The following is a 56086-nucleotide window of genomic DNA, read 5'->3' on the forward strand; positions in this document are numbered from 1 at the left end:
CTGTACGGCAGCGCCAAACGGCCTTCTGCTTCTGGACGAAGTGGCTTACGGAACCACGGGCATACTTCATGTTGACAGCGGCGGATTTTGAGGACATACCTCACCTGTTCCTGCATCCCGATGAGCGAACGGCTGTTCTGGTAGTCAAGTGGGGCAAACTCGCCACAGATCGGGCAGACCGGAGCCAATCGGTGCAGCGCTTCTTCTCGGTCTGGTGCGTGACGGCGATATTGACGGGCCATAATGATCAGATTCTAGCAAGCTGATTTTGCCACCGTAGTTTTTTTTGACCCTTTCCACCGTCATGAATCTGTGAGATGGCGTGAACTAACTTGCCTTTAAGAACTGATTTCCGCTTCAAGATATTGTGATCATTTTGAAGATGTAACCCGTGCCTCTCCATATCAGTAGCTGCATTCTCAAAGGAGTTTCGTCATGTCGTATGTTCCCCGTCTGACCCTGATCGCCACTGCCGCCCTGCTGTTCGCTGCCTCCGCGCAGGCACAGTCCGAACTCAAGATTCTGGCCCCAGCCTCGGTGGGCGGCGGCTGGGACGGCACCGCGCAGGCGATTGCCGAGACGCTGCGGACCGAGAAGCTGGTCCCCAGCGTCAGCGTGTACAACATTCCCGGCAAGGCCGGGACGCTGGGACTGGCCGAATTCGTCAAGCTGAAGGGTCAGCCGAACAATCTGATGGTCACGGGTTTTGTCATGGTGGCGGGGATTCCCATCAACAAGAGTCCCTTCGACCTGAACTCGGACGTGACTCCGATTGCCCGGCTGACCACCTCCTACGAGGTGCTGCTCGTGTCGACCAAGTCGCCCTACAAGACCGTCGAGGACCTGATCGGCGCGTTCAAGAGCAACCCTTCGGCCATCCGTTTCGGGGGCAGCAGCGAGGGCGGCAGCGGGCACGTTGCCGTGGGCAAGCTGGCCAAGGAACTCAAGATCCCCATGAGCCAGGTCAAGTTCATTCCCTCGGCAGGCGGCGCACAGGCGGCCAAGGCCATGATGGGCGGCGAGCTGGACGTGGTCAGCGCCGGATACAGCGAGATCGAAGACCTGATCAGGAGCGGACAGGTGCGCGGCCTCGCCATCCTGGCCCCCGAAGCGGTGGCGGGCGTCAACCTGCCCACGCTGATCGCCAGGGGCTACAACGTGGACGTGTCCAACTGGCGCGGTGTGGTGGCGACCGGCAGGATCAGCGCCGCCCAGCGCTCGGAACTCACGGTCATGATGACCCGCATGGTCCGCACGGACACCTGGAAAAAGAAACTGGCCGAGAACAAGTGGGACGCCTACTTCGCCTCCGGCACGACGTTTGACCGTTTCGTGAGGGTGCAGAAGACCGATGTGGCGCAGTTGTTGCAGGATCTGAATATCCTGAAGTGAAGACCCCTCACCCCCAACCCCTCTCCCCTGCGGAGAGGGGAGTTTTATTTCTAGGCTGGTGGGGCGGGAACGCTGAATCTGTCGTCTTCTGACCCTCTCCGCAGGGGAGAGGGTGCCCCGAAGGGGCGGGTGAGGGGTCTCCTACGCCGGGTGCAGGCCCGCGAACTCCAGCCCCGTCGTTTCTTCCCAGCCCTGCGCGATATTCAGCGACTGGACAGCGTGCCCCGCCGTGCCCTTGACCAGATTGTCGATGGCGCTCATCAGGACCACGCGCCCGGTGTCCTGATCCATCTCGAAGCCGATGTCGCAGTAGTTGGTGCCGTCCAGCAGCATCGGATCGGGGTAGCGGTGAATGCCCTTGGCGACCTTGACGATGCGGATGAACGGCTCGGCGGCGTAGACCTCGCGGTAGGCGCTCCAGACGTCGCGGTCACTGTAGCCGTCGGGAATCCACGCCTGCGCGGTGGTCAGGATGCCCCGCACGCGCGGCGTGCTGATGGCGGTCAGGTGCAGCGGGAAGTGGCCGGGCAATTCCTGCTGCGCCTCGGCGGTGTGGCGGTGGCCGACGGGCTTGTAGACCCGCAAACTGCCTGCCCGCTCCGGGTGGTGCGAGGATTCCGAGGCGCTGGCCCCCGCCGCGCTGCTGCCCACAAGCCCGGTGGCGATGATGTCCTTGGGCAGCAGCACCCCCAGCTTCAGCAGCGGGTACAGCGCCAGAATCACCGACGTGGCAAAGCAGCCCGCGCAGGCGATCCGCGTCGCGCCGATCAGTTCCTCGCGGTGAATCTCGGGATTGCCGTAGACCCATTCCCCCAGCTTTTCGGGCGCGGGGTGCGGTTCGCCGTAGACCTTCTCGTACACTGCCGGGTCTTTCAGGCGGAAGTCGGCGGACAGGTCGATCAGAATGCGCCCCTTGCCCTCGAATTCGGCCAGCCGTTTGGCCGCCGAGTTGTGCGGCAGGGCCAGCACGATCACGTCGGCTTCCTCCAACTCGGCCAGCTTGCGGAATTTCAGGGTGGTGCGCCCGCGCAGGTTGGGATGCACCATGCTCACCGGGGTTCCGGCGCTGCGTTCACTGGTCACCTGCGTGACGTTCAGGTTGGGGTGCCCCAGCGCCAGCCGCAGGAATTCCCCGCCCGCGTACCCGCTGCCCCCCACGATGGCGACTGTCAATTGTTCCGAAGATGGACGGCTCATACGTGCCCCACTCTGCCGGAAAACGCGCGGGATGGGGCGGAAGTGGCTAGGGGAGAGGCGACCCTGTCCCGCGCTCAGGCCAGCGCCAGCAGCCACCCACCCACCAGAACGCCGCGCAGCAGCCACAACGCGGTTCGCAGCCAGTTGGTCGTGACCAGGCGCGTATGCAGCGCCGCGTCAAATCCAGTGGCCAGGCGGCCATGCACGGGCGACTGGATCAGGGCGGTGGACACCCAGATCAGGACGATCAGCGCCAGCCCCAGCCAGGCAGACACCGGGGAGAGGAAGGGTGGCGGGCGCAGTGCCAGGGCGGCCCCCGTCGCCAGCTCGGCCAGCATCAGGGGCGCGACGAGCCGGGTGATGCGCGTGACATGTGCCTGCTGGTATGCCGCGTACCCGTCCGTGCCCACGCGGGAGAACAGGGGATAGTGAACGAGCTGGATGGTCAGAATCAGGCCCACCAGAACCCAGGTCAGCGCGGCGTGAATGACAAGGAGCATGGGCCGAGTGTGACACTGGACTGACGGTCAAGGTGCCAGATCAAATCCAGTGCCAGATCAAGTCCAGTGCCTGAACAAGCCGAGTCTCCGAATCCTCTGCACGGAAGAAACCGGTCCTGATCCTATGATCCGCACTGAAAAGGCCCCACCTCCTCCACGCTGGAAGAGACGGGGCCGACAGCAGGAAGGCTCAGGCTTTGGCGGGTTTTGCTCCGCTCTGGCGCTTTTTACTCCATTCCTCGACGTACACGACCAGCGGCGCGACGATAAACATGCTGCTGTAGGTGCCGATAACGATCCCCACCAGCAGCGCCAGACTGAAATCACGCAGCACCGGGCCGCCGAAGATCAGCAGGCTCAGCAGCGGCAGCATGGTACTCACAGAGGTCATGATGGTGCGCGACAGCGTCTGGTTGATGCTGACATTGACGATCTCGCGGAAGCTCTGACCACGCATCTCGCGGATGTTCTCGCGGATGCGGTCAGATACGATGATCGAGTCGTTCAGTGAGTACCCGATCAAGGTCAGCAGCGCCGCCACGCTGGCGATGCCGAACTCCAGCCCCAGCAGCGAGTACAGGCCCATCACGATAGCCACGTCGTGCAGCACGGCGATGATGCTGCCCAGACCCATCACGAAGTCGAAGCGGAAGCCCACGTACACCAGGATCAATCCCAGGCCCAGCAGCACGGCGTAGATGGTCTTCTGGGTCAGTTCCTTGCCGACGGTGGGGCCGACGGTTTCGGTGGCCTGGACCTCGCCGCCGGGCAGTTTGCTCAGGGCTGCGCCCAGGGTCTGGGCCTCGGCAGACGTCAGTTCCGGCACCTTGACGTTGTACTGCACGCCGTTCTGGGTGGGATTGACGTCGCGCTGGATGGCCGCGCTCTGCTCATTGACCTTCTCGATACCCGCGCCCGAGGCTGCCGCCCGCACCTGCTCGGTGTTGGTGGTGGGATCGGTCCGCAGCGTCAGCGTGGTGCCGGAGGTGAAGTCCACGCCGTAATTCAGGCCCTTGGTGGCCAGCACGCCGCCGCCGATCACGGCCAGCAGCAGGCTGGCACTCGTGACGATGGGCGCGGCCCCAATAAAGTTGATGCGGGTGTTCTTGATCCACTGCCGGGCGCTCATGTTGGGATGACGACGGGCAATCCACTCGATGAACCAGCGGGCGAAGACCAGATTGGAAAAGGTGGCCGCGATCACGCCGATCATCAGCGTGACGGCAAAGCCCTTGACCGGTCCGGTGGAGTAGTTGTACAGCGCGGCGGCGGCCAGCAGATGCGAGGCGTTCACGTCCAGAATCGCGGCGGTGGAGTGCCTGTACCCGGCCTCGATGGAATTCCTGATCCCCTTGCCCCGGTACAGCTCTTCCTTGATGCGCTCGAACGAGATCACGTTGCCGTCCACGGCGGCCCCGATGGTCAGCACCAGACCCGCGATCCCCGGCAGCGTCAGCGTGGCCCCGAAGCCTGCCAGCATCCCGAGAATCAAGATGCTGGAGAACAGCAGGCCCAGCGCGCCCACCAGCCCGAACCACAGGCCGTAGTACGCGAACAGCATGACAAACACCAGTCCGATCCCCACCAGAGCGGCAATCGCGCCGCTGCGGATGGCGTCTGCGCCCAGGGTCGGCCCGATGGCACGTTCGGCTTCCGTCTTGATCTTGATCGGCAGCGCGCCGGACTTCAGCACGAGGGCGAGTTGATTGGCCTCTTCCGGCGTAAAAGTTCCGCTGATCTGGATGTCACGGAACAGGCGCTGGTTGATGGTGGCGACACTCTGGATCTGATCGTCCAGGACCACGGCCATCAGCTTGTTCACGTTCTTGCCGGTGAAGTCGCCGAAAGTCTGCGCGCCCGCGTCGGTAGTCTGGAAGTTGACCACCCACTGCCCGGTCTGCGGGTTGGTGCCGCTGGTGGCACTCTCCACCACTTCCCCGGTGGCCTCGATCGGCCCGAGCTGCGCCAGCGTGTAACCGCCTGAGCCGGGCTTTTCCGTGTTGAGTGTGGGGTCAGGCTGCGCGCCGTCCTGCACGATGCGGAATTCCAGCTTGGCGGTCTGCTGGATGATCTCGCGGGCGCGCTGCTGAATGGCGGGTGTGGCCCCTGGAATCTCGACCACCACGCGCTTGCCCCCGGCCACGGTGACAGTGGGTTCGGCCACGCCCAGGGCATTGACGCGGTTCTCGATCACGGTTTTCACGCGGTCCAGCTCGTCCTTGGTGGCGACGCCGGATTCGGGGGCCAGCTCGATCCGCAGGCCGCCCTTGAGGTCCAGCCCCAGCGTGATGAACTGGAATTTGTCGTTCCAGATGCTGCCCAAATTGTTGGGGTGTTCCCAGGGCCGCCAGATATAGGCCAGGCTGCCCAGCAGGGTGATCAGCAGCAGCAGGGGAATCCAGGGACTGGGTTTGCTGGAACTGGGCGCGCCATTACGCCGGGGGGGTGGCGGACGGCGGTCATTGCCGCCCTTGTTCTTGTTGTTGCGGTTGTTGCCGTAGGTCACGGTGGAACTCCTGGGTCAGATGAGGAAAGGCAGGTGGGAATCTCAGACCTTCCTGTCCCTCAGCCGCCGTCGGTTTGCCGCCGTCCCAGCACGTTCAGGTCGCTCAGCGGCGCGGGCTGCTGCCAGCTCCAGCGCGTGGTCTGGCTGCCTAGCTGCTCCCGCACCAGCCGGAAGGACTCGGCGGGAGGCGGCGGCGTCAGCACCGGCACCCCCGGCCCCGGCTGCGGCATGGCGCGCACCTCGGGCAGGGCGGGGGCCACGTTGCTGGCGCTGAGACGTTGGCCCACTTCTGGCGGACGCACAGGGGTTCCCAGCACCACCGCCAGCACCGACAGCAAGGTCAGCACCCCCGGCCACGCACTCAGACGTGAAACCCAGGCAGGGAGGGGGGTGGGGGAGGGACGCAAAGCGCCGCAGCATACCAAGCGTGGACTGACCGGGAGATGACGGTCAGCACCTTCCGTGCCGCCTTCGCCGTTTCTTCGCGGTCCGTGGGCTGTTTGTTGATGCCCCAATGAGAGGCTTGAGTCAGGGTCAGGAGCCGTTTCTGGCCCGCGACATTCAAGGAGGACTCCACATGAGTCGGTTCAAGACCACCAGCATCAACACCCGCATTAAGATGATTTTTCGCAAGACGCCCCTGATCGTTCTGGCTGCCCTGCCCCTGACCGTGGGCGCAGTGCTGGCCCAGCAGTCCGCCCCGGTGACCGCTGCTGCCGACGCCACTGCCCAGGCCCAGCAGCCCCGGACCCAGCGCGTTCAGCCCGCACAGCCGGGTCAGCGCGGCGCGGCAGGCACCCAGACGCCTGCACAGCCACGCGCCCAGAGCGGCACCAATGACGGTGACGTGTACCTTCAGAAGCTGGCCGCCGGGCTGGGCATCAGCCTGGATACGCTGAAAGCCGCCGCGCTGGCTGCTGGAAACGCCACCATCGATCAGGGCGTGAAAAACGGCGATATCGCCAGCAACCGCGCCGCAGATATGAAAACCCGCCTGAAGGACAATCCCTTCGGCCTGTTGCGCAGCGGAGGCCGGGGTGGACCGGACGGCGGCCCTGGCGGACGTGGGATGCACGGCCCTGGTGGGCGGGGCGGGGGTCCGCGCGGCGATCTGAATACCCCGGATAGCACGCAGGGACAGACCGACAGCGGCACCGTGGACCCGAACGCGGCGGAGGGCGGAAGCTGACGCCGATAGCTCATTAAACAGGGCCACCTCCAGTGATTGGAGGTGGCCCTGTTGAGGTTGAGACTTGTGGTCATGCTCAGGCTTACGCCTGTTCGACTTCCACCATTTCACTGGCCTCGATGATGTCGCCGATTTCTGCGCCTTCCCAGTCCAGGTTGATCCCGCACTCGTAGCCGGTCTGCACCTCGCGCACATCGTCCTTGAGGCGCTTGAGGCCCACCAGCGTGCCCTCGTAGACGGTTTCCTTGCCGCGCGTGACCTTGGCCCTGGCGTTGCGCTTCAGGCTGCCGTCGGTGACATACGACCCGGCGATGTTGCCGAAACGTGGGTGCTTGATGACCATGCGGACCTCGGCGCGGCCCAGGTATTTCTCCTCGAACACGGGTTCCACGTTGCCTTTCATCAGGCGGTCCACTTCATCGATCAGTTCGTAGATGATGCGGAAGGACTTGATATCCACGCCCTTGGTGTCGGCGATCTTGGTGACGCTGCCGGGGGCGGTGACGCTGAAGCACAGGATGGTGGCCTCGGCGGTGCCCGCCAGCAGCACGTCGCCCTCGGTGGGCGCGCCGATGCCTGCAAGCAGTACGTTGATCTTGACGTCCTCGGATTCCTTGCGGGCCAGGATGCCCTGAATGGCTTCCACACTGCCCTGGGTGTCGGCGCGCAGAATCAGGTTGACGGTGCGGACGGTACTCAGCGGCCCCATCATGTCTTCCAGGGTCAGTTTGCGCAGTACCTGGGCACCCTCGGCGTCGCGGCGGTCACTGGCGCGCGAGGAGATCAGGTCACGGGCGGCGTGTTCGTTCTTGGCGCTGCTGACCTTTTCACCGCTGGTGGGCACTTCACTGAAGCCCAGAATCTGCACCGGGGTGCTGGGTCCGGCTGCCTTGATGCGTGCGCCCGCACTGTCCATCATGGCCTTGATCTTGCCGTAGTTCTCGCCCACCACCAGGAAGTCGCCGACGTGCAGCGTGCCTTCCTGAACCATCACGGTGGCCAGCACGCCGGACTGCTTGTCCACCTTGCCCTCGATGACCACGCCCCCGAACACCCCGTTGGGATCGGCGCGCAGGTCTTCGAGTTCAGCGTTCAGGCTGATGTATTCCAGCAGGTCTTCCACGCCCTCGCCCGTCCTGGCGCTGACCGGCACCACGATCAGGTCACCGCCGTACTCTTCGGGCACGAGGTTGAGCTGCGTCAGATCGGTCTTGACCTTGTCGGCGTTGGCCTGCGGCAGGTCCATCTTGTTGATGGCGATGATCATCGGGACCTTGGCGGCCTGCGCGTGCGCGATGGCCTCGCGGGTCTGCGGCATCAGGCTGTCGTCGGCGGCAATCACGATGATCGCGATATCAGCGACGTTGGCCCCACGCGCCCGGATGGTGGTGAACGCCTCATGGCCGGGGGTGTCGATAAACACGATCCTGCCCTTGGAAGTCTGTGCCTCGAAAGCCCCGACGTGCTGCGTGATGCCCCCGGCTTCCTTGGCCGCCACCTTGGTCTTGCGGATGTAATCCAGCAAGGAGGTCTTGCCGTGATCGACGTGGCCCATGATGGTCACGACGGGGGCGCGGTGGGGAATTTCCGTTTTGGGAGCGTCGGAGGAGACATCATCACGCGTCGTGGTGGCTGAAGCCTGGGCAGCGGGTGCGCTGGCTGCGGGCTGAGCGGCCTGTGGGGTTGCCTCCTGCTGCGGCGCTTCCTGGGACTGTGCGGGCTGGGCCTGAGCTGCCTGGGCCTCGGCGGGCGCGGCAGCCTGGGATTCCCCGTCTGCGCTTCCCGTGCCCTCCTCGGCCACGATCTGCTTGATCAGTTCAACCGTGTCTTCCTCGATGGTGCTGCTGACGCTCTTGTACGAGACGCCCAGCCCGTCGAGGATTTCCAGCATTCGGGCGTTTTCCAGATTCAGCTCTTTGGCCAGCGTGTAGATTCGAACTTTAGACATGACTCACCTCCGGTGAGACCCGCGCGTCTGGCGCGGAATGGTTCTGATTTGGGACTTTTTGATGGTTTTGAAGTTGCTCCGCGATCTCGGCGGCCTGGGCGCGAAAGGCCCGCCGCAGCCGCTTTTCCTGCCAGCAGTCGGGGGTGTCCGCGCAGACATACGCGCCCCGCCCGACGCGGTTTCCGGCCCGCATGTCCCACTTGCCGCCCACCCGCGTCACCCTTAAAAACTCGCTTTGAGGGCGCTTGCGGCGGCAGGCTGCACAGGTGCGCTCCGGCACATGCTTGCTGGAAGGTGGCAGGGCGGCAGTCAAGGCTTACTGCTCCCCGATGTCCTCGGGCGTGGCGACGGCCACCGACTTGCTGTCCTTGAACAGCGCGTCGAAGGCGGACTGCGCCACGTCGCCGTCGCGGCCTTCCTGCTCGTCCTGAAGCGCCTGCTGCATGGCGGCGTCCAGATCGCTGATGGCGGCGGTTTCGCGCAGGTCGATCTTGAAGCCGGTCAACTTGGCCGCCAGCCGCACGTTCTGCCCGCCCTTGCCGATGGCCAGGGACAGTTGATCGGGCGTGACCGTCACGGTGGCTTCCTGACGGTCTGGCAGGACTTCAATCAGGCCCACCTTGGCCGGAGACAGCGCGTTGCGGATGAAGTCGCGCAGGTTGGCGTCCCACAGGATCACATCCACGCGCTCGCGGCCCAGTTCGCCGGTCACGGCCTGGATGCGGTTGCCCCGGTGCCCGATGCACGCGCCGATGGGATCGACGTTGGAGTTATGGCTGAACACGGCCACCTTGCTGCGCTGTCCGGCCTCGCGCGAGATCGCCTTGATTTCCACGATGCCGTTGGCGACTTCGGGGATTTCCTGGCGCAGCAGGTAGTCCAGCAGGCGTTCGTCGGCGCGGCTGGCCAGGATCGTCGGCCCCTTGGGGGTCTTGCGGACTTCCTTGAGGTAGATCTTGACGCGGTTGCCTGGGGTCAGCTTCTCGCCGGGAATCTGCTCGCGGGGGGGCAGGATCGCCTCGCCCGCGCCCAGTTCCACGAACCAGTTGCCCTTGTTGTCGCTGCGGACCACCTGCGCGGTCAGCACCTGGCCCTCGCGGTCCTTGTACTCGTTGAAGACCACGTTGCGCTCGGTCTCGCGCATCTTCTGCGTCAGCGTCTGCTTGGCGGCCTGGAGGGCAATGCGCGAGAACTTCTCGCGGTCCACCGGGAACTCCATCTCCATGCCCAGTTCCACGCCGGAATCCAGCTCCAGCGCGTCGGCCAGCGAGATCTGGAGGTGTTCGTCCTCGATGACTTCCACCACTTCACGCACCACCAGCACCTCCAGCTCGCCGCTGGCGGGGTCCAGATGGACCTCAATGCGCTTGTCGGGTTCCACGTTGCGGGTGTACGCCTGCGCCAGCGATTCCTCGAAAGCCTGGATCAGTGCCAGTTCGTTGATGTTGCGGGCCTGCGCCACTTCACGCAGCGCGTCGGCAAAATTGAATTCGGGTTCGCTCATCTCACTCTTCCTTTTTCGGTTGTCTGTGTTGTCTGTTCTTTGAATTTAGAGGCGGTCAGACTTCAGCGGTGGCGGTCCGGGAACTCGGCCAGATTGGCGGTGAACGTTCCAGCTTTCAGCGTCACGTCGTCGCCGTTCACGTCGAAGGTCACGTCCTTGCCGTCCACCGCCTTGATCGGGGCGGTAAACGCCTGCCCATCGCCGCGCACCCGCGCTTTGAGGCCCACCATGCGCTCGAAATGCCGGGCCGTCAGTAGCGGACGCTTGGCCCCAGGCGACTCGAATTCCAGGCGGTACTCGCCCGTGACCGGGTCCACGCGGTCAAACTCCGCCTCGGCGGCGCGGCTGGCCCCGGTGATGTCGGCCATCGTGACGGGCTGCTCGTCCAGGCGGTCAATCCGCACCAGCACGATCAGTTCCCCGCCCGCATTCTGAAGCTGCACTTCCAGCACCTCGAAGCCCAGCGGCCCCACCCCTGCCTGCGCGATGGCCTGAAGCCGGGCGATCTGCCCGTCTGTCTGCCCACTTGAATTGTTGGCCGTCTGGCCGTCTGAGTTGTCGTTTGCGTTGTTATTCATATTGTCGGGGCCTCCCATGCGGGCTGCCCACCTGACCACCCCCTCCACGAAAAAAGGTGGGCTTGCCGCACCCACCCCTCTATTTCGAGGAATTTCAAGACCCAGTATAGCCGATGGGCCGATTTAGGCGGCGAAGGGGGTCACAAAGTCGAGGGTGGATGCCGTTGGTTAGCGGTGTACTGGCCTTGCTGCCAGGGTTTAACCCCTCTGCTCCGCAGCTCTGCGAGTCCGCCCCTTCGGGGCACCTCCCCTCAAGGGGAGGCAAGGTGTTTTCCGTGTGGCACGATCAATTGCACCTCCTGGCTCCCCTTGAGGGGAGCTGGCAGCGAAGCTGACTGAGGGGTTAAACCGTGGTAGCCGCCTTCAAACATCCGCCCAACACCCTCTCTTACTTCTGCACGTCAATCGCAATCACGCCATTTTGCAACCGCGCCAACTCCGCCACGGGCTGGCCGTCCCGCTGGCGCATGTTGCTCAGGCTGCTGCCTTCGGGCGCGCGGGCCACGGCGTCGCCGATGCGGATCTGGGGGCTGGCAATGGGACGCGCCCATACGATGGCGTCGCTGTAGCCGCCCTGCCCGGCGTGGGCCAGACCGCGCAATGCGCCGATTACGATCACGTCGCCGCCCGCGATCACCTCGGCGCTGGGGTTCACGTCGCCCAGCACGATCACGCTGCCCCGGTACTCGTTGCGCGATCCGGCCCGGATGGTGTGCGGCACGATGACCGTGCGGGCGCTGTCAATCGGGTGGGCTTCGGGCGCGGCCTGGGCCGGGGCAGCCACCGTCACGCGCGGCGCGCGAATACGGCCCGGTTTGCCCCCGGCCTCGCGGATGGCCGTCAATGCCTGCTCGATTGCGCCTGGATCGGCGTCGCCGTTGATCTCGATGGTCACGCTGCTGCCGGAGAGGTTGGGCATGGTCAGCCCGCGTGACACGCTCTCGGCGGTGTCGCCCGGTTCCAGCAGCAGATTCAGACCGCCCAGTGTGCCGCGTAACTTCATGGCCCTTAATCTAGCGTTACATTTCGCCGCCGGGTCAGCACGGGGATCAGCGCAGGAGCAACGCAGCGTCCGGGGCAACCTCTCACCCGCCTTCCCCGTATAAGGGGGCATGTCCGCGCCCACGCCCACCACATCCGAGATCGCCGCGCTGGAACTGCGTGGACTTCACAAGTCGTTCGCGGGCCGGGCGGCGGTCTCCGGCCTGAGCCTGAGCGTGCGGCCCGGCGAGTTGTACGCCCTGCTGGGTCCGAACGGCGCGGGCAAAACCACCACCATCCGCATGATCGCGGGCCTGACGAAGCCTGACAGCGGCGAGGCGTTCATCTACGGCCACAGCGTCCAGCATGATGCCCAGGCAGCCAAACAGGTGCTGGCGTATCTGCCCGACGATCCGCTGCTGTATGGCAAATTGAGCGCGCCCGAATACCTTGAATTTGTGGCCGGGCTGTGGGGCATGGACGCCGCGCAGGCCGCCCCGGAGGCCGAACGCCTGCTGAAGTGGCTGAACCTGTGGGATCACCGCACCGAACGGGTGGAGGGCTTTTCGCGCGGCATGAAGCAGAAGCTGGCGATGGCCGGGGCGCTGATCCACCGCCCGCGCCTGTTGCTGCTGGATGAGCCGCTGACCGGACTGGACGCGGCGGCCTCGCGGCAGGTCAAAGATGCGTTGCGCCAGTACGTGGATGACGGCGGGGCAGTGGTCCTGACCACCCACATCCTGGAGGTGGCCGAGCGCATGGCCGAACGAATTGGCATCATCGGCGGCGGCCAACTGATCGCGGAGGGAACGCCGGAGGAGTTGCTGGAGCGTACTGAAACGCACACGCTGGAAGACGCTTTCCTGTCGCTGACGGGATTGGACGTGCCACACACTGAGGTTGAAGTGCTGTGATACGGATTCCGCCTAATTCCTTACCCCATTCGGAAAGCGCCGCTGGGTTAATCCATACGCGGAATCCGTATTCTTTCCTACCCGCGTCCGCTCGGATTTCATCGTTTTTGCCAACGATTCAATTGGAATTCGTATGAGAACCGAGGCTGTCAAATCGTCTGCATCCCGTGTCAGAGGCCCGAAACCCGGCAGCCTGCCCTGGCTGCTGAAAAAGCAACTGCTGTGGCAGTGGCAGGCGCTGACGGGCGGCCAGCGCAAGGGGGTGTACATCGCGCTGGCGGTGCTGATTCTGGCCGTGCTGGGAGGTTATTTCGCCTTGCGCTCCCTGCTGGCGGACTTGCCCCTGAACGCCCCGCTGCCCGATCTGGCGCTGGGTCCGGTGTTGCTGGCGCAGGCGTTTTTGCTGACGCTGATGCTTTCTGCGGCGGTGCGGGCGTCTCTGGTCACGCTGTTCACGCGCGGCGATCTGGACCTGCTGCTGCAATCGCCCATCCCGCCGCGTGTGGTGCTGGCGTCACGGGCGCTGGGGGTGGCACTCTCGGCGGCGTTGCCCGCTGGCCTGCTGGTGGTGCCGCTGACCCTGGCCCTGCTGGTGCTGGGCGTGTGGCGCGGTGGAGTGGGATTGCCGCTGTGGTGGCTGTCTGCATCACTGCTGGCGTCCAGCGCGGGGCTGTGGCTGACACTTGGACTGGTGCGCGTGTTGGGCGTGCGCCGCACCCGCACGGTGTCGGCGGTGCTGGGGGCGCTGTTCGGCGCGGGTATTTTTCTGGGAACGCAGTGGGCCAATTTCAGTGGGGGGCGGGGCCGGGGGCAGCAGCCCAGTGCTGTTTTTGAGGCGCTGTCCTCCTTCGCGCCGGGCCGGGGCAACTGGCCGGACCGGGAGGCGTGGCTGTGGCTCCCGGCCCGCGCCGCGTGGCTGGAGCCTTTGCCCGCGTTGCTGCTGGTCCTGCTGTCCGTGTCCGTGTTCGCCGTCTCGGTGCTGGCCCTGACCCGGCAGTTCGTGAACGGCGCGCAGGAAGTCGCCGCGCCAGAAGGCCGCGTCCGGCATTCGCGCACCCCACCGGGTAAATTGCGTTTTGCCTCCGGTTCCCGCGCCACGCTGCTTAAGGAGTGGCGGCTGATCGGGCGTGACCCGGAACTGCTGTCGCGCACGTTGCTGCAACTGGTGTATCTGCTGCCGCTGCTGTTCTCGGTCACACGGGGCGGCGGGGGGCTGCGGGCGGCGGGCGGCACCGGGGTCATTCTGCTGACCGCCAGCCTGACGGCAGCCCTGGCCCACCTGACCCTGAACGCCGAGGACGCCCCGGACCTGCTGATCAGCGCCCCGCGCAGCCCGGCGGCCCTGCGGCGCGACAAGTGGCTGGCCGCCGTGATTCCCACCGTGCTGCTCGGGTTGGTAGCGCTGACCGTGCTGGCCCTGCGTGGGGCGCTGGGAACCTCCCACACGTTTTTTCTGTTGCCGCTATTGCTGCTGGGAACGGGTGGCACGGCTTTAATGGTGCTGTGGCAACCCCTCCCGGTGCGCCGCGCCGACGCCTTCAAGCGCAGCCAGCGCGCCCCACTGATCAATACGGTTCTGACACTGCTGTTTCAGGGTGGACTGTCTGCAACTGCTTTCGCGGCCAGCAGCGGCGCGGTTTGGGGACTGGCGACGCTGGGGCTGGCCGTCCTGGCGCTGGCCGTGGCCTATGCTCTGCGGCGCAGCGACGTGCGGTGAGGCGGTATTTGCACACGCCCCCGCATCCCCGACAGCTATCCTGATCCCATGCCCCACCACTTTTCCGCCCGCACAGGACAGTCCTGATGCCCGCGCCCACCCTGCGCCCCCGTTCCATGCTGTTCGCTCCTGGCAACCGCGCGGACCTGATCGCCAAGCTGCCGCGCACCTCGCCCGATGCGGTGGTCATTGATCTGGAGGACGCCATCCCCGGCAACGCCGAGGCCAAAGCTGCCGCCCGCCCCATCGCCCGCGACGCCGCCCGTGACCTGATCGCCGCCGCGCCGCATCTGGCCGTCTTCCTGCGCGTCAACGCCCCGCACTCGCCGTATTTTGAGGGCGATCTGGCCGTCCTGACCCCCGAACTGGCGGGCGTAGTGATTCCTAAACTGGAATCTGCGGCAGATGTTCGGCTCGTCGCTGAGGCGCTGAAGTCGCGCGGCCTCACCCTTCCACTTCTGGCCGGGTTGGAAACCGGGGCGGGCGTCTGGAATGCGCTGGAAATTTTGAAGGAAGAGGCCGTCACGCTGGCTTACTTCGGCGCGGAGGATTACACCACCGATCTGGGCGGACGGCGCACGGCGGGCAATCTGGAAGTGCTGTACGCCCGTTCAAAGGTGGCGCTGGCTGCGCGGCTGGCCGGGGTTCCGGCGCTGGATATCGTGGTCACGGCGCTGAACGATGAGGCCGCCTTTCGCGCCGATTCCGAGCAGGGCCGCGCTCTGGGCTACGCGGGCAAACTATGCATCCACCCCGCTCAGGTGGCGCTGGCCCATGACATTTTCGGGACCACCCCTGCCGAGGCCGCCCGCGCCCGCGCCCTGCTGGACGCTGCCCACGCGGCAGCCGAACGGGGTCACGGGGCCTTCAGCTTTGAGGGCCAGATGGTGGACGAACCCATGCTGACCGCCGCCCGCGCCATGCTTGCTCAACTTCAGGAGAAGACAGATGAATGAAGACCTGAACCGCCCGCAGGGCCGCTACTTTGAGGAACTCACCCCTGGCACCGTCATCCGTCACCGCGTCACCCGCACGCTGACCGAGGCCGACAACGTGCTGTTCACCACGCTGACCATGAACCCGCAGCCGCTGCATCTGGACCACGAGTACGCCGCGCAGACCGAGTTCGGGCAGCCGCTGGTCAACAGCCTTTTAACCTTGAGCCTGCTGGTGGGCCTGAGTGTGCATGAGCTGACGCTGGGCACCCTGGTGGCAAATCTGGGCATGACCGATGTGGTGTTCCCCAAGCCCGTTTTTCACGGCGACACCATCCACGCCGAGTCCGAGGTGCTGGAGGCGCGTGACAGTAAATCCCGCCCGAATCAGGGTTTAGTTACCGTGGAACACCGCGCCATCAATCAGCGCGGTGAGGTGGTGGCGCAGTGCAAACGCACGATGCTGATGCAGAAGCGGGAGTATAACAATTGAAATGGATTTTCCCACAACCGTTTGCCGTCGCTTCACCCTTGACCATTGAGGAGGGCCAGAGGCGACTTGCCGCTGCGATCACCACAGACCGGGGCGTGCTGGCGACGGCCTCAAGTTCAAGATTTCTGGGCGAGGTGTTTGCGCAAACCCTTCGGATACGGAGAAATCCTGGCCTGCTTGGGGCGCGTCAGGTTCTTTTTGAGTACACGGGACATATAGAAAGCGCTTCGTCAAGGCACCAAAGCGGGTTGATGATGATCGGGGAATTTCAAATAGACCGAAATTCTAGACGGGCTTTTGTCGTATATACAGCGCTTTCTCTTGTCATTCTGATCATCGGCCTGCTTGGACCGTGGTGGGCAGACTCCTCAGATTTCGCATTATCGTTGGTCATTTTCGCCATCGGGTTATGGGTCTTCCTGATTTTTAGCTTCTGGCTAATGCTTTTGACCAGCAGGCCACATCTCTCTGAAATCAGGGTTTTCCTGTTGGAAACGCTGGAAGGCACTGAATTGACGCGAACGACCTGAAATTTATTCTTCCGCCGCGTTGTACCAGTTCCTGTCCCAGCGGTGGGCGTACAGGCGGGCCACGTCATCGGCGGGCAGGCCCTGACCATCGGCAATCGCCACGTTGCGCTCCACGTTCCGCACGCTCCGCATCCCCACGATCACGGTGCTGACGGCGCGGTGGCTGAGGACATAGCGCAGCGAGGTCTCGGCCAGTTGCGAGCTGTTGATGCCCAGATCACTCTCAATGGCCCTCAGACGCGGTTGCAGCTCGGCCTTGCGGTTGCCGCCGAAGTAGCGGTTGCGCCAGTCGCCTTCCGGGAATTCGGTCCCGGCGGTGATGTTGCCGGTCAGGCTGCCCTCGTCCAGCGCCACGCGCACGATCACGCCCACGCCGTTAGCCAGGCAGGCATCCAGCAGGCGGTCCTGCGGCGACTGGTCAAAGACGTTGTAGATCACCTGCACGGTTTCCACCACGCCTGCCTCCACCGCTTTCACGGCGTTGTCGGGCTGATGGTCATTGATGCTGATGCCGAAGTGTCCGATCTTGCCGTCTTTCTTGAGTTGAGTCACCGCGTCCTGCCAGTCGCCCTGTCCCAGCCACGAATCGTTCCAGACGTGGAATTGCTGTACGTCGATCCTGTCCAGGCCCAGCCGTTCCAGACTGGCCTCGGTCATGGCGATGACGTGTTCGGCGGGAAACGCCTCTTGCGCTGGCACGCCGGGCTGCGCGGGCCACTGCCCATTCTTCGGGCTGATCTTGGTGGCGACGATGGTGCCGGGATAATCGCGGGCAGCCTGTCCTACCAGCCGCTCGCTGTGGCCGTCGCCATAGCCCATCGCCGTATCAATAAAGTTGCCACCCAGGGCCAGATAACGGCGCAGCGCCTCCAGGCTTTCGTCGTCCTGCGCGCCCTTCCACATGTCCGCGCCGATGCCCCAGGCCCCGTAGCCGATCTCGCTGACGCCCAGGCCAGTGGCCCCCAGATTTTGCACGTGGATGGTGGGTTGTGGTGTGGTCATGTTCCCCAGGGTAGACCCGCAACTCTGGAGATGAGGCTTGCATTGGGCATCTGACAAGATGGGGTGCTGGCCGTTCTGCCCACCGCCCACCCTCTTTCCGGTGACGTGAGAGTAGCCTGACCCGCGTGCCGGATCTAAAAAGTACAGCGCCCATTACGCCTGCTGCCGCCGCTTCGCCCAACCAGGCCGCGCTGGATCAGGCCCGCAAGCTGGCCACCGTGGGGCTGATCCTGGGCGTGTTCCTGAATGCACTGGAATCCAGCGTGGTGGCCAGCGCCATGCCCAGCGTGATTCAGGACCTGAACGGACAGGCATTCTACGCGCTGCCCTTTGCCGCCTATCTGCTCACCAGCACGGTCTCCAGCCCGCTGTGGGGCCGGGGTTCGGACATCGTGGGCCGCAAGAAGCTGTACCTGATGGGCATGGCCCTGTTCCTGCTGGGCAGCGTGCTGTGCGGCGCGGCGCAGAACATGGGCTGGCTGATCGGCGCGCGTGCCTTGCAGGGGTTGGGTGCGGGTGCGCTGCTGTCCATTGCCCTGACCATCATTGGCGAGCTGTACACCCTGGAGCAGCGCGGGCGGGTGCAGGCGCTGTTCAGCGGCGTGTGGGGCATCAGCGGTCTGGTGGGGCCGCTGCTGGGCGGCTGGCTCACCGAAACGTGGTCCTGGCGCTGGACCTTTTTCGTGTCGCTGCCCTTCGGCGTGGGGGCCTTTTTGATGGTATCCCGTTACCTCAAGCAGTCGGGCAAACGCAGCGAGGCCAGTCTGGACTGGGGCGGCGCGGCGCTGTTCACGGCGGGCAGCGGCCTGCTGATCTGGGGGCTGGAGCTGAAGCAGTGGTGGGTGGCGGCAGCAGGTGCGGCAATTCTGGCCGGGGCGCTGCTGCTGGAAAGCCGCCATCCCTCGCCGCTGCTCCCCATGTCGGCCCTGCGTGACCGTGTTCCGCGCGTGGCCTTCGCCGGGAACCTGCTGGCCGGGGCAGCGTACTTTGGCGTGATCGCCTACCTGCCGCTGTATGCCCAGGGGGTGACGGGCCGGGGCGCGACGGCGGCAGGGGCGATCCTGACCCCGGCGCTGGTGGGCTGGACCCTGGCCAGCATCCTGGCCGCGCAACTGATGAAGCGCATTCCGCTGGCCCGCATCTCGCAACTGGGCTTCGCGGTGCTGGTGCTGGTGTTCGCCGCGCTGACCTTCACCGTTCACGCGCCGCTGTGGGTCACGTCTGCCCTGGGCTTTGTGGTGGGCAGCGGCATGGGTTTTTCCATGCTCACGCTGCTGCTCTCGGCGCAGGGTGCGGCAGCAGATGGAGAACTGGGCGCGGTCACCAGCGGCGTGCTGTTCGCCCGGCAGATGGGCGGCGCGCTGGGCGTGACCGTCATGGCCCTGCTGATTGGCGAGGCGGCCATTGCGGGCGGCGGCGCGGCACTGGCCGAGGGGCTGCGCTCCGCCTACTTCCTGGCGCTGGGACTGGTGGCGGCGGCTTTCGTGTTCACGCTGACGCTGAAGGTAAGTCCTGTGGTGGCGCAGGAAGAGACGCGCACGGCTGCTCCGTGAGGCTCATGGTTCAGGCCGCCAGAGAAAGAAAAACCCCCACCGCCGCGTATGGGGGTGAGGGTTACTGGTCTCGCTGCTCTCAGAAGGCGTCTTCCAGGAAAGCTGCCAGATCCAGCCTTGTGCCCAGCTTGGATTGGAGGGCGTAGGAATTCACGCCATCGATATCCTTGCCGTCCGCATACAGCAGGGTGGTGAGCATGGTCGTCTTGCCCTCGCCCAGCGCCAGCGCCAGCGCACCCGTCACCATCGGTGCGGCAAAGGAGGTGCCGCTCCAGTACCCCGCGCCGTTGTCGGGCATGGCGGTGTAGATGCGTTCGCCGGGAGCCGTCAGGTTCAGAGAGTAGCCGTAAGTAGAGAAGCTGGATTTCACGTCTCTGGCGTTCACGCTGCCCACGCTGACCAGATAATCGCTGGGGACAAAAATGCCCGCGTTGCCCGCCGGATAGGTGATCTTCTCGTTGCCGCTGTTGCCGCTGGAGGCCACCACCACGATCTGCCGCGAGGCCGCCAGGGCCAGCATGTCGTTCAGCGCCGGGGAGGGCGTGTCTGAGCCTAGCGACAGGTTGATGACCCGCGCACCCTTCTTCATGGCCCAGTCCATCGCCTGCACCACGGTAGACACGTCGCCCGAACCGTCGGGCCTCAGCACCCGGATGGGCAGCACCGTGGCTTTCGGGGCAATCTGCAAAATCACGCCTGCCACGCCGGTGCCGTGTCCATAAGCCGTCCCCTTGATTTCCTGCGGGGTGCTGTCACCGTCCACAAAATCCTTCCATTCGGAAGCCGGGGCCAGATTGCCCAGGAAGGCCGGGTGTTTCAGGTCTATCCCGGTGTCGATCACGGCCACCTTGATCCCCTCCCCCAGCTTGCGTGCGTGAGACCACGCGCCTGCCAGATCGATCTGCTTCCAACTGACCTGGTTTTCAGACGCGGCCTTCAGGTTTCCGGTCAGCTTCTGCCAGCTTGCAGAACCGTTGCCGCCGGACCAAGCCGTGCGCCCGCCCGCCCAGACGCTGCTGCCCTGCACCTCTGGTGGGGCAAAACGGTTGGCGTTGGCCTCGCCCTTCGGCCCGCCCTGGGCGCTCAGGCCGGAAGACTGTGGCCGGACGACCAGCGCAAAACCTTCCTCCGGGTGCCAGGCCAGGATCTGGGTGCCGGGAGTTGCCACCTGATCCTGCGTGGCGTCGGCAGCGAGCGCGATCCGCACGACTTCGGTGTTCCCGGCGGAAGTGGGAGTAGATGCGTCGGTGGTGGGCGGCAGGGATGTGGAGCAGCCTGCCAGCAGCAGGGTGAGTGCCGCGAGCGCGGTCCAGCGAAGGGGGGAACGGGTCATGAATGGTGCCTCCGGGAGATCGGGGATGAGTATCCGCCCTTACAACTCTGGAAGGGCACAGGCTTCAGGGGCCTGTGTGAAATTTGATTCACTGCCCCAGGGTCACATGAATAATCTTACAAAGCTCTGACGGATCGGATCTTCAACGTTGACTCTAGGTGTGTGCCGTGGCCTGTGTTATGGCCGGAGGACCACCTGGTTGCGGCCATTGGCCTTGGCTTCATACAGGGCGTGATCGGCAGCCTGAAGAACGGCGGTCAGGTCCTCGCCGTTGCGGCTGACTGCCGCCCCCAGGCTGATGGTCACGCGCAGGCCGGGACGAACGGCCCCCCAGTTGTGGCGCTCGGTGGCCAGCCGCAGGCGTTCGCAGATGCGCTGCGTGGTCACGGCGTCGGTGCCGACCATCAGGATCACGAATTCCTCGCCGCCAAAACGGGCCAGCAGATCGCCCTGCCGCAGGCGCACCCCGGCCCCCAGCACGCCGGCGATCTGACGCAGCACCTCGTCGCCGATCAGGTGCGAGTACTGATCGTTGACCTGCTTGAAATGATCGATGTCGCCGATCACCACCGTCATCTGGACGCCGGGTTGCAGGCGCTCCACAGCGCTGTCGAAGGCCCGCCGATTGGCCAGACCGGTCAGGGCGTCCTGATTGGCCTGTTGCTCGACCTGTTCCAGCAGCGCCGAGGTCCGGGCATGGGCGACGGTCAGTTCCTGATGTGTGCGTTCCAGTTCGCTGTTCAGTTGTTGAAGTTCGGCGCTCAACTGCTCGGCGGCGGCGCGTTGCTGCTCGGCGCGTTCCAGTTCAAACTGAATCTGCAAGCTCTGGACCCGCTGATCGGAGGCCGCGTTGAACAGCTCTTCTTTAAGCAGCAGATGCTGTTCCAGATGCAGGAATCCCTCGCGGAACTGCCCGGCCTGACGATAGGCGTCGGCCAGGGATAGATCGGCGGCGCAGCGCTCGGTCTGGGCCTGACTGTGTTCAGCGGTGGCACGCGCCGCATGAATGGTGTCCAGCGCTTCCTGCGTCTGGCCCAGCAGCAACTGAAGACCGCCCAGATGGAGCAGGCTCTCGGCCTGACCATGCAGATCGCCGATCTGCTGGCGCATCTGAAGGCCAAGACGGAAGAAGCGCTCGGCTTCCCTGAATCCACGTTGATGCTGGGAGAGCCGTCCCAGTTCGTCGTGAACTTCTGCTACAGCCGCCTGATCCTCCAGAGCCTCAAAGATCGTCAGCGCCTGCTGATTCAAATCCAGAGCGCGGTCCAGGTGACTGAGTTTGAAGCACGCACGGGCGGCGTTGTGGAGGGCGAGCGCAGAGGTATGCAGGTGGGCCGCGTCATTGTCGAGAGATTTTGCCGAGATATTCAGGCTGGCCTGGGCCGCTTCCAGTGCATCCCCATAGCGCGTAAGTTCGTAATACTCCACGCTCAGGTTGTTGAGAATCTCGCCCTCCACGTCTCGCATTTCATGCTGCTGCGCCAGACGGAGGGACCGGAGATAAGATTCCAGCGCCCCCGGATGGTTGCCCATTGAAACGTACACGCTACCGACATTATTCAATGCCTCGATTTCACCCTGAATCAATCCAAGCGCCACGCTCAGTTGCCGCACCTGCAAGAAGGTCTGCAAGGCGGCCACCGGCTGGCCCAGCTCACACTGCACCATCCCCAGAATGTTGGAAGTCGTGCGTTTCTGGAGCAGGTTGCCTGCCTCATTGAACATATTGAGGGCCTGAGTCAGCTCGGTCTGGGCGTCGGCAAATTCTCCCAGACGCAGCAGGCCGTAGCCCAGACAGACCCGCGCCCTGGATTCCTCTGGGGTGGGCAGGTTATGGGTCAGTGCCAGCCGCGCCAGCCGCACAGTTTCACGCGGCTCGCTGCGGCGGATTTCCCATGCCTGATCCAGCATCTGGGTCACGGACACAGACGCTGATTCGGGGACGGGGTGGGGGGTGGGTTCGGTCATGGGTGGTGGGGTGGGACCGTCAGTCCGCGCAGCAGCGCCTCTCTCTGGAAGGTCAACCTGCCTCCAGACTAGAAGTATGGGGCTTACCCCGAGCTTACAGCCAGTCACTTATAGGCCACGCCTTCCATCAGATTGCCGTTTACCTGATCGCCGTGCGCGCCTGCCCGGCATCTGTGATGCCACTTCCCCTGCGTCCAAATTGCCATCAGGGAGATTGATGGCTGGCGGCAACACTCCACTGGGGGTACGGAGCCAAATTTCACGTTTTCGTAACGCCTGTCCCCTCAGATTGGATTCAAGCATGACAAACGGGGCACTGACGCGTCTGGGCAGACCAGAACAAGCCTGCGTAACGGAAACCTTGTTGGGTACGTGAGTCGTTGTAGAACGCGTGCCTTCGTACCTCTCGATATCGTGCCGTCGCCGTTGGAACCACCCCTATGTCAGGTGGATTTATGTCGTGTAGATGCGAACGGATTCTCTTTGCAGAGCGGGTTGAGCTTGATGTAGGCGAGGTTAATCTCAACCGGTATCCGGTAAAAAAGTGCATGATACGATACTGAGCGCAATCCCAGGCCCTTCGTCCTCTCGAGACTCTTTTTAAAGGTAAGGTACTTCATGTCAACATTTTCCATGTTCCGCCGCCCCGCGACCATCGCCCTGTCACTGACCGCTTCCATTGCCATCGTGGCCTGTAACCCCACGCCCACGCCCACGGCCACCGTAACCAACGTTGCGGTCACCGCCCCAATCGGAGCCGCTGCCACCCTGAACATTGGTGCCACCGCCCAGGCAGCAGCAAAGGTTACCGGCACCAACAACCCGGCTGGGACTGTCACCTGGACCAGCAGTGTCCCTGATGTCGCCACGGTCGGTAATACCACGGGTCTGATCACGGCAGTTAAGGAAGGCACCACGGTTGTGACAGCCACGTCCACCGCCGACAAGACCAAGTCCGGCTCCGTGACCATCACCGTTAAGGCGGCTACCACCCCCACGCCTACTGTTACTGCTGTCGCTGTGACCCTGAACCCGGCCAGCGCGACTGTGGGCGGCACGTCTCAGGCCACGGCCAGCGTGACCGGCACCAACTCGCCTGCCCAGACAGTTACCTGGACCAGCAGCAATAATGCGGTTGCCACGGTAAGTACTACGGGTCTGGTCACCGCCGTGACCCCCGGTACTGCTGACATTATCGCCACCTCAACGGTGGACAACACCAAGAAGGGGCAGGCGACGTTCACAGTGACGGCAGTGGGTACGCGTCCCACGGTCAAGATCAACTTCGCACCTGCCACCTCCCCGGTGGTTGGTTACGAGACCAACTCTGGCGCTGCTTACACCGCAGCCAGCATGACCGGCTGGATCACGGAGGCCAGCGCCGGTACGGCAGCCCCTGTGCCCCTGAACATGACAGCCAACGTCCGCCCCAATGGCGCGCCCATCGTGCTGGCCGGAGCGGAGCCTGCTCAGTTGACCCAGATTAACATGCAGTGTGGTTCGGCCACGAACGGCAATAACTGCGCCAGTGGCACCCTGACGTCAGGAGCCTTCGAGTACAAGATGGCCGACGGCGTGTACAACGTGACCGTGAGCGTGGGCGATTCCAGCGCCAGCACCACCCCCAACAACCTCAACAGCTCGCACACCATCAACGTTGAAGGTACGAACATTATCAACAACTTTGTCCCTACCTCTGCCAAGATTTTTGAGAAGCTCACCAAGCAGGTCACCGTTTCCGGCGGCGTGATGACCATCGACGCCAAGGGCGGCAAGAACACCAAGATCAACTACATCGAACTGGTTCCCGTCAACTAAACTTTAGTTTGGCCCCGACTAGAAGTTGACGAAGAAACGCCCCCGTCATGGGGGGCGTTTTCTTTTGTCTGCTCTAGACTTGACTTCACCCTTCTTTCTCCTCCACCTCCGCGCCCTTCTCACCCCACTCTTCCAGCTTGCGTTCCAGAGCCAGCTCCAGATCGTGGGCAGCCTGACCCAGTGCGGTGAAATCGGCGTCGGGCGGGGCGCTGTTCAGGGCCGCCTGGGCGGTTCCCAGTTGCGCTTCCAGCCGGGCAATGTCCGCCTCAATGGTCTCCACTTCCCGCTTGAGATGCCACAGGCCCTTGCCCCTGGGCGTGGCAGCTTTCGGTGCGGCCTTCGCCTCGGCCAGCGCCGCCTCCCGCTCTTCCTCGGCCTCCCGTTCGGCCAGACTGCGGTGCTTGGCACGGTAGTCCTCCCAGCCGGGGTATTCGTAGAAATGGCCGTCCTCGATCAGCCAGATGCGGTCCGCCAGACCCTCGATAAAGGCGCGGTCATGGCTGACCATCAGCAGCGTGCCGCCAAAGTCCTCCAGGGCAAGTTCCAGGGCCTCCACCATTTCCATATCCAGGTGGTTGGTCGGCTCGTCCATCACCAGCAGGTTGCGGTCCTCCTGCGCCAGCTTGAGCAGGGCCAGCCGCGCCCGCTCGCCGCCGGACAGGATGCGGGCGGGCTTGTCGTGCTGGTCATAGGGAAACATGAAGGTGCCCAGCAGATCGTGGGCCTGCGGGTCTTTCTGCACGTACTCGCGGGCCACGTCGTACAGGGTCTGATCAGGGGAAACGCCGCGCAGGGCCTGATCGTAATAGCCCACGCCCACCCGCGCGCCGGTCAGCACCTTGCCGCGTGGATCGTCGCTTTTTTCCAGACCCAGCAGCATTCGCAGCAGCGTGGTCTTGCCGGCCCCGTTACGCCCGACGATGGCCACGCGCTCGCCCCGGCGCACCTGCACGTTGATGTCCTCAAACAGCGTGCGGGTCTGGGTCCCCTCGGCGGGAATGCGCCGCGTCAGGTGGCGGGCGTCCAGCACAATGTCGCCGCTGCCGGGGGCGTGGAAGGTGATGCGGGCGCTGCGTTCCTCCGCGGGTGGGGCCGCCGTGGCGCGGGCCTGCATCCGGTCCACGCGTTTTTGCATGGCCGCCGCGCGCCGGGCCAGCTTGCTCATGCCCAGGCCCCAGATCTTCATGCGGTCCGCGCTGCTCTGGAGATTGGAGATCTGGCGGGCGTCCTGCACGGCGCGGGCGGCCTGCAACTCAGCTTCGGCATCCAGCGCGGCGCGGAAGGTGCTGTAATTGCCCGGATAGGTCCGCAGAGTTCCGGCGCGCAGGTGGGCCGTTTCGTTGGTCACGCGGTCCAGAAAGGTGCGGTCATGGCTGATCACCAGCACCGCGCCGGGATAACGGCCCAGAAAGTTTTCCAGCCACTCCACCATCACGATGTCCAGGTGGTTGGTCGGCTCGTCCAGTAGCAGCACGTCGGGGTTTTCCACCAGCAGCGCGGCCAGACCCAGGCGGGTGCGCTCGCCGCCGCTGAGGCTCTCGGCTGCCGTGTCCTCGCGGCCCCGGAAACCGAAGGCCAGCGTCACGGCGTCCTTGCGACTGCGGCGCTCGAAGCCGCCGCGCCGCACGTAATGTTCCAGAATCTCCTCGTGGCGCAGCACGCTCTCGGGCGTTCCGGCGCTCATGGCCTGTGCGGCGGCGTCCAGCTCGGCCTCTAGGGCGTCCAGATCATGGAAGGCGGCGTCCAGTACGCTGTCCACTGTCGTCCCGGCTTCAAACACCGGGTCCTGCTGCAAGGCGCGGACGCGCACGCCCGGCGCGCGGCGCACGGTGCCCCCATCCGGGGGAAGTTGCCCGGTCAGCAGCCGCAACAGGGTGGTTTTCCCCGCCCCGTTGCGGCCCACCAGACCGATGCGGTCGCCGCTCCTGACGGCAAAAGTGACCTCAGATAACACGGTGGCGGGACCGTAATCTTTGATGGCGTCCTGCACAGCAACAAGCACGCCCTTAAGTATACCTTGGGTCGCCCAAATGTCAGGTTTTTCTCGTAAACTGGTGGATAAGATGTCTAAGGCCCTCCCCTCTCCCTCGCCTGCCCGTGAACTTTTGCTGCGGGTGGTGGCACTGTCTGGCTGTCTGGGCGCGGGTGAACAGGCCGTGGCACAGACCTCGCCCCTGTCTCCTGCGCCTGCCAAGGCTGCCCCCGGTCAGGCCGTTTCCGCCTTGCCGCCCGCCTTGCAGTCCGCGCAGGGGCGCGTGGAGATTCAGGGACCGGACGGCACCTGGCGTGCCCAGACCGTGCCCACCGAGGTCACCACCCGCCTGCGCGTCGAGACGGGACGGGCCATGCTTCAGGCGGGGCGGCTGGGTCAGGTGGTCGCAGGCAGCGCTTCCGAGTTGCGGCGTTATCTGGGCGAGGCCGATCTGCTGTCCGGGCGGTTTTTCCTGCGGGGACCGGTGGCCGTGCATGTGGCGGGCCACCATGTGGTGATGGACGGCGCGGGGCAACTGCGCGTCGATCTGAGCGCCAACGAAAAGCGGGTGGCGGTGATCGCCGGGCGGCTGCGGATCGCGCTGAAGGGACGCAGCATCGAGCTGCGCGCGGGCCAGCAGATCGCGCTGGACAGTGGCAGGGTCAGCGCCTTCCGGGAGGCCGATCCGTGGTACGACGCGCAGTTCAGCGGGCTGGGCGTGGCAGCCGTGGAGGCCACGCGCGGCGCGGTCACGTTGCTGGCACGCGGCACGTCACGGGTGGCGCTGATCGGGGATGACCTGCAACCCGGCGCGGCGCTGAACACTGGGCCTGCCGCCTGGGCCGAAATCGGTTTCACGGGCGGCGGCTACCTGCGCCTGAACGAGCAGAGTGCCCTGAGTGTCATCAGCATCGAGCGCACCAGTGCGGGCCGCGAGGTGTTGCTGAAACTGGAGAAGGGCACCGCCTGGAACGTGGTGGAAAAGGGCCAGGGCGGCTACCGCATCGATACGCCGGTGGTCAGCACGGCGGTGCGCGGGACCGTGTTTCGGGTGGATGCGGGCGGGCTGGTCAAGGTCTTCGATGGTCAGGTGGCGCTGCCTGGGCAGCCGGACGCGGCAGTCTCGCCGGGCCAGCAGCGCAGTCCCGGCGGCCCGCTCGTTCCGCTGCAACTCGACGCCGTGGACCGCTTCAACATCGCGCAGGACGCGGCGCGGGCGCAGGCGCTGACGCTCAGCCTGGACCTGCCGGGCCGCAGTTTGCAGGAGCTGGCCCTCTCGGCCCGCAGCCTGCCCGACGCGCGGGTCACGCTGACGGTGGCCGGACAGACTGTTCCCCTGAACGGCGAGAACGGACTGTTCCGGCTGGAGCGCCTCAAAGACTCGCTGCCGGAAGGCCAGTACAGCGTGAGGGTGCGCGCCCAGCGCTATGGCCAGACCCTGACGCGCACGCAGACCATCACGGTGGACCGCACGCCGCCGCGCCTGAGCGAACTGTCTGTGGAGCGCGTGGGCCGTGTCCTGACCCTGGGCGGTGTGGTCAGTGACGCCGGAGATTCCCGCATAGACCTGAGCGTCACGGTGGGCGGCCAGACCTACACCCGAACGGTGGAGACCCAGGGCGGCGGGTCTTTCGTGTGGTCTTTACCGCTGCCCTCGCCCGATGCACCCGTCTCGCTGACCCTGCGGGACGGGGCAGGAAACCAGAGCTATGCTCGGCTTCCCTGATTCCCTGGCGTTACGGCCCGGCGCGGCACGTCCGGTCCGGCGGCTGACCCTGCCGCTGGCCGCGCTGCTGGCGGCGGCGCTGGCCTGGTCGATGCCCGAGAACAGCCTGCTGTGGGACGCCCTGAACCGCGCCCTGCCCAGTCCTCCCGATGGGCGCGTGCTGGTGGTAGGCATCGACGACGCCACGCTGCGGGATTACGGGCGCATCGGAAGCTGGCCACGCGAACTGTACGCTCAGGCCCTGAATACGCTGGATCAGGCGGGAGTCGCGGCCATCGGCGTGGACGTGCTGCTGGCCGATCCGGCGCGCAACGACGCCGCGCTGGCCGCCGTGTTCAGCCGTCCCAACGTGGTACTGGCCACTGCCCCCGGCGAACCCACCGCGCTGCGCCCCGACTGGCGCTCGCCCACCGGCATCAGCGCCCTGAACCTGAGTGAGGACGGTATCGTGCGCTCCTTTCAGGCGGCCTACCCGGACGCTGGTTCAGCTCTGGCCCCCAGCTTCGCGCGCCAACTGGCGGTGGCGGCGGGGCGCACTGTGCCGCTGGATGCACAGCCGCGCATTTTGCGCTACAGCGCCCCTGACCCACAGCGCCTGCCCGTGATTCCCTTCCGCGACGTGGTGAACGGTTCCATTCGTTACGGCGATTTTCAGAACCGGGTGGTGCTGGTGGGTCTGACCGCCAGCGGCGTGGGTGCCCCGGCAGTGCGGGACGTGAGCGGTCAGGTCGTTGCCGGTGTGGAATTGCAGGCGCGGGCGGTCTCCAGCCTGCTCAGCGCGCCGTTTGCGTCTCTGCCGCTGTGGACGGTCATGCTGGCCGGTGTCTTGGCCGCCGTCGCTGCCGTGCTGGCGGGCGGTCTGTGGGGCTTTGCCATTGCTCTACTGGCACTGGCGCTGTCCGTGCCGTACTGGCTGCTCAATTCGCTGCTGCCGGGGGTCACGCTGTCGCTGTGCGCGGTGCTGGGCACTGGACTGGTCATGCTGGAACGCTGGTGGACCCTGCGCCATTCCGGCGTGCGCGATCCCCTGACCGGTTTCGGCAACCGCCTAGCCTTTACCCGCGCGGTGGAAAGCCGCTGGCAGGGCCGCCAGAGCCGCCCGCTGGGCCTGCTGCTGGTGGACCTCAGCGGCTTTCGCAAGGTCAACTCGGTGTACGGCTACGCTGCCGGGGATGAACTGCTGCGCGAACTGGCGGGCCGCATCATGCAGCACAAGCGCCGGGGCGACCTGATCTTCCGCTGGGGACCCGACGAGTTCGCCGTCCTGCTGGACAACACCCCCGCCGCCGAACTGGCCGACCTGACCCGCCGGGTGCAACTGTCGCTGGACAACGTGGCTTACCGTGATCTGTCCCTTCAGGCCAGCGTCGGTGGGGCCAGCACCGGCCCGGACATCCGTACCCCCAGCGATCTGATCGAGGCCGCCAGCCGCAGCCGCTACCGCATCAAGTACCAGCGCGAGCAGTGGCGGGTCTAGACGCAATCACGCCCCTACCTCCCGCCTGAGCGTCACCCGCGCACCTTCCCGCACGAACCCCAGTCGCTCGTTCACTGCAAGCATGGGTGTATTGATGCTGTGGTTGCCCGTGCGCGCGTGCGTAAATCCCCGTGCCAGCGCGGCGCGGGCGGCGGCCAGTTTGAGGGCCAGCGCGACGCCGTGACCGCGCCACCCCGGCAGAACTCCGGTCAGGCCGTTGTGCAGCGTGCCAGGGCGCGTGGCGATGGGCAGGTAGAGTTCGCTCAGGCCCACCCATTCGCCGTTCTGGGCCAGCGCGATAAACATGCCCTCTGGCAGCATCCTCGCACCCGCGCGGCGCTGCCAGACCTCAAAGGGCCACACGCTGACCGGGGTGGTACTGGGGACATCACGCAGCAGGGCGGCCACCAGCGCATAAAAACATCGCTGCTGCACTTCATCAAATTCTCCCAGCTCCGAGAGAGGCTGGATAGTTACGCCCGCCGCCGCCACCCGCGCCTGAGTCCCGGCAAAGCGAGTGAAGTCCAGCGCCTGCAAATTCAGGGTGCTGTTCCACATGCGGTCATGCTCCGCGTAACCGCGCGCAAGCAGAAAGTCGTGTTCCCACCAGTTCTCTTGGACCTGAGAAATCAAGGTCAGCGCGCCCAGTTCGGCGGCGCTGTTCTCAGCCAGTGTCAACAATTCTTCCGCCAGTTTGCCACCCGCCTCATCCTGCCCGGTGCGAATCCTGACTTCCAGCCAGCCGGGATGCCCGTCCATACGTGGCACGCCCATTTCGACCAGCCCCACGATTTCCCCGCCGCGCAGCGCTAGAAGCTGACGGTGGGTTTCGCCCGGCATCCGCCCCGCCACCAGCCGCTCCAGATCCTCTGCCGAGGTGGGTGCATCTGGGTGGGCAGCGCTCAGAAACGCGGCCAGACGGGGAAAGTCAGCGGCGCTGCACTCAAGAAGCTGGAGGTCTGGGAAACCGGGCAGTGGGGGAGGGGCGGTGGGTTCCATGCGTGAATAGAACACAGGCGGGCGGCGTGTGCATCGGCCAAGTGGCGGAGTGGAGAGCAAAAAAAGCCCCCTCCGTGGTGGAGAGGGTCAGGTAAGAACTACTTTAGACCGCCAGCCCATCCGCGTGGGCATTGACTCCTCGTGGCACGTACTGGCCCGGCGGCAGCGAGATGGACGAGGCGTCGTTGTCGCCGTACTCGTCCACCCAGCCGATCTCGTCCAGCGCCTTCTTCCATGCGCCGATGCTCTCGTTGCGGTAAAGGGTGTAGGCGGCCATGCCGATTTCCGGGCCACCCCGCGCAATCACGCTTTCCACCCAGGCCCACTTGGCGGACACGTTGCGAAGCTCGGCGGTGCGGCGCAGTTCCTTCTGGATACGCTTGAGCCGCGCCTCAATGATCTGCACGCCCCCGAAGGGATCGGCAAAGTGCGGCGTGTGGCGCTTGGGCACAAACGGCGAGATGCCCAGTGCGATCCGGTTGATGCCCGCCAGTTCCTTGGTGAACGAGATCAATTCGGTGATGTCGTCGTCGTTCTCCGGCCCCAGGCCGATCATCATGTAGACCTTGAGGCCGGAAAAGCCCAGGTCACGGCTGATCTGCGCGGTCTTCAGTAAATCCTCGGTGGTAATGCCCTTCTTGAGCCAGCGGCGCAGGCGTTCGCTGGGTGCATCACTTGCCACCGTGAACGTCCGCAGGCCGCCCGCCTTCAGAATCTCGGCGAGCTCAGTGTCCACCGTGTCGGCGCGGATGGAGGACACGCCCAGCTTCACGCCGCGCTCGGTGAGGGTGCGGCCCACGAACTTGGTGTGCGGAAAGTCGGACAGCGCCGCGCCCACCAGCCCCACCTTCTGCGCCCAGTCGGGAATCACGTCCAGCAGTTCCTGGCCGCCGTTGTTGCGATTGGGGCCGTACATGGTCCGCGCCAGACAGAAGGTGCAGGGACGGGGGCAGCCGCGCTGGGCCTCCACCAGAAACATGTTGCTCAGTTCGCTGTGCGGCGTCACGATCTGGCTGTAAGCGGGCAACAGTTCCTTGGGCGCGGTGGCCCAGGTGGGTTCATGCGTGTGACGCGCCGGAAGGAAGATCCCCGGCATTCCGTCAATCAAGTCGTAGAAATCCTCGCGTGACGTGGATTCGCGCAACGCATCCGACACCACGGGAATGATCTGCTCGCCGTCACCGATCACGATCACGTCGGCAAAGGGAACCAGCGGGTACGGGTTGGAGGAAGTCAGCGGCCCGCCGATCATCACGATGGCGTCGCTGTCGTCGCGCCGTTCGCGCAATGGGTGCAGCCCCACCACGTCCAGCATGCGGATGATGTTGGTCAGGTCCAGCTCAAAGGACACGCTCATGGCGAACAGTTCGCAGTCCCCGGCCTCGCGCCCGGTTTCTACCGTGGGCAGCGGCTGGCCCAGCTTTTCAAAGGCGTCCACATCGTCGGGCAGGAAGGCCCGTTCGCAGGCGACGCCTTCCTCGTTGTTGAACATGCGGTAGATGACCTGAAAGCCCAGGGAGGCCATGCCCACGCTGTAGCGGTTGGGAAAGGCCAGCGTCACGCGCACCGGGGCGTGCTTGAACATCGTGCCTGTTTCGTCGTCCAGCAAAGGTTTCATGGTATTGCGCCAGTAACTCAAAAGTCCTCCGGGGTGTGCGCGCGGCGGCCCCGGAAATTGCTTGAGGTTAGCAGGGAGGCGGGCGCGTCACAGCCGCACAGTGTATCGCGTCTGCTGGCGGGAAATGGGTGATGGGATGTCAATGGAACGCCGCCAACGCCCCTTGACCGCTCACGTCCGATTCTTCGTCGCCGTTCCCTTTCCACTCGCCTTCGTCTCGGTGAAACTCGGCACCCTGTCACCGAAAACCGCGAAGGCGTCGCATCTTTCGCGCAGGATGCACACGCCGCATTTTGGGCGGCTCCAGTGGCAGACCTGCTGGCCGTGCTTGAGCAGGTTCAGATGCAGTTCGTACAGGAACTGCGGATCTTCGGGCAACACCTTGAGCAACGCCCGGTGCGCCGCCTGTTCGCCCATCAGCGCGATTGCGCCGACGCGGGTGGTGATGCGGTGAACGTGGGTATCCACGGGGAAAACGGGGTGGGCGTAGTTGAACAGCAGAACGAGACTGGCCGTTTTTACGCCTACTCCGGGCAAGTCCGTCAACCACTTCAGCGCGTCCTTGCTGGACATGTCGCGCAGGAATTCCAGATTGTAGCCACCCGGCGAATCCCTGATCTGGCGCAGCGTTTCCTGAATGCGCGGGGCCTTGGCCTCCGGGTAATTGCTGCGGCGGATGGCGTGGGCCACGGCCTCGGTGGGCGCGGCGATAATCGCGTCCCAGTCACCAATCTCGCACAACTCGTCGTATGCGGCAGCCTCGTCCTGCCAGGTGGTGCGCTGCGACAGGATGGTGCTGATCAGCTCGTGCATCGGCTCGCGGCGGGGGTCTAGATGGCGGTCCCCGTACTCGGCGTGCAACACGTCCTTGATCCACACCAGCAAGTCAGCCCGTTCCTTTTCAGGCCGGGCTGCGTTCAGGACAGGTTCAGCGGTCATCGCGCGTTAGCTGCTGGGCGTGCTGTCGTCTTCCACGGCGTCCCGGCCACCCTCAGCGGGGCCGTCCTTATCGGCGGGATCAAAGTTGGGAGCCTTGCCCCGGTCCGCTTCGGGAATCGGGTGGCTCTGGCCCTCTGCGGGAGACTGGTTGGCGGGATCATAGCTGGGCTTGGTGTCATCGCTCATGCGCTTTAGCGTGCGCGTCCGCCTCAGTCCCTGAGCGCGAAAGGATTAAAGAGGACTTTAGGCAGATGCTGTGGTGACGCAACGAAAAAACCGGACCTCTCAATCAAGAGAAGTCCAGCTTTCTGCGTTGTCAACTCAGAGATTCAGGCGACTTGCTTTTTCTTGCCCGTCGCGGCGGGGGCGGCCTGCTCGGTGCCCAGCGCCTGCACTTCCTTCATGCGGAAGATGACCAGACTGCCCACGAAGGTGCAGGTGACCATGCCGTGCGCGTTCAGCAGGCTCAGGGCGGTCATGACGTCTTCGCGGGTCATGCGGAGCTGCTCGCTCATGTACAGGGCGCTATCGGCGCGGCCTTCCAGGTAATCGCGGACTTTCTTGGCGTCCACCGTCAGCGGGGTGGCGGGAACGTCGGCCAGACCGGGATCGGCCAGACCGTACACCGCGCGGGTGCCGGTGCCGGGCAGACGGCGCACGCGGCCCTGATCCAGCAGGCTGGCGAGGGCGGCTCGCAGGTGCGACAGCGCCAGACCAGTGGTCTTGGCCAGTTCGGTTTCAACCCATTCAGGCTTGCTGTCCAGGGCACTCAGGACAAGCTTTTCGTTGGCGCGGCGGGTTTCTTGCAGGTCTTCCAGGGTGGGGGGATTAAACATTCAGTGTCCTCCGAACGAGAATTTCGGGCGGCGCAGCCATGCATACCTTGAAGCACCGTCGCAAATTCTAAAGAAGCGATTTAACATGTTGATCGCCTTAAACGTGAGAAATCAGAAGCAAGTGCGCTTGTGGGCGCAACTTTCCTATTGTCACATATTTTCTCTCATTTTTGATGAGGGTACAGAAAGTCGGTCTTGAGGAACTGGCCCAAGAGGTCATGCACCAGGTCAACTTAGCTTGACATCAGAGTCAAGGAAGCCGTACCCTTAAGTCAAGGAGGTTTGACATGACCAGCACTCTCTCTCAGCCCTCGTCTTTAATAACACGTCATTCCCGCTCAGCATTCCTCGTAATCGGTGGACCTGGGCAGAACGCACCAGCCCCGCGTCGGGGAGACTCCATATGACGCCCACTTCAGGCCGCACCGCCCCCGCCGGGGGCAGCCGCACCCAGAAGGTGCAGCGTGTCGCGGGCATCATGGGCCTGACCGGGGGCCTGCTGGCCGCGCTGGCCGCCGTGCTGGTTGCGGTGGGTGAGAGCGGAGACAGCACACTGTTCAGTCTCGTCAAAGGCATGGGCTACGGCATTCTCTCGGTGCTGCCGCTGTTCTTCGCCGTGCTGACCCTGCGCGGCGTGATGCTGATGGACGAGTACATGCGCGCCTTGCAGATGCAGGCCACCAGCATCGCCTTCATGGTGACGATGGTGGTGGCCGGGGCGCTGATTGCTCTGGAATCCGCCTTCGACTTTCAGACGCCCACCTTCCTCTTTTACGTCGTGGGCATGTTGAGCTGGGTGGGTGCGGCGGCCACGCTGAGCCTGCGAAACCGGCAGGTGTAGCGGCGGTGGACAACCACATTCGCCGTCTGCGTGCCGCACGGCAATGGACCCAGGCCGATCTGGCCGCCGAGCTGGACGTCAGCCGCCAGACCGTCAACGCGCTGGAAACCGGCAAGTACGATCCCAGCCTGCCGCTGGCCTTCCGCATCGCGCGGCTGTTCGGGGGGTCCATTGAGGACATTTTTACTGACCCGGATCGGCCCGGCCCCCCGCTGTCTGCCGCGCTGGTGGCGGAACCCGGCTTTGATTACCAGACCCGCTTTGCCACCGCCCTGAACGAACTGGCCATCCTGCGCGAGATGGGCGAACACGGCTGGGAGCTGACCGGGGTGGGGCTGGGCACGCTGTCGTTTCGCCGCGCCGCCGGAGAGCAGGAGTCCCGTTCCCGCTGGCTGTACCAGCGCCTGGGCGGCCTGCTGAGCGGCGAGCAGCGTGACGAGCTGGCCCAGCAGGGCTGGACGCTGGTGGACACCTGGCTGGGCGGCGTCTTCCATTATTTCAAGCGCCCCCTGTCCTGAACCCTGCCCCGATTCCCGAATGTCGCCGCAACTCCATTGACACTGCGCCCGTATTTCTTCCCAGGAGAACCATGACCCAATCCCAAACTCAGACCCAATCCCATCCCCCTTCCACCCGGACCATGCTTGACATTCAGAACGTCACCAAGACCTACGGCAAGTTCACCGCCCTGAAAGGGATATCCCTCAGCGCCCCGGAAGGCGAGGTTTTCGGGCTGCTCGGCCCCAACGGCGCGGGCAAGACCACGCTGCTGCGGATTTTGGCCACATTGCTTCGGCCCACCTCGGGCACGGCGTCGGTGGACGGCCACGACGTGCTGCGCCAGCCCGAGGAGGTGCGCCGCCGCGTGGGCGTGGTCAACGGCGGCATGGGCCTGCCCGCCCGCCTGACGGGGCGCGAGGTGCTGCGCTCGTTTGCGGGGCTGTACGGCATGACCCGCGCCCAGACCGAGGCCCGCATTGCCGAACTGGACGCCGGGCTGGAACTGGGCCGCACCCTGGACGTGCGCGCCGGGGACTACAGCACCGGCATGAAGCAGAAGGTGGTGATCGCCCGCGCCGTGATTCAGGACCCGCCCGTGCTGATTCTGGACGAGGCGGCCAGCGGTCTGGATATCTTCGCCCGCCGCACGCTGCTGGACTTTGTTCTCGCCACCCGCGCACCCGGACGCCTGACGCTGTACTCCACCCACGTCATGTCCGAGGCCGAGGAGGTCTGTGACCGCGTGGCGATTCTGCATGAGGGCGGGTTATTGACCGTGGGCCGCATCCCCGACATCCTGGCCCAGACCGGTGAGGCCAATCTAGAACGCGCCTTCTTTTCGCTGGTTCGGGGAGGTGGGCAGCGTGCGGTCTAACTCCATTCGCCCCAACATGGTCTGGCGCATTGCCGTCCGCGATCTGCTGTCCACCCTGCGGGACCGCCGCACCCTGGCCGCCACCATCCTGATGCCGCTGATCCTGATTCCGGCGCTGTCGCTGGGGCTGCCCCTGCTGCTGGGCAGTTTTATTGGCGGGCAGCAGCAGGAACGGCAGACGGTGGGCGTGGTGGGAACCCTGCCCCCGGCATTACGCACGGCACTGGAACAGGACGAGCAGGTGGGCGGCAAGACGGTGCGGGCGGGTGTGGACCTCGTGTCGGTGGAAGATCCGCAGAAGGCCGTGCAATCCGGTGACGTGGACGCGGCCATTCAGGCTCCTGCTGCCCTGCCCACCCGCGCCGGAGAGGGCAGCGCCGCGCTGGAGGTCTACGCCAAGCTGAGCAGCCTGAGCGCACGCGCCGGGGCTTACGGCAAGGTGCAGGACGTGGTGGACAGCTACAACCGTACCCTCACGCTGGAACGCCTGGAGGGCCTGGGGCTGGGCGCGGATACCCTGACGCCCGTGACCATCAAACCCATCGACGCCAGCCCCCCGCAGGAGCAGCGCAGCGGGCAACTGGCCTTCCTGATTCCCTTCCTGATGCTGCAATTCATCCTGTCGGGCGGCATGGCCACCGCCATCGACGCCACCGCCGGGGAAAAGGAACGCGGCACGCTGGAAAGCCTGCTGGTGTCCCCAGTGCGCCGCGCCGAGGTGGTGACCGGCAAGCTGCTGGCCACCACCATCACGGCCCTGCTCAGCGCGTGCTTCAGCGTGCTGGGCTTTGTTGTCAGTGGACTGGTGGCGGCGCTGTTCCTGGCCAATAGAAGCGGACTGGGCGCGGACATCACCGCGTCGATGGGCGGGCAACTGAGTCTGACCTTCGGCGGCACGCTGGGGATGCTGGGACTGGCCGCCAGTGCCGCTTTAATCATCAGCGCCGTGCTGATCGCCATCGGCATCTACGCCCGCAGCTTCAAGGAAGCGCAGACGTATATCGCGCCGCTGACGCTGATCATCGTGCTGCCCGCCGTGATGCTGCAATTCGCGGACTTCCTGACCCTGAGTACCGCCGTATACGCCGTGCCGCTATTCGGCTCCATGATCTCGATCCTGAACATCGTCAAGGGTGCGGCACAGCTTGATCAGATCCTGCTCGCCATCCTCGCCAATGTGATCGGGGCGGCGTTGCTGTCGCTGCTGGCATTGCATTCCTTCGGGCGTGAGGAAGTGATTTTCAGGAATTGAGCCTGTCCTGACCGGGCCACCACCTGGCCCTTTGCTCAAGAAACTGGCCCCCTCTCCCCGTTAGCGTGGGAGAGGGGGCCAGCGTTTCAATGCCCCGGCATTACTTCTGCGCGGCCCAGAATGTGTCCAGCGCCGCCTTAACTTCGGGCATCTTCTCGAACTGGGGCAGGCCATCGGTATCTTGGATTCGCACGGCTTTCACGCCTTCCTGCTGGGTGAACTGTTGCAGGCGCTCGAAGCTCACGAAGCCGTCCTGGTCATAGAGGACGATGACGGGAATGGTCAGCTTGCTGTACAACTCCCCGTAAGCGTCATCCGTGAACAGTTGCCCGCTGATGAAGTACACCGGAGCGTATTTCGCCCCTGGCTGACGGCTGGTGTCCATTCCGTAATCCACCAGCCCGCTGTCCACCGGCCCCCGGAACGAGCGACTCAGGAAGTATTCGATGCTGGGTTTGATTCGCAGGGCGGCGTACAGCGGCGTGCTGACCGAGTTCAGGCGGTCATACAGCTTCTTGCCGCCGTCCTCCGCATTGGCTTCCTGCGTGCCGCCACGCGGTTTGCCCAGACCGCTGGGGCTGATCAGCGCCAGACTGCGAATGCGCGGCTCGCTCAGGGCGGCGCGGGCGTCGAATTCCCCCCCCAGGCTGAGGCCCACCACGTCCACATCCGTACCGATCAGTTCTACCAGCGCATTCAGCGAGCGGGTCATCAGCTCTTTGGTGTACTGGGTGTCCGGGCGGGCGCTGCTGCCGAAGCCGGGCCACTCCAGCGCGTAGACCGGGCGGGTTCCCACGTAGGCGTCCCACACAGGTTTCATCTCATAGGCACTGGCGGCGGCGTTGACGCTGGGCGTCAGGACCAGAGGACGGCCTTCCCCACGCGTATCCACGTAGTAGGCCACCTGCCCGAAGCCGGGAAGGTCCAGGTATTTCCGCTCCCCACTCAGGGCCGGACGCAATCCGGTGGTGGCCTTCGCGTCTGGCACGGGCACAGTGGTGGCGGTGGGGGCACAGGCGGCCAGCCCCACGGCCAATGCTCCTGCCAGCAGAACGAGAGCCACAGCTTTTCGGGTGATCTTCATAATGTAATCTTGCTCGCTAAATACTCCGGTTGTCTGTTTGTCGCGATACGGTTCTCTTCATGGTCCGGGCCGTTAGACTTGCGCTCAATGCGTCCTGATCTGCTGTCCCGCGTTCTTTCTCTGCTGCCCGAACACGGCACGCGCCCCGAATACCAAGCCTATTACGACATGCTGCGCGACTATCCCAAACGCGGCGGCAAGGGCATTCGTAGCGAGTTGCTCCTCGCCAGCGCCCGCGCACATGGTGTGGTCAAGAACACCCCACAGTGGGAGGCCGCCCTGTGGCTGGCCGCCGCGCTGGAACTGTTCCAGAACTGGGTGTTGATCCACGACGACATCGAGGACGACTCGGAAGAACGCCGGGGCCAGCCCGCCCTGCACCGCCTGCACGGCATTCCGCTGGCGATCAACGCCGGGGACGCCCTGCACGCGTACATGTGGGCCGCCGTCCATAAGGCCAACGTGCTGGGCGGTATGGACGAGTTCCTGAGCATGATTCACCACACTGCCAAGGGTCAGCATCTGGACCTGTGCTGGGTGGAGGGCCGCCGCTGGGACCTCGTGGAAGAGGACTATCTGGAAATGGTGCGCCAGAAAACGGCCTATTACACGGTGGTCATCCCCCTGCGGCTGGGGGCGCTGGCGGCAGGCGTCGCGCCTTCCGAGCAGTTCACTCCGGCAGGGCTGGCCCTCGGCGCGGCCTTTCAAATCCGGGATGATGTGCTGAATCTGGAAGGGGACGCGGCTAAATACGGCAAGGAAATCGGCGGCGATCTGCTGGAAGGCAAGCGCACCATGATCGTGCTGCACTGGCTGCGAACCGCGCCGGGTGCCCAGCGTCAGGCGTTCCTGAAGCAGATGGGGCTGAACCGCCCCGACAAGGACTTGCAGACCATCGCCGACATTCACCGCTGGCTGCTGGAAAGCGGCAGCGTGGCCTATGCCCAGGATTACGCCCACGCCCAGGCCGAGGAAGGGCTGACACTGCTGTCTCAGACCTTTGAAAACGCTCCAGACCAACAGGCGGCGGGCGAATTGCTTTCGGCTATGCGGGAGTTGGCAACCCGCGAGGCTTGAACATAAAGACGGGGTGTATCAGCGTTCTCAGAGGCTAAGGCTGAATTTTACGTCTCACACGTGGTTTCCAGAGCTTTAATGGTGGCAGTTGAAGAACGCTTTGCGTCCAGCATTCATAGACCTCACCCCCAACCTAACGCTCGTTAGGTAGAATAGGGATATCTCAGGAGGAACTTCCTATGACCCAGCCCAACAGCCACATTGCCCCCGACGAAACAGCCGAGCAGCACGCCGCTTTTGAGGCCCGCATTGAGCGCGGCGAGAAGATTGAGGCTGGCGACTGGATGCCCGCCGAGTACCGCCGCCAACTGATCCGCATGATCTCGCAGCACGCGCATAGCGAAGTGGTGGGCATGCTCCCCGAAGGCGAGTGGATTGCCAGCGCGCCGACGCTGAAGCGCAAGACCATCCTGATGGCGAAGGTGCAGGACGAGGCCGGGCATGGGCAGTACCTCTACCACGCTGCCGAAACCCTGGGCGCAACCCGCGAGGGCATGATTGACGCCCTGCTGACGCGCCGCGCCAAGTACAGCTCCATCTTCAATTACCCCACCACGAGTTGGGCCGACGTGGGCATGATCGGCTGGCTGGTGGACGGCGCAGCGATTAAAAACCAGACCATGCTGGCGGGCGCAAGCTACGGCCCCTACAGCCGCGCGATGGTCCGCATTTGCAGCGAGGAGACCTTCCACCACAAGCAGGGCAAGGAAATGATCGTGGCCTACGCCGTGGGCACCCCCGCCCAGCGCGAGATGGCTCAGGACGCCCTGAACCGCTGGTGGTGGCCCGCCCTGATGATGCTGGGGCCGCACGACGCTGACAGCCCCAACACCGGAATCATGAGCAAGTGGGGCGTGAAGCTCAAGACCAACGACGAGGTGAGGCAGGAGTTCATCAACGAACACGCCCCCGAACTGCTGGAAGCTGGGCTGACCATCCCTGACCCCGATCTGCATCAGGACGAGCAGGGCAACTGGAAGCACGGCCCGATTGACTGGACCGAGTTCTGGGCCGTGATCAAGGGCGAACGTGGTCTGGGCGCGGAACGCCTCGCCACCCGTCAGGCCGCCCACGACGACGGCGCATGGGTGCGCGAAGCCTTGCAGGCGTATACGGATCGTCAGCGGGCCGTGGCTGCGGACTGAAAGCCAACCCCTCAGTCAGCTTCGCTGCCAGCTCCCCTTAAAAGGGAGACAAGGAGCGCGGCTGGCCGGGCAATTCCGCGACTCTTGCCTCCCTTCTAAGGGGAGGTGCCCCGCAGGGGCGGACTGGCACAGCTCAGCAGGAGAGGGGTTAAACCGCCAGCTCCCCCCTTGTTCCTCCAAAGGAAATTCATGACCCAGCCTCAACCCGATACCCAGTGGCCCCGCTGGGAAATCTTCAAGCAGGACAACGAGAAGCGCCCCTATCAGGCGGTGGGCAGTGTCCATGCGGGCGATCCCGATCACGCCCTGCTGACCGCCCGCAACGTGTTCGTGCGCCGCCCCGCTGCCGTCAGCTTGTGGGCCGTGCGCGAAGACGACATCCTGAACGCCACGCCGGAAGAAGTCGGCACGCACCCGGAAGTGCTGGACACCCCTGGCGAGGCCGACACCTACCATGTGGGGATCAAAAAGACCCACAAGCGCAGCATGACGTTTGTGGATCTGGTGGAGCCTGTTGAGGCCACTGGCCCCGGCGACGCCCTCCGGCAGGCACGGGAACAGCACGCGGAGGCGCTGGCGTGGCTGGTTTTCCCTGATTCGTCCATTGCCCGCACCGACGACGATCCCGGTACGGTGGAAAGCTGGTTTGCCCCGGCCAAGGACAAGACCTACAAGCAGCAGCAGTATTACGGTGTGATCGGCAAGCACGTCGGAGAGCTGAAGCGCGAGGGCCGTATGCCCCGCCGCGCCACCGAGGAGCCGCACGCGGGGGACCACAAGGTTTATAACCACCCACACGACGCCACACCCGAAGAATTAAAAACACACGAGGTCCAGAAATCCGAGGTACAGAAATGACCGCGTCCGCCACAATCCTTTCCGCTGTCCAGCAGGCCGCCCTGATCCGCAAACTGACCGCGCTGGCCGACGACGAGATTATCCTGGCCCAGCGCGGCGGCGAGTGGACTGGACACGCTCCCATTCTGGAAGAGGACATCGCTCTGGCAAATATCGCGCAGGACGAGCTGGGCCACGCTGGGCTGTATCTGGAGCTGCGCCGCGCGCTGGACGGCAGCGACGCCGACGCCCTGGCCTTCACCCGCAGCGCAGATGAATTCACCTCTGCCCGTTTCGTGGAACTGCCTAAAGGCGACTGGGCGTTTACCATGCTGCGCCAGTACCTCTACGACGCCTATGAGGCGCTGTGGCTGGACGCGGCCCGCAAAAGCACTTACGAACCGCTGTCCGAGGTGGCGAACAAGGCTTTCCGTGAGGAGCGCTTCCATCTTCAGCACACGGCCCTCTGGGTGGAGCGGCTGGCCCTGGGAACACCCGAAAGCATGAAGCGCACGCAGGACGCATTAAATGCCCTGTGGCCTTATGTCGGCCAGTTGTGGCAGCCAGTTGAGGGTGAAGACGGGTTGATAGAAGCTGGACTGCTGCCTTATCTGAACGCCGTTAAGACCCGCTGGGAAGGCTTGATCGTTCCGCATCTGACCGTCCAGTGCGGCCTGATTCTTCCTCCCGGTGGAGCCGGGCAACCCGGACGCGACATGCACACCGAATACCTTGCGCCGCTGCTGGACGAGATGCAGCGCGTGTACCGCGCCCACCCCGATACCCCGTACTGGTAAGCGCCCAATCCTGAAGGAGCCGACATGACCGCAATTCAACCCCAACTGACCCCGCAAGCCATCTGGGCCGTGCTGGATACCGTGCCAGACCCCGAAATCCCAGTGGTGTCCGTGACCGACATGGGCATGGTGCGCGATGTGCAGATCGGTGAGGATGGCGCGGTCACGGTCACCTTCACGCCTACGTTCAGCGGCTGCCCGGCCCTGCACGTCATCCGCGACAGCATCGGGCAGGCGGTGCGCGATCTGGGAGCCTCGGCGGTGGAGGTCAAAAGTACCCTGACGCCCCCCTGGACCACCGACTGGATCAAGGAAGACGCCCGCGAACGCCTGCGCCAGTACGGCATTGCCCCGCCCGCCCCCGCCGAGGACGGCCTGATTCAGTTGCAGGCCGACGCTACCCGTTGCCCCCGTTGCGCCAGCTTTGACGTGCGGATGACGGGCAGCTTTGGCCCCACGCTGTGCAAGCGTCTGTACGTGTGCGATTCGTGTAAGGAACCGTTTGAGGGTTTCAAGAGCGTCTGAACCTTCTGGGAACGCGAATGCCCCCTCCGTTTGTGTGTGGAGGGGGCATTCGCTATCTCAACGATTCGCTTCAGGCCACGCCCCTCAAAGCCCCGTCCATTAATGTCTCCAGCCGTTCCTGGGTGAAGGGCCGTTTTCCTTCCAACAAACCACTTTGCCCGGCGTGCAGGTGCCAGTGCTTGCTGCCGCCCATCAGGCGCAGGCTGACGCCTTTCAGGTCAACATGGCGCGGGCTGACTGCCGCCACGATCAGCGGTTGCCCGGCCACACCCACACTGGCGCTCATGACCGTGGTGGGCAGTTCATACGGGCGTTCCATGCGGTAGATGTAATCGGGGAAGTCGGCCACCTTCTCAAAGGTCAAGCCGCGCGCCGCCGCTCCGGCTTCCAGCCAGCCGAGCAACTCTATCCACTGCGTATACAGCGCCGAATCTGGTGCGTGTGACATGTTGGGGCAGCATAGCGCAGAGGCTAGGCAATTCGGCAGATGTGAATGGGACAGTACTCTGGGCGAAATAGGAAACCATGCAGCGAATCATCGTCATCGGCACCACGGGCAGCGGCAAGACCACCCTGGCGCGGGCCATTGCCACGCGGCTGGGACTGCCACACGGGGAGCAGGATGCCTGGAACCACCTCGCGGACTGGCAGCAAGCGCCGCTTGAGCAGTTCCGCGCGGCAGTAGACGCCTTCACCGCGCAGCCCGGCTGGGTGATGGACGGCAATTACGGCAAGGCGCGGGACATCGGCTGGGCGCGGGCCGACACGTTGATCTGGCTGGATTACCCCGGCCAGTTGGTGTTCTGGAGGGTGCTGACGCGCACTGTAAAGCGCGTGGCGGGCAAACAGGAGTTGTGGAACGGCAACCGCGAAACATGGCGGGGAGTTTTGGAACCTGACGCCCCTCTGCGCTGGATTTTCAAGACGCACTGGCGACGGCGGCAGGAAACGCCTGTGCTGGCCGCCGAATATCCGAACCTTACTGTGATCCGTCTGCGCTCCCCGCGTGAGGCGCAGCGGTGGCTCCAGAATCTCAGCCCTGAAGCAGAATCCGCCCGCCCGCCGCGTTCAGGGTAGCTTCGCCGCCCGCCAACACCTCGCCGTTCACCGCGTCCCGCCACTCACCCGCAGGCAGAGTCAGGCTGACGGCGTGCGTTTCCCCCAGGCGACTGGCAATCACCACAGCCCGCTCAACACGCCCGTCCCCATGCGTGTATTCGCGCAGAAAGGCGATGGCGTCGGCCTCGGCGTGAAGGAAAGTCAGCGATCCTTCCTGCAAAACACGGGTCTGGCGGCGCAGATGGATCAGCGCCCGCACCCTGCCGCGCAGTTCCATGTCCCATTTTTCCTCGTCCCAGGGCATCGGCTCACGGCACCACGGCATGTTTCCGGGGCGGCTCTGGGTTACGCCCACCTCTGAGCCGTAGTAGGTACACGGCACGCCCGCATACCCCATCAGCAGCGTGTAGGCGGCCAGAAACTTGGTGCGGTCATTGCCCACCCGGTACATGACTCGCCCGATGTCGTGGGATTCCAGCAGATTGAACATGCTCAGGGCCACCTGCGGCGGCAGCGCGTGGTAGGCGTCCCAGAGGATGTCCACCAGTTCGGTGCCGTCCAGGCGGCTGGGTTCGCCGAAGTATGTCGCGCCCGCGATCCACTGCGCCACGGGTAGGCCAAAGCCGTGGTAATTCATGCTGGCGTCCTCGCCCGTGCCGTCCAGCGCGTGTTCGGGATCGTAGAAGCGTTCGCCGAACACGTAGGCGTCGCCCCGTTCCTCGCGGGCCGCCCGCTTGAGGGCGCGGTGCAGGGGCAGGTTGTCTTCATCGGTGCCGCCCGCGCCGATCATGTGGGCCACGTCCAGCCGCCAGCCGGAAGCGCCGCGTCGCAGCCAGTGGCGCACCACACTGCTCTCGCCGTCCAGAAATTCCTGGGCGGCGTACTCGTTGCGGTAGTCGATCTTGGGCAGCGTCGGCACGTCCATGAACGCGTGATATGGCGTCTTGCCCGCCTCGTCGCGCCAGGTGAACAGCGAACGTTGCGGCGCGGCCTCATTCTCCAGAGCCGCCTGAAACAACGCGTTCTCATTTCCCACATGGTTAAAGACGCCGTCCAGTACGATGCGGACGCCCGCTCCATCTGTCGCTGCCACCAGTTCATCCCAGGCCGCGTCTCCTCCCAGGTGAGGGTCAACCCGGCGGTAATCGGTGATGTCGTAACGGTGGTTGCTGGGCGAGACAAAAATGGGGGTCAGCCACAGCGCGTTGATGCCCAGATCGCTCAGATAGGGCAGCGCCTGCGTGACGCCGTTCAGGTCACCGCCGTAATGGCCGTGAATGTCGCCCCAGGCGTCTACCGGATGGTCCCACGGCACATGCTCCACCTCGCGCCCGGCGTAAAGATATTCTCCCGTCTGCACGTCGTTCCCCGGATCGCCGTTGCGGAAGCGGTCCGGGAAGATCTGGTAGAAGACGCATTTCCAGGCCCATTCGGGGGCCACGTACCCGGCCAGATACTGAAACCAGTTGCGAAAACCCCGGCGGGTGTGGTGCAGGCCCAGCGCGGTCAGGTTCAGGTGGTCATCGGGCAGGTTCAGTTGCCAGGCGTAGCGCATCCGGGCGTCGTGAATGGGCAACTCGGCCTCAAACCAGCGGCCCTCTGCCTGGCAGCTCTGCGAGTCGCCCGTCATGCCCGCGATCTCGTGGGCGTCGGTCATCTCAATCTCGCCCACCTGCACGTAGCGCAGTTTCACGGATTCCACGGGCAGGGTGGTCCGCATTCGCACGCGCACGGTTTCGCCCCTGGCTGCGCCCAGACGTTCGGTGTAGGCGGGGGTGTGGTCATGTTGGGCATCCTGGGTCATCTGTTCTCCAAAAAATCGCGCGGCACGGCCTCTCCCGGAATTGTTCTGGGAAAGGTCGTGCCGCGTCTGGGCAAGCGTTGCCTGTGGGCTGTCAATCGTCTTTCAGACAGTCTGAATGGGCCTGCGCCGCAGGTCAAGTCCTGGATTCGCTTGCATTTCAGATTTCTACATGTAACACTCTCCATGTTCAAAAACTATTCATTTACCAGCCAGATTCAGGCCAGACCTGACGGCTGAAAGGAGGTCTGTTCCTCTGTTGCAACCGGTTGCCAGCGCCCGTGTCGTGGACGTGGTGCGCGATCAGCTTCGTTCCGCCATTCTGGCCGGAGACCTTGCCCCCGGCTCGCGCCTGAGCGTGCCGGAGCTGGCCCGCCAACTGGGCGTCAGCCGCTCGCCGGTGCGCGAGGCCGTTCTGCTGCTGGTGGGCGAGGGTCTGGCCGTGGAGCAGTCGCGCCGGGGCGTGGAAGTCGCGCGGCTGGAGCTGGCCGATGTGCTGGAGCTGTACGAACTGCGGATCAGCCTGGAAGGTCTGGCCGCCCGCCACGCCGCCGAACGCATGACCAATACCGATCTGGTGGCCCTGCGTGGCGTGCTGGACGCTCAGGGTGCGGCGGCAGTGGGTGACGCCCGCAGCTTCCGCGAACTCGATCACCGCTTTCACGAGATCGTCTCGCAGACCTGCGGCAATACCCGGCTGGCCCGCCACGCCGCGCTGCTGGCCCGCGAGATGCGGCTGGCCGGGCCGCTGATGGTCAACGGGCCGTGGCACCTGCGCCAGAGTCACGAGGAACACCGCACCATCGAACGTGCCCTGCGCCAGCGCGACGGCCCCGCCGCCGAGAACGCCATGCGCGATCACCTGACCCGCGTGTGCCAGAGCGTCCGCCACCACCACAGCCCCAATCACCACAGCTCTGCCCCCTGACCACAACTGCCGACACCGTCTCGGCTTCACAAGGAGATTCACATGCGTAAAATCACGACACAGACCGTTCTCGCCACCCTCGCCCTCACCCTGGCGAGCGCCGCCAGCGCACAGGACACCATCAAGGTGGGCGCGATCACCTCGGTCACCGGGCGTTTCGCCGAGTTCGGCAAGATGCAACTGGCCGGGTTCAAGGTGGGCGTGGCAGAGGTCAACAAGAAGGGCGGCGTGCTGGGCAAGAAACTGGAACTGATCATCGAGGACAATGCCAGCGACGTGAACAAGGGCCTGTCCGCCGCCGAGCGCCTGGTCAATGCAGGGGTGCCGCTCGTTCTCAACGAGTATTCCTCCAGTCTGGTCAAGGCGCAGGCGCAGTACCTGGCCCGCCAGAAGGTGCCTAATCTGGTCATCACGTCCAGCGGCGACGACATCACCAAGCCCGGCAGCGACTACATCTTCCGCCTCAACCAGCCCGCCAGCGCCTATGCCCGCGTGATTCTGGACCTGTTCAAGGCCAACAAGTTCAAGAGCATGGCGATCATCGCCGGGACGGGCGCGTTTGAGAAGAGCGTGGCCGACGCCGCCAACAGCATCGCCAAGGAATACGGCATCACGGTGATGGAAGACCAGCGCTACGACAAGGGCCTGACCGACTTCCGGCCCGTGCTGAACCGCATCAAGGCCAAGAACCCGGACGGCATTCTGATGGTCAGCTACGCCGAGGACAGCGTGGCCCTGATGCGTCAGGCGCGCGAGGTGGGCGTCAAGCCGCGCCTGTTTGCCGGGGGCGCAGCCGGATTCGCGCTGCCCAGCTTCGTGAAGGACAGCGGGGCCGCCGCCGAGAACGTCGTGACCGCCACCGCCTGGATTCCGCAATTGCGCTACGCCGGGACCCAGAAACTGAACGTGGATCTCAAGAAGGCGCTGGGCGGGGAAGATCCCAGCTACCACGCGGCGCAGGCTTACGCGGGCGTGCTGACCGCCGCCGCCGCCATCAACAAGGCGGGCAGCGTGGACCGCGAGAAGGTCAAGGCCGCGCTGGGCACGATCAGCATCCAGACCGCCTTTGGCCCCATCCAGTTCAAGGATTACGACGGCTTCAAGAACCAGAACCCGCTGGAAATGGTGGCGCAGCAGGTGCAGAAGGGTGCCTTCGTGGCGGTGTATCCCAAGTCGGTGATCCCGCGCCCGCTGACCTTTGAGCGCAAGTAGGGAGAGGGATCGCCGGATGGACTTGAGGGGTTGCCGCTTGCGGTCTAACCCCTCTGCTTCGCAGCTCTGCGAGTCGGCCCCCTCGGGGCAACTCTCCTTAGAAGGGAGGCAAGGGTTGTGGAATTGCCTGACCCGCCGCGTTTCCAGGCTCCCTTTAAGGGGAGCTGGGGGCGAAGCAGACTGAGGGGTTAAACCGCAATGAGCGACGCTCTGAACCTCGGAAATCGACTGTTTTCGCCTGCCATCTTCCACGCTCAAACCGAGGTCACCTTTATGCGTTCAGCCCACACCCTTGCCATCCTGACCGCGCTTTCCCTGTCTGTCGCCTCTGCACAAAGCACCATCAAGATCGGGGCCGTCACCAGCCTGTCAGGGCGCTTCGCCACCTTCGGGGCCATGCAGCAGGCGGGCTTTAAAGTCGCCATTGACGAGCTGAATGCCAAAGGCGGCGTGAACGGGCAGAAGCTGGAATTGCTGCTGGAAGACGACGCCAGCGACACCAACAAGGCGCTGAATGCCGCCGAGAAACTGGTCAATGCGAAGGTGCCGGTGGTGATTGGCGCGTACAGCAGCGGAATTACCAAGCCGCTGTCGCAGTATCTGGCGCGGGTCAAGGTGCCGCTGCTCGTTGCCACGGCCATTGACGAGACCATCACCAAGCCGGGCAACGCCTACACCTTCCGCGTCAACAACCAGAGCAGTGTTTACACCCGCAGCCTGATCGCCGAGCTGAAAAGGATCGGCGGCATGAAGACGGCAGTGGTGCTGACCAGCAACGACGCCTTCGGCAAGAGCGTGCTGACCGACGCCACAAAACTGCTGCCCGCCGCCGGATTCACGGTGCTGAGCAAGGACACCTACGACAAGGGCCTGACCGATTTTCGCCCGCTGCTGAACCGCTACAAGGGCCAGAACCCCGACGTGGTGATCTTCGCCAGCTACGAGGAGGATGCCGTGGCCCTGGCCAAGCAGGTCAGGGAGACCGGGCTGTCTCCCAGAATCATCGCCGGAATCGCCACCGGGTTTGCCCTGCCCGACTTCCTGAAGGGCGCGGGCAATACCGCCGAGAACTTCCTGATCACGATGGTCTGGAACGCCGACGTGAAATACCCCGGCGCGGCCAGCCTGAACACCCGCCTGAAAGCCGCGCTAGGCGGCGAAGAACCGTCCCAGCACGCTGCCCAGAGTTACGCGGCGGTGCTGGCCGCCGCCGACGCCATCAAACGCGGCGGCATGGACCCCGAAAAAGTCCGCACTGCCCTGGAAAGCACCAAGCTGAACACTGCATTCGGCCCGGTCACCTTCCGCGATTACGCCGGATACCAGAACCAGAACAGCGTCGTGGGCCTGATCACGCAGGTTCAAGGGGGCAAGTTCGTGACCATCGGCCCCGCCAGCGCGGCGACAGGCAAGATCGTCATTCCAAAGAAGTAAGCAGTTTTTTATCCCCTCTCCCCTTGTGGGAGAGGGCGGAGCCGCAACGCGGCGGGGGGTGAGGGGGCCACCGGGCCAACCTCAGCGCCCAACAAATTCCCCCGTCTGTTCCCACAGATCAAAAGGAGAACTACATGGATCAAGTCGCCGTCACGGCGTTTTTTCAAACCCTGGTTCAAGGGCTGTTGACCGGGGGCCTCTACGCCCTGATCGGCACCGGCCTGAGCCTGATCTTCGGGGTGATGCGCGTCATCAATTTCGCTCATGGGGACTTTCTCGCCATCGGCATGTTCATCACGCTGGCGCTGTTCAAGGCGTTCAATCTGGACCCCTACTTGAGCCTGCTGGTGGCCGCACCGCTGGGCTTTGGCCTGGGTTACTTCATCCAACGCGTGGTGCTTTCAAAGTTGGGTGACCGACTGGGCGAGGGCAGCATGCTCGCCACGCTGGGGCTGGGCCTGATCATCAGCAACACGCTGCTGCTGAGTTTCGGCGCGCAGCCGCAGAGCATCAACGTGCCCTACGCCATCAACACCCTGAAATTCGCGGGCGTGCAGGTCAGCGTCTCGCTGCTGATTGCCGGGCTGGGAACAGTAGTGGCCATCTCGGCGCTGAATCTGGTGCTGTACCGCACCGAACTGGGCCGCGCCATCCGGGCCACCGCGCAAAATCCGCTGGGCGCGGAGTTGCAGGGGGTCAAGACCTCCAATATCCAGGCCATCGTGTTCGGCGTGGGCGTGTCCTTCGCCGCCATCGCGGGCGTGCTGCTGATGCCGCTGCTGTACACCTTTCCCACCGTAGGCGAGAACTACGTGACCAAGGCGTTCATCGTGACCGTGCTGGGCGGTCTGGGCAACCTGCCGGGAGCCATTGCGGGCGGGCTGGTGCTGGGCATCATCGAGTCTCTGGGAGCCTTCTATGTCAGCAACAATTACCGCGACGCCTACGGTCTTATCGCCTTCCTGCTGGTGCTGCTGCTGCGGCCCGAGGGCCTGTTCGGGAAGACGGTGAAACGGGTATGACTGCCGCCACCTCTGCTCCTGCCCGCCCCCGCGCCCTGACCTTCGGTAACGTGTGGCTCAGCGTCATTCTTGTCGCCATCATGTTCATCTATCCCTTCGTGTTCGGCAAGACCCTGAACTTCGGGATTTCCACGCTGCTGTTCGCCGGATTTGCCATGAGCTGGAACATTCTGGGCGGCTGGGCCGGGCAGACCAGCCTGGGCCACGCCGCGCTGCTGGGCATTGGGGCCTACACCATGACGCTGCTGGCCACCCCCGAACGCTTGCCCCCCTTCCTGGCGACGCCGCTGGCCCCGTGGTGGGGCGCGCTGGTGGGCATGGTCATCGCGGTGGCGGTGGCGGCGGTGTGGGGCGGGCTGACCTTCCGGCTTCAGGGTTCGTATTTCGCGCTGTCCAGTATCGCCGTGGCGCTGGTCATCCGTCTGGTGGCCATCAACGCCGAGTGGACCGGCGGCGCGGAGGGCCTGTTCATGCCCGAGTTGCCCACACTGTTCGGCTTTGACCTGTTTGACCGCAAGACCGAATACTGGCTGGCCTTCGGCTTCGTGGTGCTGACCCTGGTGATCACGCATCTGATCCGGCGCTCGCGCATGGGCTACGCGCTTCAGGCGGTGCGTGAGGACGAGGACGGCGCGCGGGCACTCGGCATTGATCCGGCCCGCATGAAGCTGCTGGCGTTCATGGTCAGCGCCGCGCTGATGGCCCTGGGCGGCAGCCTGTACGCCATCTATCTGCAAGCCTTTGAGCCACACACCATTCTGGAATTGCCCCTGAGCATTCAGATCGCGCTGCTGGCCATCATCGGCGGGCGCACCACCATCCAGGGACCGCTGATCGGGGCGCTGGTCCTGAGCATCTTTGGAGAGGTCTTCCGCAACGTGTTCAGCAGCGCCAACCTGCTGATCTACGGCGTACTGATCCTGCTGGTGACGCTGTTCGCGCCGCAGGGCATCATGGGCCTGTTCAACCGCGCCGGGCGCAAGCTGGGGACGGCGAGATGACGCTGCCCTCGCTGACGAAGCTTCCAGACCAGCCGGTTCATGCTCCCTCCGGCCCGCCGATTTTGCAGGCCGAGAACATCACTGTGCGCTTCGGCGGCGTGGTGGCGGTCAAGGACATTTCGCTGGCTGTGCGCCCCGGCGAGATTCTGGGGCTGATCGGGCCGAACGGGGCGGGGAAGACCACCCTGTTCAATGCGCTGACTGGATTTGTCAAACCCACCAGTGGCCGCGTGCTGTACAACGGGCGCGACATCACCAGTCTGCAACCGCAGGCCCGTGCCAAGATGGGGATGGCCCGCACCTTCCAGGTGGAGCGCCCCTTTGAAGACCTGAGCGTGTTGGAAAACGTGCTGGTGGCCGCCTTCCTGAAGTACCGGGGCAGCAAGGCCGAGGACCACGCCTACGCCGTGCTGGAGCGTGTGGGGCTGGCAGACCGCGCCACGCAGCCGGCCTCGCAGCTCAACCTGGCCCGCCGCCGCCGCCTGGAACTGGCGAAGGTGCTGGCGCTGGAGCCGAGGGTGCTGTTTTTAGATGAGAGCATCGCGGGCCTGAACCCGCCGGGCCAGCAGGAAATGGTGGCGCTGATCCGCACGCTGGCGCAGTCGGGACTTGCCATCGTGATGGTGGAACACATCATGCACGTGATCATGAGCCTGTCGGACCATGTGATCTGCATGGCCTTCGGCGAGCTGCTGGCCGAGGGCGATCCACACGCGGTGGCGGCCCACCCGGACGTGATCCGGGCGTATCTGGGAGACGACAATGATTAGAGATGTTGATGGACTGCGGTTGATGGTTGATGGAGGGAGAGCAGGCGAGAAGTGCTTTTCCATCAACTATCAACCATCGACCATCGACTCCCCAAAGGAGTTCGTATGACCATCATCCAACCCCAACCCGCCCGCATCGGCTACATTCCCGGCGAACGCGTGCTGGAGGCCGACAATCTGGAAGTCGCCTACGGGCAGGTGCAGGTGGTGTTCGGCGTGTCTCTACATGTAGACAAGGGCGAACTGGTGGGGCTGGTGGGCGGCAACGGCAGCGGCAAAAGCACCATTCTGCGCGTGCTGTCGGGGATGCTGAAGGCACGGGCGGGCACGGCCACCTACCGGGGCCAGAGCCTGAACGCCGTGCCGCCGCACCGCATCACCGACATGGGCGTGGCGCATGTGCCGATGGGCCGCCAGTTGTTCGGGCAGATGACCGTGGAGGAAAACCTGATCATGGGCGCGTACCTGCCGCGCACCAAGAAAAACCGCGCCGAAAATTTACAGAAGGTCTACGATTTCTTCCCGCGCCTGACCGAGAAACGCCGCTCGCCCGCCGCCGCGTTGTCCGGTGGGGAACAGCAGATGGTGGCGATTGGCCGCGCCCTGATGAGCGAACCCGAAGTGCTGTTGATGGACGAGCCGTCGCTGGGGCTGGCCCCGCTGGTGGTGTCCGAGGTCATGCGCGTGATCGGCAGCCTGCGCGAACTGGGATTGACTGTGCTGCTGGTAGAACAGAACGTGCGGCAGGTGCTGAAGGTGACAGACCGAACCTATGTGCTTGAACTGGGCAGTCTGGTGAAAGTAGGGCCGAGCAAGGAACTGATGGGAGACCCGGAGATCATCAAGGCATATCTGGGCGTCTGAGAAAGCTGGCCGGGGTGGAGGGGCGCGTTTGCCTCTCTGCCCTATTTTTTGGGCCAGCGCCCCACGTCAGCCAGTTCGGCGGGGATACCAGAGCGGCGGCTGATCGTGGCGGCCAGCCGAAGAAGCAGGGGATGGGGCGGGATGTTTTTCTCGGCCAGTTCCACGGCGCGGCGCATGGCGGGCAGGGGATCACGCAGCACTCGCCCATGCCCCAGCGCCAGAAAACGGGCGGGAACATCCAGCAGCAGGCGGGCGCTGTTGACCGTCCGTGCCAGATCTTCCGTGCCGATGGAGGGCAGCGGAAAAAGCGCGTTCACGACGCTGGCCACCCGCAGGCTCGGGATGTTGACGAAGGTATCGCCCGCATACAGCGTGACGTCGCGTTCGTCGAAGAAGGCCAGATGCCCTGGTGAATGTCCGGGCGTGTCCAGCACGCTTAAGCTGCCCACGCTGTCGCCGCCGCGCAGCAACCGCGCAGGCGTGGCGCGGACCCCGTTGCGGGCCAGCCCCTCCGCGTCGTTCTCGCCCACCAGAACTTCCAGATCAGGGAACGCCTGTTTCAGCGCGTCCACACTGCCGATGTGATCCGGGTGGATGTGGGTCAGGGCCACACGCCGCAGCGCCCTGCCTGTGCGCCTCACCACCGCCAGAACATGCCGCTCCAGGCCGGGAACTCCCGCGTCAATCAACGTGAATCCGTCTTCCTCCGGCACCAGATACGAATTGATCACTCCAAACTGGGCGTGGCGAAGGGGCTGATTCATGGGGTTCCTCCCTGAATGACGCTGAGAAGGGCGAGGCCAGGAAACGCGGCGGCGGGCAGCGGGCCACAAGTGCTGGGAGAAGCCGGGGTGACGGTCAGTTTTGACGGTGCCAGATCATGCTCAGCATAAGCTCTGGGGGCGTGGAGAGAAAAAATCACCTGCGAACACCGGGGCCAGCAGACTTGCAGGGCCATCCGTGGGACGAGCCTCGCGGTATTGCTCAGCGTGGTGGAAGCGGCGCACTCCACCCGTAACCCGCCTTCCTGAACCGCCCAGCCCCTCGCGCGTAAACTACGGGCATGAATCCCCGCCGCCAGACCGTCACCGCCAATGTGGGAGGCGTCCTGATCGGCAGCGCCCACCCGGTTGTCGTGCAGAGCATGACCAACACCGACACGGCCAACGCCGAGGCCACCGCCATTCAGGTGGCGCAACTGGCCCGCGCAGGCAGCGAACTGGTGCGCGTAACCGTCAACACCCGTGAGGCCGCCGCTGCCCTTCCCGAAGTCGTCGCCCGACTGGAGGAGGTGGGCCTGAGCGTCCCCATCGTCGGCGATTTTCATTACAACGGCCACATCCTGCTGCGCGAGTTTCCCGAAACCGCCCGCCTGCTTGCCAAGTACCGCATCAATCCGGGCAACGTCGGGGCCGGGCAGCACCACGACGCCAACTTCGCCACCATGATTGAGGTGGCGAAGGAATTTGATAAACCCGTCCGCATTGGCGTGAACTGGGGCAGCCTGGATCAGCAGGTGCTGGCGCGATTGATGGACCAGAACGCCGCGAAGGGCAGCCCCAAAACGGGGACCGACGTGATGATTGACGCGATGGTGGTGTCCGCGCTGGAAAGTGCCACCTACGCCGAGAAGCTGGGGCTGGCCCACGACAAGATTCTGATCTCGGTCAAGGTGTCCAGCGCGCCCGAGCTGTGGCAGGTCTACCGCCAACTGGCCGCCGAATGCGATTATCCCCTGCACCTGGGCCTCACCGAGGCGGGCATGGGCATGAAGGGCATCGTGTCCTCGTCGGTGGCCCTCGCGCCGCTGCTGAATGAAGGGATTGGCGACACCATCCGCGTGTCTCTGACCCCCGAACCCGGTGCCTCGCGCAAGCTGGAGGTGGAGGTGGCCCAGCAGATCTTGCAAAGCCTGGGCATCCGCCAGTTCTCGCCGCAGGTGACCAGTTGCCCCGGCTGCGGGCGCACCACGTCCATCTTCTTTCAGGAGCTGGCGCAGAAGATTCAGGATTACATCCGTGACACCATGCCCGACTGGAAGGTCAAATATCCGGGGGTGGAGGAGATGCAGGTGGCCGTGATGGGCTGCATCGTCAACGGCCCCGGCGAGAGCAAGCACGCCAATATCGGCATCAGCCTGCCCGGCACCGGGGAAGACCCGCGCGCCCCGGTGTATCAGGACGGTAAGTTGCTGACCACGCTGAAAGGCCCCCGCATTGCCGAGGAATTTCAGGAGTTGCTGGAGGCGTATGTGGCGAACAATTACGGACGTGAGAAAGTCGGTGCGTAGATTTGCGCTGCTGGGCCTCGCCCCGCTGTTGCTTGTGGGCTGCGTTGTATTTCCGAAGCGCACGCCAGACCTCTTTCTGATTCCGCAGGGGTACAGCGGCTGGGTGCTGGTGGAATACGAGGTCAAGGGTGCGCCCTCGCTGAAGCTGCTGGACGGTTACCGGGTTTTTCCGGTGTCCAGCAACGGTCTTTTTAAGACCTCCTCCGGTCAACCGCAGGGCTGGGCACAAGACGTCTATAAATTCGTGGACGCCAGGGGTAAATTCACGGACTTGCCGCAGACCGGCTGGGGCAAGGGCGGTCTGGTTTGGGGCGGGTCCGTGAGCGGCGGCGAGGTGGGCGTGTCGTTTGCGCGAGAAGGGAAGGAGGCCATCACCTGCGAGATTCAAACTTCGCCCAGTCTGAAGTTCTTTGTGGGAACTGAGGCGCAATATCGCCGGGCGGTAGAGGTGGGTGGAAGTCCGCCTACACCGGATGAGCGGCTGACGCGAGACAATTTGCGTTGTCCCTGAGCGGTCCTGTGCCGGAGTGGACCAGCTTTCCTGTCCCCCTGGGTAAATCGGTCTGGCCATCTGTCGTTGCGGCAATCGCCACCACATTGAAGTCACATGGCGTTGAACGGCTGGAAGTCATGCACGGCTGGACCCAATCGGCACTGGAAGACCATCCTGATTTCCCAGCGCTGCAATGGCAGTCCGAGGACGTGGTGACCTCCAGTGTGCTGGGCCTCGTGCAAGAGCGGCAAGAAATGGGGATGAGGCTGGGCGAGGATGATCTTTTTCTGGAGGATGAAGCCCCGGTGCCATGTCAAATCTTGCTCTGTCATGAGGGCGATCTCCATCTCAAAACCCGCGACAGTGGTCTGGTGGCCGCCCTGCAAGCCGCCCTGTTCCCGCTTGGCGTTTCCCTCATTCGCCGTTCTGAGTCGGTTGCTTGAGTTCTGGGACGGCTAAACTTTGCTTATGGACATCTGGGGAACTGGCCCAATGGAAAACGAGGCGGGGGCGGCCTTCGCCGATGAAGTGGTGCAGGACGGCGCGTTCGCCCTGGCCGAAGCCTTTGACGTGGCGCTGGACCCCGACACCGCTTTTCTGGCAGCGGAGGAAGGCCACCGCACCCTCGCCGCCGCTGAAATCCTGGCCGCTGTG

Annotated in this window: 54 protein-coding genes and 2 pseudogenes (1 of these 56 cut by a window edge); 33 read left to right on the top strand and 23 right to left on the bottom strand. The window is 64.5% G+C overall.

What is annotated here, in order from left to right; translation table 11 throughout:
• Positions 1 to 242 (bottom strand): annotated as a pseudogene (locus tag Q319_RS28155) (hypothetical protein); the annotation flags it as partial.
• A gap of 193 nt (positions 243 to 435) precedes the next feature.
• On the opposite strand from Q319_RS28155, the gene Q319_RS0104855 reads away from it, so the two are divergent.
• The gene (locus Q319_RS0104855) at positions 436 to 1392 is read left to right on the top strand and encodes a Bug family tripartite tricarboxylate transporter substrate binding protein (protein ID WP_029480899.1); all 957 of its coding nucleotides are present in this window, start codon (positions 436 to 438) and stop codon (positions 1390 to 1392) included.
• A 141-nt stretch (positions 1393 to 1533) separates the two neighbouring features.
• Here the strand turns inward: Q319_RS0104855 and argC are convergent, their stop codons facing one another.
• From argC to Q319_RS0104875, 4 genes are all read right to left on the bottom strand, one after another.
• On the bottom strand, positions 1534 to 2589 hold the full coding sequence (gene argC / locus Q319_RS0104860; RefSeq protein WP_029480901.1) for an N-acetyl-gamma-glutamyl-phosphate reductase: 1056 nt from the start codon (positions 2587 to 2589) through the stop codon (positions 1534 to 1536).
• A 74-nt stretch (positions 2590 to 2663) separates the two neighbouring features.
• Positions 2664 to 3089: a hypothetical protein gene (locus Q319_RS0104865; RefSeq protein WP_029480902.1), complete on the bottom strand. Its 426-nt coding sequence runs from the start codon at positions 3087 to 3089 to the stop codon at positions 2664 to 2666.
• Between the two features lie 190 nt (positions 3090 to 3279).
• Positions 3280 to 5595 (bottom strand): protein translocase subunit SecD, encoded by a 2316-nt coding sequence (secD, locus tag Q319_RS0104870; RefSeq protein WP_029480904.1) that lies wholly within the window; start codon positions 5593 to 5595, stop codon positions 3280 to 3282.
• A gap of 59 nt (positions 5596 to 5654) precedes the next feature.
• Positions 5655 to 6002 (bottom strand): hypothetical protein, encoded by a 348-nt coding sequence (locus tag Q319_RS0104875; protein ID WP_245618978.1) that lies wholly within the window; start codon positions 6000 to 6002, stop codon positions 5655 to 5657.
• 170 nt (positions 6003 to 6172) lie between these two features.
• Here Q319_RS0104875 and Q319_RS0104880 point away from each other — a divergent pair, with 170 nt between their 5' ends.
• Entirely contained in the window at positions 6173 to 6784 is a 612-nt protein-coding gene (locus Q319_RS0104880; RefSeq protein ID WP_051655112.1) for a hypothetical protein, read from the top strand.
• Positions 6785 to 6866: 82 nt separating this feature from the next.
• On the opposite strand, the gene infB is transcribed toward Q319_RS0104880, so the two are convergent.
• From infB to Q319_RS0104905, 5 genes are all read right to left on the bottom strand, one after another.
• Entirely contained in the window at positions 6867 to 8732 is a 1866-nt protein-coding gene (infB, locus tag Q319_RS0104885) for a translation initiation factor IF-2 (RefSeq protein ID WP_029480907.1), read from the bottom strand.
• Positions 8725 to 9045, bottom strand: a complete 321-nt coding sequence (locus Q319_RS0104890; protein ID WP_245618980.1) for a YlxR family protein — start codon at positions 9043 to 9045, stop codon at positions 8725 to 8727. The genes infB and Q319_RS0104890 overlap by 8 nt, the downstream gene beginning before the upstream one ends.
• Positions 9046 to 9048: 3 nt before the next feature.
• On the bottom strand, positions 9049 to 10236 hold the full coding sequence (gene nusA, locus Q319_RS0104895) for a transcription termination factor NusA (protein ID WP_029480910.1): 1188 nt from the start codon (positions 10234 to 10236) through the stop codon (positions 9049 to 9051).
• Between the two features lie 62 nt (positions 10237 to 10298).
• A complete protein-coding gene (gene rimP, locus Q319_RS0104900; protein WP_081845896.1) occupies positions 10299 to 10814 on the bottom strand; it encodes a ribosome maturation factor RimP in 516 nt (171 codons plus the stop codon).
• A gap of 388 nt (positions 10815 to 11202) precedes the next feature.
• On the bottom strand, positions 11203 to 11817 hold the full coding sequence (locus tag Q319_RS0104905; protein WP_029480913.1) for a septum site-determining protein MinC: 615 nt from the start codon (positions 11815 to 11817) through the stop codon (positions 11203 to 11205).
• A 109-nt stretch (positions 11818 to 11926) separates the two neighbouring features.
• Between Q319_RS0104905 and Q319_RS0104910 the strand changes: the two genes are divergently transcribed.
• From Q319_RS0104910 to Q319_RS0104930, 5 genes are all read left to right on the top strand, one after another.
• Complete coding sequence (locus Q319_RS0104910) at positions 11927 to 12709, top strand: ABC transporter ATP-binding protein (RefSeq protein ID WP_034413813.1); 783 nt, start codon at positions 11927 to 11929, stop codon at positions 12707 to 12709.
• 133 nt (positions 12710 to 12842) lie between these two features.
• Complete coding sequence (locus Q319_RS0104915; protein ID WP_051655113.1) at positions 12843 to 14426, top strand: ABC transporter permease; 1584 nt, start codon at positions 12843 to 12845, stop codon at positions 14424 to 14426.
• Positions 14427 to 14512: 86 nt separating this feature from the next.
• Positions 14513 to 15382 (top strand): HpcH/HpaI aldolase/citrate lyase family protein, encoded by an 870-nt coding sequence (locus tag Q319_RS0104920; protein ID WP_029480918.1) that lies wholly within the window; start codon positions 14513 to 14515, stop codon positions 15380 to 15382.
• Positions 15375 to 15854: a MaoC family dehydratase gene (locus Q319_RS0104925; RefSeq protein ID WP_029480920.1), complete on the top strand. Its 480-nt coding sequence runs from the start codon at positions 15375 to 15377 to the stop codon at positions 15852 to 15854. Before Q319_RS0104920 ends, Q319_RS0104925 begins: the two co-directional genes overlap by 8 nt.
• Positions 15851 to 16384, top strand: a complete 534-nt coding sequence (locus Q319_RS0104930; protein WP_034413816.1) for a hypothetical protein — start codon at positions 15851 to 15853, stop codon at positions 16382 to 16384. Before Q319_RS0104925 ends, Q319_RS0104930 begins: the two co-directional genes overlap by 4 nt.
• A gap of 3 nt (positions 16385 to 16387) precedes the next feature.
• Here the strand turns inward: Q319_RS0104930 and Q319_RS0104935 are convergent, their stop codons facing one another.
• Complete coding sequence (locus Q319_RS0104935) at positions 16388 to 17386, bottom strand: aldo/keto reductase (RefSeq protein WP_029480923.1); 999 nt, start codon at positions 17384 to 17386, stop codon at positions 16388 to 16390.
• Between the two features lie 152 nt (positions 17387 to 17538).
• Here Q319_RS0104935 and Q319_RS0104940 point away from each other — a divergent pair, with 152 nt between their 5' ends.
• A complete protein-coding gene (locus Q319_RS0104940) occupies positions 17539 to 18939 on the top strand; it encodes an MDR family MFS transporter (protein WP_051655125.1) in 1401 nt (466 codons plus the stop codon).
• Between the two features lie 79 nt (positions 18940 to 19018).
• On the opposite strand, the gene Q319_RS0104945 is transcribed toward Q319_RS0104940, so the two are convergent.
• Positions 19019 to 20272, bottom strand: a complete 1254-nt coding sequence (locus Q319_RS0104945) for a S8 family serine peptidase (RefSeq protein WP_029480925.1) — start codon at positions 20270 to 20272, stop codon at positions 19019 to 19021.
• Positions 20273 to 20449: 177 nt separating this feature from the next.
• Positions 20450 to 22240, bottom strand: coding sequence for a tetratricopeptide repeat-containing diguanylate cyclase (locus Q319_RS25345; protein WP_029480926.1), 1791 nt, complete (start codon positions 22238 to 22240; stop codon positions 20450 to 20452).
• Positions 22241 to 22858: 618 nt separating this feature from the next.
• On the opposite strand from Q319_RS25345, the gene Q319_RS24220 reads away from it, so the two are divergent.
• The gene (locus Q319_RS24220) at positions 22859 to 24058 is read left to right on the top strand and encodes an Ig-like domain-containing protein (protein WP_081845895.1); all 1200 of its coding nucleotides are present in this window, start codon (positions 22859 to 22861) and stop codon (positions 24056 to 24058) included.
• A gap of 85 nt (positions 24059 to 24143) precedes the next feature.
• Here Q319_RS24220 and abc-f read toward each other — a convergent pair whose 3' ends face one another.
• A complete protein-coding gene (gene abc-f, locus Q319_RS0104965) occupies positions 24144 to 26060 on the bottom strand; it encodes a ribosomal protection-like ABC-F family protein (protein WP_029480929.1) in 1917 nt (638 codons plus the stop codon).
• A gap of 61 nt (positions 26061 to 26121) precedes the next feature.
• Between abc-f and Q319_RS0104970 the strand changes: the two genes are divergently transcribed.
• Together Q319_RS0104970 and Q319_RS0104975 are read left to right on the top strand one after the other, a co-directional pair.
• Positions 26122 to 27756 carry a FecR domain-containing protein gene (locus tag Q319_RS0104970; RefSeq protein WP_162178620.1) on the top strand — a complete coding sequence of 545 codons (1635 nt, stop codon included), beginning with the start codon at positions 26122 to 26124 and terminating at the stop codon, positions 27754 to 27756.
• On the top strand, positions 27740 to 29233 hold the full coding sequence (locus tag Q319_RS0104975; protein ID WP_029480931.1) for a CHASE2 domain-containing protein: 1494 nt from the start codon (positions 27740 to 27742) through the stop codon (positions 29231 to 29233). Before Q319_RS0104970 ends, Q319_RS0104975 begins: the two co-directional genes overlap by 17 nt.
• A 6-nt stretch (positions 29234 to 29239) precedes the next feature.
• Here the strand turns inward: Q319_RS0104975 and Q319_RS0104980 are convergent, their stop codons facing one another.
• The 5 genes from Q319_RS0104980 to Q319_RS0105000 all read right to left on the bottom strand — a co-directional run bounded on the left by Q319_RS0104980 (position 29240) and on the right by Q319_RS0105000 (position 33625).
• Positions 29240 to 30232: a GNAT family N-acetyltransferase gene (locus Q319_RS0104980; protein WP_029480932.1), complete on the bottom strand. Its 993-nt coding sequence runs from the start codon at positions 30230 to 30232 to the stop codon at positions 29240 to 29242.
• Positions 30233 to 30335: 103 nt separating this feature from the next.
• The gene (locus Q319_RS0104985) at positions 30336 to 31871 is read right to left on the bottom strand and encodes a B12-binding domain-containing radical SAM protein (protein ID WP_029480933.1); all 1536 of its coding nucleotides are present in this window, start codon (positions 31869 to 31871) and stop codon (positions 30336 to 30338) included.
• 150 nt (positions 31872 to 32021) lie between these two features.
• The gene (locus Q319_RS0104990) at positions 32022 to 32789 is read right to left on the bottom strand and encodes a monofunctional DNA glycosylase (protein ID WP_051655115.1); all 768 of its coding nucleotides are present in this window, start codon (positions 32787 to 32789) and stop codon (positions 32022 to 32024) included.
• 6 nt (positions 32790 to 32795) lie between these two features.
• On the bottom strand, positions 32796 to 32975 hold the full coding sequence (locus Q319_RS0104995) for a hypothetical protein (protein ID WP_029480935.1): 180 nt from the start codon (positions 32973 to 32975) through the stop codon (positions 32796 to 32798).
• Positions 32976 to 33118: 143 nt separating this feature from the next.
• Positions 33119 to 33625, bottom strand: a complete 507-nt coding sequence (locus Q319_RS0105000) for a transcription initiation factor IIE subunit alpha family protein (protein WP_029480936.1) — start codon at positions 33623 to 33625, stop codon at positions 33119 to 33121.
• Between the two features lie 403 nt (positions 33626 to 34028).
• On the opposite strand from Q319_RS0105000, the gene Q319_RS0105005 reads away from it, so the two are divergent.
• The 4 genes and pseudogenes from Q319_RS0105005 (at position 34029) to Q319_RS0105020 (ending at position 37093) form a co-directional block, all read left to right on the top strand.
• On the top strand, positions 34029 to 34466 hold the full coding sequence (locus Q319_RS0105005; protein ID WP_051655116.1) for a hypothetical protein: 438 nt from the start codon (positions 34029 to 34031) through the stop codon (positions 34464 to 34466).
• Positions 34467 to 34471: 5 nt separating this feature from the next.
• Positions 34472 to 34663 (top strand): annotated as a pseudogene (locus Q319_RS0105010) (helix-turn-helix transcriptional regulator); the annotation flags it as partial.
• A 443-nt stretch (positions 34664 to 35106) separates the two neighbouring features.
• Positions 35107 to 35841: an ABC transporter ATP-binding protein gene (locus tag Q319_RS0105015; RefSeq protein WP_029480939.1), complete on the top strand. Its 735-nt coding sequence runs from the start codon at positions 35107 to 35109 to the stop codon at positions 35839 to 35841.
• Positions 35842 to 35857: 16 nt separating this feature from the next.
• Positions 35858 to 37093 (top strand): ABC transporter permease, encoded by a 1236-nt coding sequence (locus Q319_RS0105020; protein ID WP_029480940.1) that lies wholly within the window; start codon positions 35858 to 35860, stop codon positions 37091 to 37093.
• A gap of 100 nt (positions 37094 to 37193) precedes the next feature.
• On the opposite strand, the gene Q319_RS0105025 is transcribed toward Q319_RS0105020, so the two are convergent.
• Positions 37194 to 38177 carry an alpha/beta fold hydrolase gene (locus Q319_RS0105025; protein ID WP_034413824.1) on the bottom strand — a complete coding sequence of 328 codons (984 nt, stop codon included), beginning with the start codon at positions 38175 to 38177 and terminating at the stop codon, positions 37194 to 37196.
• Positions 38178 to 38264: 87 nt separating this feature from the next.
• Between Q319_RS0105025 and Q319_RS0105030 the strand changes: the two genes are divergently transcribed.
• The 5 genes from Q319_RS0105030 to paaD all read left to right on the top strand — a co-directional run bounded on the left by Q319_RS0105030 (position 38265) and on the right by paaD (position 42558).
• The gene (locus Q319_RS0105030) at positions 38265 to 39254 is read left to right on the top strand and encodes a polyprenyl synthetase family protein (protein WP_029480942.1); all 990 of its coding nucleotides are present in this window, start codon (positions 38265 to 38267) and stop codon (positions 39252 to 39254) included.
• 179 nt (positions 39255 to 39433) lie between these two features.
• Complete coding sequence (paaA, locus tag Q319_RS0105035) at positions 39434 to 40399, top strand: 1,2-phenylacetyl-CoA epoxidase subunit PaaA (RefSeq protein WP_029480943.1); 966 nt, start codon at positions 39434 to 39436, stop codon at positions 40397 to 40399.
• Positions 40400 to 40588: 189 nt separating this feature from the next.
• Positions 40589 to 41257: a phenylacetic acid degradation protein gene (locus Q319_RS0105040; RefSeq protein WP_051655117.1), complete on the top strand. Its 669-nt coding sequence runs from the start codon at positions 40589 to 40591 to the stop codon at positions 41255 to 41257.
• A complete protein-coding gene (paaC, locus tag Q319_RS0105045) occupies positions 41254 to 42033 on the top strand; it encodes a 1,2-phenylacetyl-CoA epoxidase subunit PaaC (RefSeq protein ID WP_029480946.1) in 780 nt (259 codons plus the stop codon). Before Q319_RS0105040 ends, paaC begins: the two co-directional genes overlap by 4 nt.
• A 24-nt stretch (positions 42034 to 42057) precedes the next feature.
• Entirely contained in the window at positions 42058 to 42558 is a 501-nt protein-coding gene (paaD, locus tag Q319_RS0105050; RefSeq protein WP_029480947.1) for a 1,2-phenylacetyl-CoA epoxidase subunit PaaD, read from the top strand.
• Between the two features lie 70 nt (positions 42559 to 42628).
• Here paaD and Q319_RS0105055 read toward each other — a convergent pair whose 3' ends face one another.
• Positions 42629 to 43006: an NADH-quinone oxidoreductase subunit 15 gene (locus Q319_RS0105055; protein ID WP_029480949.1), complete on the bottom strand. Its 378-nt coding sequence runs from the start codon at positions 43004 to 43006 to the stop codon at positions 42629 to 42631.
• 77 nt (positions 43007 to 43083) lie between these two features.
• Here Q319_RS0105055 and Q319_RS0105060 point away from each other — a divergent pair, with 77 nt between their 5' ends.
• A complete protein-coding gene (locus tag Q319_RS0105060) occupies positions 43084 to 43635 on the top strand; it encodes an AAA family ATPase (protein ID WP_034413864.1) in 552 nt (183 codons plus the stop codon).
• Here Q319_RS0105060 and Q319_RS0105065 read toward each other — a convergent pair.
• Positions 43592 to 45421 (bottom strand): alpha-amylase family glycosyl hydrolase, encoded by a 1830-nt coding sequence (locus Q319_RS0105065; protein ID WP_029480953.1) that lies wholly within the window; start codon positions 45419 to 45421, stop codon positions 43592 to 43594. The genes Q319_RS0105060 and Q319_RS0105065 overlap by 44 nt on opposite strands.
• Between Q319_RS0105065 and Q319_RS26855 the strand changes: the two genes are divergently transcribed.
• The 8 genes from Q319_RS26855 to Q319_RS0105100 all read left to right on the top strand — a co-directional run bounded on the left by Q319_RS26855 (position 45401) and on the right by Q319_RS0105100 (position 52649).
• Positions 45401 to 45658, top strand: a complete 258-nt coding sequence (locus Q319_RS26855; protein ID WP_156039175.1) for a hypothetical protein — start codon at positions 45401 to 45403, stop codon at positions 45656 to 45658. The genes Q319_RS0105065 and Q319_RS26855 overlap by 21 nt on opposite strands.
• Before the next feature lie 19 nt (positions 45659 to 45677).
• Complete coding sequence (locus tag Q319_RS0105070; protein WP_245618984.1) at positions 45678 to 46346, top strand: GntR family transcriptional regulator; 669 nt, start codon at positions 45678 to 45680, stop codon at positions 46344 to 46346.
• Positions 46347 to 46388: 42 nt separating this feature from the next.
• Complete coding sequence (locus tag Q319_RS0105075) at positions 46389 to 47558, top strand: ABC transporter substrate-binding protein (RefSeq protein ID WP_029480957.1); 1170 nt, start codon at positions 46389 to 46391, stop codon at positions 47556 to 47558.
• 198 nt (positions 47559 to 47756) lie between these two features.
• Positions 47757 to 48992 (top strand): ABC transporter substrate-binding protein, encoded by a 1236-nt coding sequence (locus Q319_RS0105080; RefSeq protein ID WP_245618986.1) that lies wholly within the window; start codon positions 47757 to 47759, stop codon positions 48990 to 48992.
• 134 nt (positions 48993 to 49126) lie between these two features.
• A complete protein-coding gene (locus tag Q319_RS0105085; protein ID WP_029480960.1) occupies positions 49127 to 50014 on the top strand; it encodes a branched-chain amino acid ABC transporter permease in 888 nt (295 codons plus the stop codon).
• Positions 50011 to 51015, top strand: coding sequence for a branched-chain amino acid ABC transporter permease (locus tag Q319_RS0105090; protein ID WP_029480961.1), 1005 nt, complete (start codon positions 50011 to 50013; stop codon positions 51013 to 51015). The genes Q319_RS0105085 and Q319_RS0105090 overlap by 4 nt, the downstream gene beginning before the upstream one ends.
• On the top strand, positions 51012 to 51785 hold the full coding sequence (locus Q319_RS0105095) for an ABC transporter ATP-binding protein (RefSeq protein ID WP_051655119.1): 774 nt from the start codon (positions 51012 to 51014) through the stop codon (positions 51783 to 51785). The genes Q319_RS0105090 and Q319_RS0105095 overlap by 4 nt, the downstream gene beginning before the upstream one ends.
• Positions 51786 to 51890: 105 nt before the next feature.
• On the top strand, positions 51891 to 52649 hold the full coding sequence (locus Q319_RS0105100; RefSeq protein ID WP_051655120.1) for an ABC transporter ATP-binding protein: 759 nt from the start codon (positions 51891 to 51893) through the stop codon (positions 52647 to 52649).
• A gap of 41 nt (positions 52650 to 52690) precedes the next feature.
• Here Q319_RS0105100 and Q319_RS0105105 read toward each other — a convergent pair whose 3' ends face one another.
• Positions 52691 to 53413, bottom strand: coding sequence for an MBL fold metallo-hydrolase (locus tag Q319_RS0105105; RefSeq protein WP_051655121.1), 723 nt, complete (start codon positions 53411 to 53413; stop codon positions 52691 to 52693).
• Positions 53414 to 53712: 299 nt separating this feature from the next.
• Between Q319_RS0105105 and ispG the strand changes: the two genes are divergently transcribed.
• The 4 genes in view from ispG to Q319_RS0105125 are tightly spaced (at most 25 nt apart) and all read left to right on the top strand, a layout consistent with a single transcriptional unit that may run on beyond the window.
• Positions 53713 to 54939 (top strand): flavodoxin-dependent (E)-4-hydroxy-3-methylbut-2-enyl-diphosphate synthase, encoded by a 1227-nt coding sequence (ispG, locus tag Q319_RS0105110; protein ID WP_029480966.1) that lies wholly within the window; start codon positions 53713 to 53715, stop codon positions 54937 to 54939.
• Entirely contained in the window at positions 54920 to 55450 is a 531-nt protein-coding gene (locus Q319_RS25350) for a DUF6843 domain-containing protein (RefSeq protein WP_051655122.1), read from the top strand. The genes ispG and Q319_RS25350 overlap by 20 nt, the downstream gene beginning before the upstream one ends.
• An 8-nt stretch (positions 55451 to 55458) precedes the next feature.
• Positions 55459 to 55875 carry a hypothetical protein gene (locus Q319_RS26860; RefSeq protein ID WP_156039176.1) on the top strand — a complete coding sequence of 139 codons (417 nt, stop codon included), beginning with the start codon at positions 55459 to 55461 and terminating at the stop codon, positions 55873 to 55875.
• Between the two features lie 25 nt (positions 55876 to 55900).
• Positions 55901 to 56086, top strand: partial view of a DUF4259 domain-containing protein gene (locus Q319_RS0105125; protein WP_029480969.1) — the 5' portion only. 216 nt of this gene lie beyond the right edge of the window; only the first 186 of its 402 coding nucleotides appear in the window; its start codon is at positions 55901 to 55903; its stop codon lies off the right edge, out of view.

Origin of the sequence: Deinococcus marmoris DSM 12784 (assembly GCF_000701405.1) — a bacterium.
In the GTDB taxonomy this organism is placed as follows: Bacteria; Deinococcota; Deinococci; order Deinococcales; family Deinococcaceae; genus Deinococcus; species Deinococcus marmoris.

Bases quoted from the DNA above. Each gene is read 5' to 3' on its own strand.
- rimP (WP_081845896.1), bottom strand. From the start codon at position 10,814: ATGAATAACAACGCAAACGACAACTCAGACGGCCAGACGGCCAACAAT.
- Q319_RS0104865 (WP_029480902.1), bottom strand. From the start codon at position 3,089: ATGCTCCTTGTCATTCACGCCGCGCTGACCTGGGTTCTGGTGGGCCTG.
- Q319_RS0104915 (WP_051655113.1), top strand. From the start codon at position 12,843: ATGAGAACCGAGGCTGTCAAATCGTCTGCATCCCGTGTCAGAGGCCCG.
- Q319_RS0104905 (WP_029480913.1), bottom strand. From the start codon at position 11,817: ATGAAGTTACGCGGCACACTGGGCGGTCTGAATCTGCTGCTGGAACCG.
- Q319_RS26855 (WP_156039175.1), top strand. From the start codon at position 45,401: ATGTTGGGCATCCTGGGTCATCTGTTCTCCAAAAAATCGCGCGGCACG.
- paaD (WP_029480947.1), top strand. From the start codon at position 42,058: ATGACCGCAATTCAACCCCAACTGACCCCGCAAGCCATCTGGGCCGTG.
- paaC (WP_029480946.1), top strand. From the start codon at position 41,254: ATGACCGCGTCCGCCACAATCCTTTCCGCTGTCCAGCAGGCCGCCCTG.
- Q319_RS0104995 (WP_029480935.1), bottom strand. From the start codon at position 32,975: ATGAGCGATGACACCAAGCCCAGCTATGATCCCGCCAACCAGTCTCCC.
- Q319_RS0105100 (WP_051655120.1), top strand. From the start codon at position 51,891: ATGACCATCATCCAACCCCAACCCGCCCGCATCGGCTACATTCCCGGC.
- Q319_RS0104910 (WP_034413813.1), top strand. From the start codon at position 11,927: ATGTCCGCGCCCACGCCCACCACATCCGAGATCGCCGCGCTGGAACTG.
- Q319_RS0105015 (WP_029480939.1), top strand. From the start codon at position 35,107: ATGCTTGACATTCAGAACGTCACCAAGACCTACGGCAAGTTCACCGCC.
- Q319_RS0105000 (WP_029480936.1), bottom strand. From the start codon at position 33,625: ATGTTTAATCCCCCCACCCTGGAAGACCTGCAAGAAACCCGCCGCGCC.
- Q319_RS0105040 (WP_051655117.1), top strand. From the start codon at position 40,589: ATGACCCAGCCTCAACCCGATACCCAGTGGCCCCGCTGGGAAATCTTC.
- Q319_RS0104970 (WP_162178620.1), top strand. From the start codon at position 26,122: ATGTCTAAGGCCCTCCCCTCTCCCTCGCCTGCCCGTGAACTTTTGCTG.
- Q319_RS0104925 (WP_029480920.1), top strand. From the start codon at position 15,375: ATGAATGAAGACCTGAACCGCCCGCAGGGCCGCTACTTTGAGGAACTC.
- Q319_RS0105005 (WP_051655116.1), top strand. From the start codon at position 34,029: ATGACGCCCACTTCAGGCCGCACCGCCCCCGCCGGGGGCAGCCGCACC.
- Q319_RS0104855 (WP_029480899.1), top strand. From the start codon at position 436: ATGTCGTATGTTCCCCGTCTGACCCTGATCGCCACTGCCGCCCTGCTG.
- Q319_RS0104945 (WP_029480925.1), bottom strand. From the start codon at position 20,272: ATGACCCGTTCCCCCCTTCGCTGGACCGCGCTCGCGGCACTCACCCTG.
- Q319_RS0105030 (WP_029480942.1), top strand. From the start codon at position 38,265: ATGCGTCCTGATCTGCTGTCCCGCGTTCTTTCTCTGCTGCCCGAACAC.
- Q319_RS0105065 (WP_029480953.1), bottom strand. From the start codon at position 45,421: ATGACCCAGGATGCCCAACATGACCACACCCCCGCCTACACCGAACGT.
- Q319_RS0105055 (WP_029480949.1), bottom strand. From the start codon at position 43,006: ATGTCACACGCACCAGATTCGGCGCTGTATACGCAGTGGATAGAGTTG.
- ispG (WP_029480966.1), top strand. From the start codon at position 53,713: ATGAATCCCCGCCGCCAGACCGTCACCGCCAATGTGGGAGGCGTCCTG.
- paaA (WP_029480943.1), top strand. From the start codon at position 39,434: ATGACCCAGCCCAACAGCCACATTGCCCCCGACGAAACAGCCGAGCAG.
- Q319_RS0105075 (WP_029480957.1), top strand. From the start codon at position 46,389: ATGCGTAAAATCACGACACAGACCGTTCTCGCCACCCTCGCCCTCACC.
- Q319_RS0105020 (WP_029480940.1), top strand. From the start codon at position 35,858: ATGGTCTGGCGCATTGCCGTCCGCGATCTGCTGTCCACCCTGCGGGAC.
- nusA (WP_029480910.1), bottom strand. From the start codon at position 10,236: ATGAGCGAACCCGAATTCAATTTTGCCGACGCGCTGCGTGAAGTGGCG.
- Q319_RS0105105 (WP_051655121.1), bottom strand. From the start codon at position 53,413: ATGAATCAGCCCCTTCGCCACGCCCAGTTTGGAGTGATCAATTCGTAT.
- Q319_RS0104990 (WP_051655115.1), bottom strand. From the start codon at position 32,789: ATGACCGCTGAACCTGTCCTGAACGCAGCCCGGCCTGAAAAGGAACGG.
- argC (WP_029480901.1), bottom strand. From the start codon at position 2,589: ATGAGCCGTCCATCTTCGGAACAATTGACAGTCGCCATCGTGGGGGGC.
- Q319_RS0104935 (WP_029480923.1), bottom strand. From the start codon at position 17,386: ATGACCACACCACAACCCACCATCCACGTGCAAAATCTGGGGGCCACT.
- Q319_RS0105060 (WP_034413864.1), top strand. From the start codon at position 43,084: ATGCAGCGAATCATCGTCATCGGCACCACGGGCAGCGGCAAGACCACC.
- Q319_RS0105090 (WP_029480961.1), top strand. From the start codon at position 50,011: ATGACTGCCGCCACCTCTGCTCCTGCCCGCCCCCGCGCCCTGACCTTC.
- Q319_RS0104920 (WP_029480918.1), top strand. From the start codon at position 14,513: ATGCCCGCGCCCACCCTGCGCCCCCGTTCCATGCTGTTCGCTCCTGGC.
- Q319_RS0105025 (WP_034413824.1), bottom strand. From the start codon at position 38,177: ATGAAGATCACCCGAAAAGCTGTGGCTCTCGTTCTGCTGGCAGGAGCA.
- Q319_RS0104975 (WP_029480931.1), top strand. From the start codon at position 27,740: ATGCTCGGCTTCCCTGATTCCCTGGCGTTACGGCCCGGCGCGGCACGT.
- Q319_RS25345 (WP_029480926.1), bottom strand. From the start codon at position 22,240: ATGACCGAACCCACCCCCCACCCCGTCCCCGAATCAGCGTCTGTGTCC.
- Q319_RS0104880 (WP_051655112.1), top strand. From the start codon at position 6,173: ATGAGTCGGTTCAAGACCACCAGCATCAACACCCGCATTAAGATGATT.
- Q319_RS24220 (WP_081845895.1), top strand. From the start codon at position 22,859: ATGTCAACATTTTCCATGTTCCGCCGCCCCGCGACCATCGCCCTGTCA.
- Q319_RS0105095 (WP_051655119.1), top strand. From the start codon at position 51,012: ATGACGCTGCCCTCGCTGACGAAGCTTCCAGACCAGCCGGTTCATGCT.
- Q319_RS0104980 (WP_029480932.1), bottom strand. From the start codon at position 30,232: ATGGAACCCACCGCCCCTCCCCCACTGCCCGGTTTCCCAGACCTCCAG.
- Q319_RS0105085 (WP_029480960.1), top strand. From the start codon at position 49,127: ATGGATCAAGTCGCCGTCACGGCGTTTTTTCAAACCCTGGTTCAAGGG.
- Q319_RS0105080 (WP_245618986.1), top strand. From the start codon at position 47,757: ATGAGCGACGCTCTGAACCTCGGAAATCGACTGTTTTCGCCTGCCATC.
- infB (WP_029480907.1), bottom strand. From the start codon at position 8,732: ATGTCTAAAGTTCGAATCTACACGCTGGCCAAAGAGCTGAATCTGGAA.